Raw genomic sequence first — 55,991 nt, 5'->3', positions numbered from 1 at the left:
CGAAGAGATCACCGTGCTGGCGATGTCGCTCTGAGGCGCTGCGCAGGTCGCGCGATAGCTTCGCTACAAGGCGTCCACCGAGGCTTCTATGAACATCCCGGCTCGGATGCTTCCAGCTGGCGCGGTGGTTGTGGGAGCGACTTCAGTCGCGACGGGCTTCACCGGTAGAGCCCGTCGCGACTGAAGTCACTCCCACAAAAATCCTCCGTGCATGCCGCAAGCGACGCGGCGGCCCGGCTGCGAGCCCGCCGTCGCCCCAGCTACAGCACGATCCGCTTGCCGCCCTCGCGCGCCGAGCGGTGGATCGCATCGATCACCCGCATGTCGCGCAGGCCTTCCTCGCCCGGCGCGCGCATCGGCGTGCCGTCGAGGATCGCCAGCGCGTCCTCGTCCATCTGCAGCGCCTGCTGGTGGCGCACCTTGGCGTCGAACACGCGGCCGTCGCTGGCGCTGCCGCGGATGCCGTCGTAGCTCTGGAACGGCGCCAGTTCGTACCAGCCGCGCTCGCACTCGGCGCGCAGCCGGTTCATGGTGCGGCCGAAGCTGGTGGCGCAGTCGGCGAGCACCTCGTGCGGGAATTCCAGCTTGAACTGCATGTGCTCGTCGACCTCGTCGAACAGCGCCGGGCGCTCGGTGCTGCGCGTGGCGCTGACCGCCAGCGGCTCGGCGCCGACCGTGTAGCGCGCCGCGTTGAGCGAGTACACGCCCATGTCGTACATCGCCCCGCCGCCGAATTGCGCGCGCAGCCGCCAAGGCCGCTGCGCCGGATCGGTGTCGTGGTAGCCGTCGTAGCCGGCCTCGGCGCGCACGGTGCGCATCGCGCCGAACGGGCGCTCGCCGGCCAGCGCGATGATTCGCCGCGTGTTCGGCTCGTGCTGCATGCGGTAGCCGATGCTCAGCCGCACCTTGTTGCGGGCGCAGGCCGCGATCATCGACTGCGCCTCGTCGGCATGCATCGCCATCGGCTTCTCGCACCACACGTGCTTGCCGGCGGCGGCCGCGCGCAGGGTCAGCGGCGCGTGCAGATGGGTCGGCGTGACCACGTAGACCACGTCGATGTCCGGGTTGTCGGCGATGCGCTCCAGATCGTCGTAGCTGTAGACGTTGCGATCGGGAATGCGATGGCGCGCCTGCCACTGCGGAATCTTGTGCGGCGAGCCGGTGACGATGCCGGCCAGCCGGCAGTGCTGGGTCAATGCCAGGCCGGGCGCCAGGCGGTTGCTGGCGTAGTCGCCCAGGCCGACCAGCGCCACCCCCAGCGGCTTGTTGCGCTTGCCGCGCGTGGCCGCCCACAGCGGCGATCCCAACAGCCCTGCGCCCGCCCCGGACAACCCGGCGAGCAGGAGACGGCGACGACTCGGCGACGACAGCGACATGCGGATCTCCCTGATGGCGGATACGAAGTGCCGAAACCTTAACGCATCCACCGCGCGGCGATGTGAGCGCTATCTCGTTGCCGCCGGCGCGTCTGGCACCCCGGCCTACCTGCTTCGCACCGGAGCGCGCCACCCCACCCAAACCGGTCGTCTTCTCCACCACCGGCACCGCGTCGCTGCCGGCTCGCACTGGCCGCCGGAGACGCCGGACACGGCAACCCGAAGGCCCTAGAATGCCGATGGGATGCGCATCGCATCGCCGTCTCAGTCCGCGCAATCGCCGTCGGGCATCCTGCCTGCACTGACTGGAGGGCCGCACACATGCAGCCGATCGAACTGAAAGACCCGGCCGGCTTTGCCGACGAATTCCTGCGCCTGACCCTGCTGCAAGGCTTCCAGTCGCTGACCAAGCGCGACCTGGAGTTGCTGATCTTCGTATTGCTGGAACGCGACGGCGCGATCTCGCGCAGCGATTCCAACAACGCGGTGGCGCTGCGCCTGCGGGTGACCCCGGCCAAGGTGAAGGGGCTGCGCCGCGACGGCTACGCGCGCTGGCGCGCGCTGGTGCCCGAGGACGGCGACGCGGCGCTGGAGCGCATCGTGGCCACCGTGCTCACCGAGGACAACCTGCGCGCGGGGGCCAAGCACGTCAGCGAACGCAGCAAGAAGGAAGGCTTCCTGGCGATCCGCATCGAGCATCCGGACGACCAGCAGCGCTTCGAGCAGGCGATCGTCGACGTCGGCGCGATGCCGGTGTACGAACGCAACCGCGACGTGGTCGCGGTGCGCTTCGACACCTTGCTGAAGATCGCCGAGCGCTGGGGCTACCTGCAGCCGGAGCCGGAGAAGGTGGTGCGCGAGCTGGAGAAGCTCACCCCGACCGCCGAGGAAGTGGCCGACCTGTTGAAGAAGGACGTGGGCAAGCTACGCTGGGAGGATGTGCGCCGCGCGCTCAACAGCCTCGGCGCCAAGGCCATCGCCAGCACCGCCGAGGGCGGGCTGAAGGGATTGCTGAAACTGGCGTTCCCGTTCATCCCCGGCTGAACCTGCCGCACCGTCCATCATTCGAACCATCGGAGTCCGTTGTGTCCATGCATTGCCGTTCGTCCTTCCTCGCCGCCGGCCTGCTCGCCGCCGCCATCGGCCCGGCCGCCGCGCAGAACCTGAAAACCACTTCCAGCGTCGTCACCGAACCGTTGCGCGACGTGCCGGCGGCCGTGCTGTCGCAACCGCTGAGCAGCGGCGAGGTGACCCACCAGGTGCGGTTGGACGTCGCGCAGGGCGAAGCGCCGGTCACCGTGCGCACGATCCAGCCCGACCGCGTCGTCGGCAACTACCGCATCGACTTCGACGCGCTGGACAGCGACCACGACGGCTACCTCAGCCGCGCCGAGGCGCAAGCCAATCCGGCGCTGGCCGACGAATTCGATGCGCTGGACCCGCAACGCCGCGGACGCCTGAGCCGCGAGCAGCTGGCCGGTTGGCTCAAGTAAGTAAGCGCGGCGTGCCTGCGGTGAGACTTCGCAAGCCGGAGCATCCGCGCGCAGTGCCGAAGCATCTGCGGCACTGAAGGCAACTGGCACCACGGTCGGGGATCGAAGCCCTGCCGCACACCACCGTGCGCCCTGTAGGAGCGGCTTCAGCCGCGACCAAGGAAGCCGCGGACCGCCACGGACGGCGATCAGGGCTAGGTCTCTCTGCAATACCTCAACACCCGGCCGCAAGCCCCTGTGGGAGCGACTTCAGTCGCGACGAGCGAAGCCGACAGCCTCGACCCACCCGGGCACCCGGCGCTATCGCTACGCCCCCGACGCGCGCTTCCAGAACCCATGCATCAGCACCGGCAGCTTGCCGGCCAGGCCCAGCAGCGGGCCGCGCAACAAGGTCAGGTGCATCTCGTCGTTGGAGAACAGCCGGTTGATCGCGTCGAACCCGTAGGCCGCCACCGTGTTGTCGCTACGGCGGCCGCGCGCCCAGCGCGCCAACCGGTGCGGCGCCGACCAGTCGACCCGCCGCACCTGCGCCTGGCGCACCTGCGCGGCCAGCGCGGCGACGTCGCGCAGGCCGAGGTTGACGCCCTGCCCGGCCAGCGGATGCACCACGTGCGCGGCATCGCCCAGCACCAGCAGGCGGCCGCGGTGGTAGTCCTCCACCAGTTGCCGGCGCAGCGGGAAGCCGACCCGCGGCGACAGCGCGCGCACCGCGCCCAGCCGCGCGCCGAAGGCCTGGGTCAGTTCGGCGCCGAACGCGGCATCGTCCAGCGCCAGCACCCGCACCGCCTCGGCCTCCGGCAGCGTCCACACGATGGAACTGCGGCCGTCGGCGAACGGCAGGAACGCCAGCGGCCCGCCGGGCAGGAAGCGCTGCCAGGCGGTGTCCTGGTGCGGCAGCTCGGTGTGCACGAAGGCGACCACGCCGCGCTGGCCGTAGTCGTGCGCCGGCGCGTCCAGCCCGGCCAGGCCGCGCAGCGTGGAATCGGCGCCATCGGCGGCGATCGCCAGGCGCGCGTCGAGCCGGCTGCCGTCGTCCAGGCGCAGGCGCACGCGCTCGTCCGACGTCTCCACCGCCTCCACCCGCGCCGGGCAGTGCAGCTGCACCCCGGCCGCCGGCAGCGCCGCCCACAGCTGCTCGACCAGCAAGGCGTGCTCGACGATCCAGCCCAATTGGTCGCGGCCCAGCGCATCGGCGTCGAACGCCAGTTCGCCACCGCCGCCGGCATCCCACACCCGCATGCGCCGGTACGCGCTGGCGCGCCGCGCCAGCACCTGCGGCCACACCCCGAGCGCCTGCAGCAGCGCGGCGTTGTCCGGGGCGAAGGCGTAGACCCGCAGGTCCGGTTCGGACGGCGACCAGCGCGGCGGCTCGCGGCCTTCCACCAGCGCCACCGCCAGGCCCTCGGCGGCCAGCGCCAGCGCGCAGGCGGCGCCGACCACGCCGCCGCCGACCACCACCACGTCCAGCACCCCGCGCCGGCTCATGGCGTCGTCTCCCGGCACAGCTGCGGCACGTCGCCGCGGAAGCCCATCGCGCCGCCGACTAGGAACGACTGCAGCGGCGCGGCCTGCGCGGCCGCCAGCAGGCCCAGGCTGCGCAGCGGGCGCAGCAGCGGCGCGGGGTTGGCGGTCAGCCGCGCCAGTCCGCCGGAGAAGGTCACGGTGCGCTGCCGGTCCTGCTCGCGGCGCTGCGCGTACTGCTGCAGCAAGGCCGGCGCGCCCGGGTCGGCGCGGTCGCGCTCGATCAGTTCGGCCAGGGTCAGCGCGTCGCGCAGGCCCAGGTTGAAGCCTTGCGCGCCGAGCGGGTGCAGGGTCTGCGCGGCGTTGCCGAGCAGCACCGCGCGCGCATCGGTCAGCCGCTCGGCCAGCCCCTGCACGATCGGATAGGCGCTGCGCTCGCCGCTGCCCAGCAGACGGCCGACGCGCCAGCCCAGCGCGTCCTGCAGGCGCTGCAGCCAGGCGGCCTCGTCGAGCGCGGCCACCGCTTCGGCGTCCTCGGCGGCGACCGCATGGACCGCGCCGTAGTGGCGGTCGCCGCGCGGCAGCAGCGCGGTCGGGCCGTCGTCGCGGAAGCGCTCGTAGGCGGTGCCGTCGGGCTGGCGGCTGCCGCGCACCCGCGCCACGAACAGGGTCTGGCGGAAATCGTGGCGCGCGGTGTCGATGCCGAGCGCGCCGCGCACCGCGCTGGCGCTGCCGTCGGCGCCGACCAGCAGGCGCGCCTGCAGCACCTGTTCGGCGCCGTCCTGGACGATGCGCACGCCGCGCAGCGACGCATCCTCGCCGGCCTCCAGCGCCAGGAACCGCGCCGGCCGGTAGCGGCTGACATGGGATGCGTCGGCCAGCCGCGCCTCCAGCGCTTCGCCGAAGTCGCGCGCCACCACCACCTGCCCGAACGCCTCGCGCCCGTAGTCGGTCGCGTCCAGCCGCACCCGGCCGAAATCGCCTTCGCGGCTGACGTGGATGCGCCGGATCGGCCCGGTCGGCGTGCGCAGCCGCTGCATCACCCCGAGCGCGCTCAACGCGTTGACCGTGGCCGCGGCGAAACTCAGGTTGCGCTGGTCGAACACCGGCGGCAGCGCGCCCGGCGGCGCGGCCTCGACCAGGCCCACGTCCACGCCCAGCCGGTCCAGCGCGATGGCCAGGCTGGCGCCGACCAGGCCGCCGCCGACGATCACTACGTCATGTCGTTTGCTCATCCGGCCATGATACGACCGGCGCCAGAATCGGCGGTGATCGGAGCGCGCTTGGGCCGCGGCGCACGCCCCGACTCCGCACCGACCGCAGCGCCGGGACCGGCGCCGCGGCCGGACCGCGCCCAGGCGCGCCGCTTCCAGTAGAATCGGCGTCCTCCGTACCGGTGCCCGCCTGCCATGACGCCTTCCACCCACCGCCTCCCCGTCCTGCTCCTGCTGGTGTCGCTGCTGGCCGCGACCCGCATCAACCATTTCGGCGCGGTTCCGGACGCATCCTGGGCGGTGTTCTTCATCGGCGGCTTCTACCTGCGCGGCTGGACCCGCTGGGCGTTCCCGCTGCTGATGGCGCTGGCGGTGCTGATCGACTACCTGGTGATCCGCAGCCAGGGCCTGAGCTTCTGGCAGCACTACTGCGTGTCGCCGGCCTACTGGTGCCTGATCCCGGCCTACCTGGCGATGTGGACCGGCGGCAGCCTGGCGGCACTGGGCTACCGCGGCGCCGACTGGCGCGCACTGCGCACGACCGCGGCCAATTTCATCGTCGCGGTGGCGCTGTGCCACCTGATCGCGCAGGGCAGCTTCTACTGGATCAGCCGCAGCGTGGCGAACCCGACCGTGGCCGGCTGGTGGCAGAACTACGGCGACTGGCTGCTGCCGTACATGGGCAGCGCGGCGCTGTACGTCGGGCTGGCGGCGGCGATCCAGGTCGGCGCCGAGCAGCTGGCGCGGCTGGGCGGGCGCGGCCAGTCCGTCAATCCCTGAGCCGGGCAGGCAGGCAGCGGCGATGGGCAACCGCCTTTCCAAGATCTACACCCGCACCGGCGACGACGGCAGCACCGGCCTGGGCGACGGCAACCGGGTCGGCAAGGATTCGGCGCGGGTAGCTGCCTACGGCACCGTCGACGAGGCCAACTCGGCGATCGGCGTGGTCCTGGCCTGTGCGCTGGCCGAGGACGTGCGCTCCCTGCTGACCGCGATCCAGCACCAGCTGTTCGATCTCGGCGGCGAGCTGTGCATTCCCGGCCACGCCGCGATCCACGATGCCGACATCGACGCGCTCGAGCGGCACCTGGACCGCTACAACGACACCCTGCCCGCACTGAAGGACTTCATCCTGCCGGCCGGCGGCGAAGCCGCGGCGCGCTGCCACCTGGCGCGCACCATCGTGCGCCGCGCCGAGCGCGAGACGGTGGCGCTGTCGCGTCAGGACGCGGTGCGGCCGGAGGCGGTGCGCTACCTCAACCGCCTGTCCGACCTGCTGTTCGTGCTGGCGCGGGTGCTGGCCCGGGCCGACGGCCAGGGCGAAGTGCTGTGGCGCCACGACCGCCGCCAGGCCTGAACGGCAACGCCGGCGCGCGCAGCGGGGGGCAAGCATGCTGATCTACACCCATCCCGCCTGCCTGGGCCATGTGCCGGGCCCGGAGCATCCGGAACGGCCGGAGCGCCTGCAGTCCATCACCGAGGCGCTGCGCGAGGCCTTTCCCGACCTGGAATGGCGCGAGGCGCCGCTGGCCAAGCTCGGCGACCTGGCGCGGGTCCACGAACGCGAACTGATCGACACGGTGCTCGCCGACATCGACGGCAGGCGCATGCTCGACGTGGACACGGTGATCTCGCCCGGCTCGCGCGCCGCGGCCCTGCGCGCCGCCGGCGCCGGGCTGGCCGCGGTGGACGCAGTGATGCGCGGCGAGACCGACACCGCGTTCTGCGCCGTGCGTCCGCCCGGCCACCACGCCACCGCCGCCACCGCGATGGGCTTCTGCCTGTTCAACAACGTCGCCGTGGCCGCCGCCCATGCCCGCGACACGCACGGACTGGAACGCATCGCCATCGTCGATTTCGATGTGCATCACGGCAACGGCACCCAGGCGATCTTCGAGCGCGACCCGCACGTGCAGTACCTCAGCACCCACCAGTCCGGGCTGTTCCCCAACTCGGGCGGGGTCCACGACCGCGGCGTCGGCAACCTGCACAACGCGCTGCTGCCGCCGGGCAGCGGCGGCTTCCGCTTCCGCAACACCTGGGCCGACCAGATGCTGCCGCTGCTGGACGCGTTCAAGCCGCAGCTGCTGCTGATCTCGGCCGGCTTCGATGCGCACATGCGCGACCCGCTGGCCGACCTGATGCTGGAAACCGAGGACTTCGGCTGGCTCACCGCCGAGCTGCGCGCGGTGGCCGAACGGCATGCGCGCGGCCGCGTGGTGTCGCTGCTGGAAGGCGGCTACGACCTGCAGGCGCTGCGCGAATGCAGCGTCGCCCACGTCGACGCGCTGCGCTGACCGCCTCCGGGCGGATGAACCCCGTCCCCCGCCCCGGGGACGCCTTCATTGCCCCCATGCATGGGATGGGGCAAGCTAGCGGTCGTTTTAGCCCGATACCTGACGCGCGTGCGCCGAGCCCTCCGCCTGCTACCCCTTCCGTTCAGTATCGCCCTCTGCCTGCCGGCGATGGCGGCCGAGAAGCCACCCAATTGGGGCCTGTGTCCGACCCCGGACGTGCTGCCCAAGTTCGATGACGCGCCCAAGGTCGACCCGAAACTGGCGGCGCTCCGCAACCAGCAGCCGACCAATATCGAAGGCGACCAGCTCTCGGGCACCACCACCGTGCCGAACTACACCGGCAACGTCGCGCTCAAGCGCGGCGACCAGTTCATGGGCACCGACAGCCTGCGCGTGGATACCGAGACCGGCAACTACATCGCCGAAGGCCACGTGCGCTATCAGGATTCGTCGATCCGCATGGTCGCCGACCGCGCCGAAGGCAACCAGGACACCGATACCCACAAGATCAGCAACATCCGCTACCAACTGATCGAACGCCGCGGCAACGGCAAGGCCGACTCGGTCGACCTGCAGGGCGCGCTCGGGCAGATGCACCGCTCCACCTACACCACCTGCGATCCCTCGCAGCAGGTGTGGGAACTGCATGCGCCGGAAATCGACGTCGACAACGACGAAGGCTTCGGCACCGCGCGCAACGCGATCCTGAAGATCTACAACGTGCCGGTGCTGTACGCGCCGTGGTTCAAGTTCCCGATCGACGATCGCCGCAGCAGCGGCTTCCTGTTCCCGGCCGTCGGCTTCTCCGGGCGCAACGGCTTCGACTACATGCAGCCGTACTACCTGAACCTGGCGCCGAACTACGACGCCACCCTGTATCCGCGCTACATGAGCGACCGCGGCTTCATGCTCGGCAGCGAGTTCCGCTATCTGTACGAAGGCGGCAAGGGCGAGCTCGAGGCCGCCTACCTGCCGTCGGACAAGCTGCGCGACAAGGACCGCGGCAAGTTCGAATACCAGGGCTACCACAACATCGATTCGCACTGGCAGGCGCGCGCGTCCGTCGCCTGGGTCAGCGACGAGCGCTACACCGAAGACTTCTCCAACCGCCTGCTCGGCAACGCGATCTCCAACCTGCAGAGCACGGTCGGCGTCTACGGCACCGGCGAGACCTGGACCGCCGGGCTGATGGCCGATCGCTGGCAGCTGACCGACTACACCCTGACCGAGGCCGCGCTGCCGTACAACCGCCAGCCGCGTGCCTTCTTCAACTGGGACCAGTCGTTCGGCAACTGGTTCGAGGCCGGCGTCTATTCCGAAGCGGTGCGCTTTGTGCACGACGACATCCATACCAAGGACGCGGAGTACGAACGGACCGGTGTGACCACCGAAATGCCCGGCGGCACCCGCCTGGACCTCAAGCCCTACATCTCGATGCCGCTGGCCGGCGCAGCGTGGTTCCTGAAACCGACCGTGGCCTGGCGCTACACCGCCTACCAGTTGGACAAGGACCTGGCGGCGACGCTGGGCGGCGACACTTCGCCCACGCGCAGCCTGCCGATCACCACCGTCGACGCCGGTCTGTACTTCGATCGCGACGCCAAGTTCGGCGGCACCAGCTATCTGCAGACCCTGGAGCCGCGGCTGTTCTATCTGTACACGCCGTACCGCAACCAGGACAACCTGCCGATCTTCGACACGCGCGAATTCACCTTCAGCTGGGGCCAGCTGTTCCGCGACTCGCGCTACACCGGCGCCGACCGCCAGAACGACGCCAACCAGCTGACCATGGCGCTGAGCTCGCGCCTGCTGCGCCAGGGCGACGGCAAGGAGAAGCTGTCGGTCAGCTTCGGCCAGATCCTGTACTTCAACGATTCCAGGGTGAGCCTGCCGGGCAGCAACACCACCATCGAGCAGGGCAAGTCGGCGTGGATCGCCGACGCCAACTACATGATCAACGACCGCTGGACGATGGGCGCCACCTACCAGTGGGATCCCAAGTACCGGCGCAAGGACCTGGCCAGCTTCCGCACCCGCTACCTGCTGCCGGGCGACGGCATCATCAACGTGGGCTACCGCTTCCGCCGCGACCTGCTGGAACAGACCGACGTGTCGTTCCTGTACCCGATCAACCCCACCTGGAGCGTGGTCGGCCGCCATTACTATTCGCTGGAAGACAAGAAGCCGCTGGAAATCATCGCCGGCGTGCAGTGGGACAGCTGCTGCCTGGCCGTGCGCGCGCTGGCGCGGCGCTACGTGCGCAATCGCGAAGGCGACCTGGACACCGCACTGCAGGTCGAGTTCGTACTGAAGGGACTCTCCTCGCTTGGCCAGGACACGGACCGCGTTCTGCGCCGTGCTATTCTCGGCTACAACCGCGACGACCTGTACTTGGTCCCGCCCAGCAACACCACGACCGATCCGGACGATTACGATCCGAACCTGATTCCATGACCAATACCCTCTCTGCTTTCCTCGCCACCTTGCTGGCGATCGCCGGCGTGTCCGCTCCGGCTGCCGCGCAACAAACCCAACCGCTGGACCGCATCGCTGCGGTCGTCGACGAGGATGTCGTACTGCAGAGCGAACTGGATCGTGCCGTTCGCAACGTGAAGGCGCAGTATTCCGGCCGCGAAGCGCAACTGCCGCCGGACAACGTGCTGCAACGCCAGGTGCTCGAGCGCCTGGTGCTGGTCAAGCTGCAGGTCGCCCGCGCCAACAGCACCGGCATCCGCGTCGGCGACGACGAACTGAACCGCGCCATCGGCAGCATCGCCCAGCAGAACGGCACCGACGTGGACGGGCTGCGCAAGAAGCTCGCCGCCGACGGCATGGCGTTCGACGACTTCCGCAACTCGGTCCGCGACGAGATCACCGTGCAGCGCCTGCGCCAGAGCTTCGCGCAGAGCCGCATCAACGTCAGCGAGAGCGAAGTGGACGCGGCGCTGGCGCAGCAGGCCACCACCGGCGCCCAGTACCACCTGGCGCACATCCTGGTCGGCCTGCCGGAAGGCGCCACCGCCGAGCAGATCAAGACCGGCCAGAGCAAGATCGACGGGGTCAAGAGCCTGATCGACAAGGGCGAGATCGACTTCAGCGCAGCCGCGGTGCGCTATTCCGACAGCCCCAACGCACTGGAAGGCGGCGACCTCGGCTGGCGCAGCCTGGACGAGATCCCCAATGCCTTCGCGCAGCTGATCCGCGACCTCAAGCCGGGCCAGGTCGCCGGCCCGTTGCGCGGTCCCAGCGGCTTCCAGCTGCTGAAGCTGGTCGAGATCCGCGATGCCTCGGCCAACCCGGAAAAGAAGACGGTCACCGAGTACCATGCCCGGCACATCCTGATCCGGATCAACGAAGCGCAGCCGGAAGCGGCCGCCAAGGCCAAGATCGACACCCTGCGTGCGCGTATCGCCGGCGGCGCCGACTTCCAGGCCGTGGCCAAGGAGTCCTCCGACGACGCCAACAGCCGCGGCCAGGGCGGCGATCTGGGCTGGTTCCCGGCCGACGCGTTCGGCCCGGACTTCGGTCGCCAGATCGAAGGCCTGAGCGACGACCAGATCTCGCCGCCGTTCCGCACCGAGGCCGGCTGGCACATCGTGCAGCGCGTCGCCACGCGCCAGACCGACGTCACCAGCGACACCCAGCGCGCCCAGGTCCGCGAGACCATCGGCCGCCGCAAGCTGGAAGAAGAGTACAACCGCTTCCTGCAGGAAATGCGCGGCGAAGCCTACGTGAACCTGCGCGTCGGCGGCGCCGAAACCTCCGCCGCGCCTGCTGCCGACGCCACCGCGCCGGCGGCGACCCCGGCACCGGCCGCCACCAAGCCGTAAGCCGTGCTGCCCTCGCTCGCGCTGGTGCCGGGCGAGCCGGCCGGGATCGGCCCGGAACTGTGCGTGCGGCTGGCCCAACAGCCGCGACGCGACTGCCAGCTGCTGGCCTTCGCCGATCCCGACACCTTGCGCGCCGCCGCTGCGGCGCTGTCGCTGCCGCTGCAGCTGCTGCCCGAATCCGCCCCTGCCATCGCCCCCGGCGACCTGCGCCTGCGCGCGGTCGGCAACGCCGTGCCCAGCCGTTTCGGCCAAACCGAGCCGGCCAATGCCGTCGCGGTGATCGGCGCGCTGACCCAGGCCGCCGACGCCTGCCTGCGCGGCGAACTGGCCGGCCTGGTCACCGGCCCGGTGCACAAGGCGGCGATCAACGACGGCGGCATCGCCTACACCGGCACCACCGAGCTGCTCGCCCGCCATGCCGGGCGCGAGGTGGTGATGATGCTCGCCAACGACATCGTGCGCGTGGCCCTGGCCACCACCCATCTGCCGTTGCGCGCGGTCGCCGATGCACTGACGCCCGCGTTGCTGGAGCGCTGCCTGCGCATCGTCCACGCCGCGCTGCGCAGCGAATTCGGCATCGCCGAGCCGGTCATCGCAGTGCTCGGACTGAATCCGCACGCCGGCGAAGACGGCCATCTGGGCCGCGAGGAGATCGAGGTGATGGCACCGGTGCTCGCCGCCTTGCGCGGCGAAGGCATGCGCCTGCTCGGCCCGCTGCCGGCCGACACCGCGTTCCTGCCGCAGAAACTGACCGGCGTCGACACGGTGCTGGCGATGTATCACGACCAGGGCCTGCCGGTGCTCAAGTACAGCGGCTTCGAGCAGGCGGTGAACCTGACCCTGGGCCTGCCCTACCCGCGCGTGGCGGTCGACCACGGCACCGCGCTGGAACTGGCCGGGCGCGGCGTCGCCGATCCGTCCAGCCTGTTCGCCGCGGTCGCGCTGTGCGCGCAACTGGCCGCGCGCAAGCAGCTCCTGTAGGAGCGGCTTCAGCCGCGACCGAGCGTTACCGGTGAAGCCCGGTCGCGGCTAAAGCCGCTTGTGTCTTACGCAGGTCTATCGTTGAGGTGAGAGCGGAGTGCGGCAGGCCGCTAAGTCGCAGTGCCTCACGAGCACGAGTAGGAGTCAGGGCCGCCGCACTCCGTTTCTCCTGCCAGCAAGCCCGAACAGTTGCCTGAGCCGCGAGCTCGAACCTACAAGCATGGGCATCGGCAGGAGATCTCTCGTCCCTGAGTTTACTGCGGAGAACGCCTATGTCTATGCAGCGCTTTGTCGGGATCGATGTCTCCAAGGCCGAGCTGGTCGTTCACGTCTTGCCGGATGGGCTGACCTGGACTCAGGCCAATACGCCCGAGGGGCACGCCGGCCTGGCCGAACGCCTGGCCTTGCTGGGATGCGAGCGGATCGTGCTGGAGGCCAGCGGTGGCTACGAACGGGCGATAGTGCAGGTGCTGACGCAGGCTGGTCTGCCCGCGGTCCGGCTGCCTGCCCAGCGTCCTCGTGCGCTGGCGCACGCGTTGGGACTCAAGGCCAAGACCGATGCTCTGGATGCGCGGTTGCTGGCTGTGGCGGCCCAGTGCATCCACGCTCAGCCCACCGCGGTGCTCCCTGCGCCGCTGCAGGCGCTGCGCGAACTGCTCCACCTGCGCAGCACCCTGGTCGCCCAGCGCGATGCGCAGCGCCGCTGCATGGAGCACGTGACCTGCAAGGCGGTGCGCGACCAATGGCTCGAGGTGATCGCGCTGCTGCAGCAGCGCATCTGTAACGTGTCCCGGCAGATCGCACAGGCGGGGGCTGCCTGCTCCAGCCTGCCCAAATTGCCTGGGCTTGGCCCGATCCTGCGCGCCACCCTGGCAGCCCGGCTCCCCGAGCTGGGCACCGTGCATCCGCGCAAGATCATCGCCTTGGTCGGGCTGGCGCCGTTCAATCGCGATAGCGGCCGCTGGCGCGGCCAACGCCGCATCCAGGGCGGACGCGCCGACGTGCGACGAGTGCTGTACATGGCCACGTGGGCCTCCATCCGCACCGGCTCCCCGCTGTCACACACCTACGCCCGCCTGACCGCCGCAGGCAAACCCGCCAAGGTCGCCATTGTCGCGTGCATGCACAAGTACCTGCGATGGCTCAATGCCATTGCCCGAGACCAGGCGCCTTACGCTCCTCCGGAGATCGCTTCTGCATGACAGTTGACTCCTACAGGGACTGCGCCGCGCGCCATCCTGGCCTCATCCCGATAAGATGCCCGCATGACTTCCTATTCCGGCTTCAGCGCCCCGGCCAAGAAATCGCTTGGCCAGCATTTCCTCAGCGACCGCGACTACATCGACAGCATCGTCCGCGCGGTAAACCCCAAGCCGGACGACCTGCTGGTCGAGATCGGTCCCGGCCAGGGCGCGATCACCTTCCCGCTGCTGCGCCGCCACGGCCGCCTGACCGTGATCGAGTTCGACCGCGACCTGATCGCGCCGCTGACCGCGGCGGCGGAAGGAGTCGGCGAACTGACCATCCTCAACCGCGACGTGCTGTCGGTGGACTTCACCGAACTGGCTGGCAGCGCCGGGCAGATCCGCCTGGTCGGCAACCTGCCCTACAACATCTCCTCGCCGATCCTGTTCCATGCGCTGGACCACGCCGCGGCGATCGCCGACATGCACTTCATGCTGCAGAAGGAAGTGGTCGACCGCATGGCGGCCGCGCCAGGCAGCAAGGTCTACGGCCGGCTCAGCGTGATGCTGCAGGCGTACTGCGAGGTGACCTCGCTGTTCGTGGTGCCACCGGGCGCGTTCCGGCCGCCGCCGAAGGTGGATTCGGCGGTGGTGCGGCTGGTGCCGCACGCGCCGCAGGACATCGGCATCGGCGATCGGCGGCGTTTCGCCGACGTGGTCCGCGCGGCTTTCGGGCAGCGCCGCAAGACCTTGCGCAACGCGCTCGGCGGGGTCTGCGATGCCGCCCAGTTCGAGGCCGCCGGGGTGCGCCCGGACGCGCGCGCCGAGCAGTTGGAAGTGGCCGATTTCGTGCGCCTGGCCAACGTGCCGGCAAGCGCCTGAGCGGACGCCGGCGCGGCAGCGGGCCGTCCGATGTGCCGGCTCGGCCGGGTCGCCGCGTGATGCGCCCACAGCATCGCCTGCGCCTGGGCTGAACCTGATCGGCCGGCGGCAACACCGCACCCTCACCGCCATGCACCCGATGCCCTGCGGCCGCAGCTTCCGCGGCCGGGCCCGGCGCCTTCCCTGTCGCGCCGCCTCAGGACAGGGGTCGTGATCGCGGCCGGATCCTGCACGCGCATCGCACCGATGGCGGCGCGCGTGTCCTCCCTGCGCATGCAATGCACGCCACCGCACCTGCGCCACGTCGCCGATGCAGCGACATGCGAAGGTTTCTGGACCATTCCTGCACCGGCTTTGCTTACACTGTGGGCATGAACGATGACGCCCCCTACCGGATCGAGGTCGAAGTGTCGCCCCGATTCCTCGACGACCAATCGGCGCCGGAGGACGGACGCTACGCGTTCGCCTACACCATCCGCATCCACAACCGCGGCCGCGTCGCCGCGCGGCTGATCGCCCGGCATTGGGAAATCACCGACGGCAACGGCCGCGTGGAACGCGTGGACGGCGACGGCGTGGTCGGCGAACAGCCACGGCTGCGCCCCGGCGAGGACTTCCGCTACACCTCCGGGCTGATGCTGGAAACCGAGCACGGCACGATGCGCGGCCACTACGACATGGAAGCCGACGACGGCACCCATTTCGTCGCACCGGTCGCCCCGTTCGTGCTGACCGTGCCGCGGACCCTGCACTGATGGCGTCGGCATGAGCGTGTGGGCCATCGGCGACCTGCAGGGTTGCTACGACATCACCCAGCGGCTGCTGGAGAAGATCCGCTTCGATCCGGCGGTGGACCGGCTGTGGTTCTGCGGCGACCTGGTCAACCGCGGCGGGCAGTCGCTGGAAACCCTGCGCCTGGTGCACTCGCTGCGCGCGCACAGCGAGGTGGTGCTGGGCAACCACGACCTGTCGCTGCTGGCGATCGGCGAGCGCAGCCTGGACGAACAGCGCAAGGTCAACGCGGACCTGCAGCGCATCGTGCTGGCCGAGGACCGCGACGAGTTGCTGACCTGGCTGCGCATGCAGAAGCTGCTGCACGCCGACCGCGAACTGGGCTGGATGATGATCCATGCCGGCCTGGCGCCGAAGTGGACCACCACGCTGGCCGAGAAGCACGCGCGCGAGGTCGAGCAGCAGTTGCACGGCAGCGGCTACCGCAAGCTGTTCCGCAACATGTACGGCGACCGCCCGGCCTGGTCGCCGGGACTGACCGGCTACGACCGCTCGCGCGCGATCATCAACCTGTTCACCCGCGCCCGCTATTGCACCCCGCGCGGGCGCATCGCGATCGAGGAGAAAGGCACGCCCGGCACCCAGGCGCAGGGCCTGTATCCATGGTTCGAAGTGCCGGGCCGCGCCGAGCGCGACCTGAAAATCGTCTGCGGCCACTGGTCGACGCTGGGCCTGACCATCACCCAGGGCGTGCACGCGATCGACACCGGCGCGGTGTGGGGCGGCAAGCTGACTGCGCTGCGCCTGGACAGCGAGGACCTGCAGGTGGTGCAGGTGCCGGGCCGCCCGATCGAAGGACCGTCGCCGGTGCCGCGTGCACGGCCGCCGCGGCGCAGGTCTGGCGGCGGGCGCGGTGCGGGTGGTGGTGCTGGTGGTGGTGCTGCTGCGCCTGCGTCGCCGCCGCCCGATCAGGAATGACTATGGCTGGCGTCGGCGGGCAATGCGCACGACTGCCAGGCAATTCGTCCAGATGCGGCCACTTGTAGGAGCGGCTTCAGCCGCGACCGGGCTTCACCGGTAAAGCCCGGTCGCAGCTGAAGCCGCTCCTACAACACACTGCACCGATTGCAAGAAAACCCCGCTAGCGGAAGCGTCGCTCTGTCGCGATATCGTCGTAGAAGAAACGCCCGATGGCCGCGCGTGCGTCGGCCTGCCAGCATCTGCCAACGCCAATCCGCTACGCCGCGCCACGCCTGCGCCGATAATCCACGAACTCGAACGCCAGCGCATGCTTGGCATCGGCCGCGTGCGCCTGCCGCGCCACGACCTCCCACTGCGCCGGATCGAACGCCGGGAAATGCGCATCGGCGCGCTCGACCAGCGTGTCCACGTGGGTCAGGTACAGCATCTCGGCGTACGGCAAGGCCAACGCGAAGATGTCGCCGCCGCCGATCACCGAAAGTTCTTCCGCCCCGCTCGCCAGGGCCACCTCGATCGCCGCCTGCAGCGAGGCGACCGCCTGCATGCCCTCGAACGGTACCTGCCCCGAGCGCGTCATCACCAGGTTCAAGCGCCCGGGCAGCGCGCGGCCCAGCGACTGCGCGGTCTTGCGCCCCATCAGCACCGGCTTGCCCAGGGTCAGCGCCTTGAAGCGCTTCAGGTCGTCCGGCAAGCGCCACGGCAGGTCGTTGTCGCGGCCGATGGCGTTGGCGCGGTCGAGCGCAGCGACCAGGGTGAGCCGGAGCTCGGGACTTCTGAGCCGGGGCTCGTCCACATCCGTCCCCGCCGATACCGCGGCTTTTTCCGAGTCCCGAGTCCCGAGTCCCGAGTCCCGACGCTTCATACCGCCACCGGCGCCTTGATCGCCGGATGCGGATCGTAGCCCTCGATCGCGATGTCGTCGTAGGTGAAGCCGAACAGGTCGGTGACCGCGGGATTCAGGCGCAGCGTCGGCAACGGCCGCGGCGTGCGCGCCAGCTGTTCGCGCGCCTGCTCGTAGTGGTTCGAATACAGGTGCGCGTCGCCCAGCGTGTGCACGAAATCGCCCACGCCCAGGCCGGTGGCCTGCGCCACCATGTGGGTCAGCAGCGCGTAGCTGGCGATGTTGAACGGCACGCCGAGGAAGATGTCGCCGCTGCGCTGGTACAGCTGGCAGCTGAGCTTGCCGTCGACCACGTAGAACTGGAACAGGCTGTGGCACGGCATCAGCGCCATCTGCGGCAATTCCGCCACGTTCCAGGCGCTGATCACCAGCCGCCGCGAATCGGGGTTGCGCTTGATCTCGTCCACCAGCCATTGCATCTGGTCGATCTCGCGCCCGTCGGCGCCGGTCCAGCGCCGCCACTGCTTGCCGTACACCGGACCGAGCTCGCCCTGCGGGTCGGCCCACTCGTCCCAGATGCTGACCTTGTTGTCCTTGAGGTAGGCGATGTTGGTCTCGCCCTTCAGGAACCATAGCAGCTCGTGCACGATCGAGCGCAGGTGCAGTTTCTTGGTGGTCACCAGCGGGAAGCCGGCGTTGAGGTCGAAGCGCATCTGCCAGCCGAACACGCTGCGCGTGCCGGTGCCGGTGCGGTCGGATTTCTCCGCGCCGTGCTCGAGGACGTGACGCAACAGGTCCAGGTAGGCCTTCATGGCGTCGCGTCCGCCACCACCGGCACCGGCTGCAGCACCGGCGCACGGCGCGAGCGCCACAGCAGGAACAGGCCGAGCAGGATCAGCGGCGTGCTCAGGATCTGGCCCATGGTCAGCCACTGGAACGCCAGGTAGCCGATCGGCGCATCCGGCACACGCACGAACTCCACCGCGAAGCGGAACACGCCGTACAGCAGCGCGAACATGCCGGACACGGCATAGCGCGCGCGCGGCCGCAGCGAGAACGCCCACAGCACCACGAACAGCACCAGGCCCTCCAGCACCGCCTCGTACAGCTGCGACGGATGCCGCGCGAACCTGTCCAGCGCACCGCTGGCGTACTGCGCCTGGATCTGCGCCAACGGCACGTCCTGCAGCTCCGGCGTGTGCGGAAAGATCACGCCCCAGCCGGCGCCGGTGAACTTGCCCCACAGCTCGCCGCCGACGAAATTGCCGACGCGGCCGAAGCCCAGGCCCAGCGGCACCAGCGGCGCGACGAAATCCATCGTGTCGAAGAAGTGCAGGCGCGACTTGCGCGACCACCAGGCCGCGGCCACCAGCACGCCGATCAGGCCGCCATGGAAGCTCATGCCGCCGTCCCAGACCTTGAAGATCAGCAGCGGGTTGGCCAGGAAATCGCCCAGCGCGTAGAACAGCATGTAGCCGATGCGGCCGCCGAGCACCACGCCGAGCATCGCGTAGAACAGCAGGTCGGAGAACCCGTCCATGTCCACGCCGGGCAGGCGGCCGGCGCGGATGCGGCGGCGGCCCAGCCACCAGGCCGACGCAAAGGCGGCCAGGTACATCAGCCCATACCAATGCACCTTCACCGGGCCGAGCGAGAAGGCGATGGGGTCGATCTGGTGGAGATAGGTCATGCGGAGGGCGTCGGCCGGAGGGCGAAGGTCGCCTATTCTGCCACCGGCGCCGGCTACTACCGTGGTCTTGGTCGACTTGGACTGCACTAGGCTTCATCTGCCGGCAGGCGCACGCGTCTGCCACCGGCGCCGGTCACTACCGTGGTCTGGGTCGACTTGTACTGCGCTAGGCTTCATCTGCCGGCAGGCGCAAGCGTCTGCCATCGGCGCCGGCTACTACCGTGGTCTTGGTCGACTTGGACTGCACTAGGCTTCATCTGCCGGCAGGCGCACGCGTCTGCCACCGGCGCCGGCTACTACCGTGGTCTGGGTCGACTTGGACTGCGCCAGGCTTCATCTGCCCGCAGGCGCGAGCGTCTGCCATCGGCACCCACTACTGGCGCGGTCGCGATCGACACGGACGGCGCCACGCTTCATCTGCAGACAGGCGCACCCTGCACCGCGGCACATCGTGCCCGCCGGCGCTCAATCCAGCCGCTGCGGACGGTTCGGCAGTTCGTCGTGCCCGGCCTGGCCGGGCTGCGCCGGAAAATGCGCGGCCAGCAGCGCCGACACCGCCGCCACCCCGGCGATCACCGCCTGCTCGGGCTGGCCGGCGCGCATGTCGCGTTCGATCAGTGCGCAGACCTCGCGCCACTGCGCCTCGTCCACGCGCGCATGCAGGCCGCGGTCGGCCACGATCTCGATGCGGTGGTCGGCCAGCAGCAGGTAGATCAGTACGCCGTTGTTGGCCTCGGTGTCCCAGGTCCGCAACTGCGCGAAGACCTGCTCGGCGCGCGTGCGCGGCGCCATGCCGCGCAGCAGCGCCGCCGGCGCCAGCGCCGATTCGACCGCGAACATCACCTGCCCGCGGTGCAGCCGCTCGCCATCGGCGATCGCCGCGCCGATGCGCTCCAGGCTGGCGTCCGGGAACAGGCTGCGCGCCGCCGGCGCGAACAGATGACGGAGCAATCGCATCACCAACTCCCCGAGGCGCCACCGCCTCCCGAACTGCCGCCGCCACCGCCCCAGCCGCCACCACCACCGCCGAAGCCACCACCACCACCGAAACCGCCACCGCCGAAACCGCCGAAGCCGCCACCGAAACCGCCGCCACCCCAGCCACCGCCACCACCACCGGCAGAGCGGCCGGGAGAGACGCCCGACAACAGCCCCAGCACCAGCCCGATCGCGCCGGTCAGCGCGCCGACGAACAGCGACAGGCTCAGCAGCAGGCCCACGCCACCGCCGGCGACCGCCGCCAGCACGCCGCGCAGCGGCCGCGGCACGCGCGCGAACAGCAACTGCGCGACGATCGCGGCGAACAGGCCGGCGAAGAAGCCCAGCGGCAGCCTGCCGCCGGAGCGCGATTCGGACGCGTGGGTGCTCACCGGTGCCGGCAGCTGTTCGCCATCGATCAGCTTGACCAGCATCGCAGTGGCTTCGGCGATGCCGCCGGCGTAGTCGCCGGCGCGGAACCTCGGCGCCAGGTACTCCTGGATGATGCGGTTGGCGGTGGCATCGGGAATGGCGCCTTCCAGGCCATAGCCGGGCTGGATGCGCACGCGCCGGTCGTCCTTGGCCACCACCAGCAGCACGCCGTCGTCCACGCCCTTGCGGCCGATCTTCCACGTGTCGAACACGCGCTGGGTGTATTGCTCGATCGTCTCCGGCGCGGTGCTGGCGATCACCAGCACCTGCAACTGGCTGCCCTTGCGCTGCTGCAGCTGCACCGCCTGCTGTTCCAGCTGCAGGCGCTGGGTCGGCTGCAAGGTGCCGGTGGTGTCGACCACCGGCGTGTCCAGCGGCGGGATCGGCGCCTCGCCGGCCGCCTGCGCCCAGGCCAGCAGCGGCAGCAGCGCCAACAGCAGCACCCCGATCCAGGCAGGCCGGCCGCGGTGCGCATGGCGCTGGCGGATCGTCGCATCGCTCATTGCAGACTCCTGCCGGCGCGATCGCGCGGCGGCATCGAAGGGAGGGAACCGCAGCGGCGGCGCGACCAGTGCAGCCGGCGGCCGCTGCGTGCGGCCGGCCCCGCTGCAGCACCTGGCCGCAGGCCGCAACCCGGGCCGGCGTGCAGCCCCGCCCGGTCGGCGCCGCTGCACGCTGCGCTTACTGCGCCGGTGCCGGCTGCGGCGCCTGCTGCGGCGGCGCCTGCTGTGGCTGCTGCGGCTGCACGGGCTGGCCACCGAAATTCACCGCCGGCGCCTCGGAGATCTGCGCCTCGTTGGCTACGGAGAAGTTCGGCTTTTCCTTGTAGCCGAAGATCTTCGAGGTGATCACCTGCGGGAACGAGCGAATGAAGGTGTTGTAGTCCTGCACCGCCTGGATGTAGCGGCCACGGGCCACGGTGATGCGGTTCTCGGTGCCCTCCAGCTGCGCCTGCAGGTCGCGGAACGACTGGTCGGACTTGAGGTTGGGGTAGTTCTCGGTCACCACCAGCAGCCGCGACAGCGCGCTGGACAGCTCGCCCTGCGCCTGCTGGAACTGCTGCAGCGAGGCCGCGTCGTCGGCATTGACCTGGACCTGGCCGACCCGCGAACGCGCATTGGTCACGTCGGTCAGCACCTGGCGCTCCTGGTCGGCGTAGCCCTTGACCGTGTTGACCAGGTTCGGGATCAGGTCGGCGCGGCGCTTGTACTGGTTCAGCACCTCGGACCAGCCGGCCTTGACCGCCTCGTCCTTCTGCTGGATCGCGTTGTAGCCGCAACCGGACAACAGCGCCGCCACGGCGACGAGGAACAACGAGCGGGACAACAGGCGCATGGCGCTCTCCGGCGTAAAGACAGGGCGCAGCTTGCCACGCCCCCCGTGAAAACGCAGCTGCGCCGGACGCGTCAGCCGCTCACCACTTGCCGGCGCCGGGTACGTGATGGGCCGCCGCGCGGCGGCGCATCAGCAGGTTCAGCCACTCCACCAGCACCGAGAAGCCCATCGCCGCATAGATGTAGGGCTTGGGCACGTGGACTTCGAAGCCGTCCAGGATCAGCACCACGCCGATCATCAGGATGAACGCCAGCGCCAGCATCTTCACCGTCGGGTTGGCGTCGATGAAGCGGCCCAGCGGGTTCGCCGCCAGCAGCATCACCGCCACCGCCAGCAGCACCGCCGCGACCATCACCGGGATGTGCTGGGCCATGCCGACCGCGGTGATCACCGAGTCCAGCGAGAACACGATGTCGATCACCGCGATCTGCGCGATCACCATCCAGAACACGCCCGAGGCCTTGCTGGTGGTCGGATCGGCGTCTTCGCCGCCGGTGATCATCTCGCGGATTTCCATCCCGCCCTTCACCAGCAGGAACAGGCCGCCGACGATCAGCACCAGGTCGCGCACCGAGAAGCCCATGCCGGCCACGCTGAACAGCTCGCCCTGCATCCGCGCCAGGAACGCCAGCGACACCAGCAGCGCGATGCGGGTCAGGCACGCCACCGCGATACCGAACTTGCGCGCCGCCGGGCGTTGCGCTTCCGGCAGCTTGCCCACCGCGATGGAGATGAACACCAGGTTGTCGATGCCCAGCACGATTTCCAACGCGCTCAGCGTCAGCAGCGTCAGCCAGGTGTTGGGATCGGCGAGAAACTCAAGGGCCATGGAGTCGAATCCTTAATCGGTCAAAAGAAAAGCGGTGGTTACAGCACGCGCGGCAGCAGGATCAGGCCCCAGCACAGCACGACGTTGGCCAGCATCAACAGCACCGCGGCCGAGCCCATGTCCTTGGCGCGACCGGCCAGTTCGTGGTGCTCCGGCCCGTAGCGCTCGATCACCGCCTCGATCGCGGAATTGAGCAGCTCCACCGCCAGCACCAGCAACAGCGAGCCGATCATCAGCGCCTGCTGCACCGGCCCCTGCCCCAGCCACAGCGCCAACGGCGCCAGCAGCACGAACAGGCACACCTCCAGCCGGAACGAGGACTCGTGCAGCCAGGCCGCGCGCAGGCCCTGGTAGGACCAGCGCAGCGCCATCAGCATCCGGCGCGGTCCGCGCGGCAGGTGCCCGAATTGGTCGGCCATGCGTCAGGCCCGGCCTGGGGAACGAAGACGCGACGGCGACGGCCGGAAGGGAACGGTCATGGGCGATGGCGAAGCGGGCTAGGCGCCAATTTTGCCACAAGCCCCCGTCCGCCGCTGCGAGCGGCCGCGGTGGGCGCCGGATTTGCCTGCGGCGCGGCGCCTGCGGCACCATCGCCGCTCCCGTCGCAATTGGAGGCGCCCTCATGCCCCGTTCGCCGCTGCGCGCTGCGCTGCTCGCCACCTGCCTGTTCCTGCTAGGCCTGCATTCGGCCCTGGCGCTCACGCCGGCCGCCACGCCGAAGATTCCCGAACAGGTCTCCAACCCGGCCTGGGAAGAGGACATGCAGCGCTTCGCCCAGGCCGATGCCGCGCATCCGCCCAAGCCCGGCGGGGTGCTGTTCGTCGGCAGTTCCTCGATCCGCTTCTGGCAGTCGCTGGCCAGCGATTTCCCCGGCGTGGACACGCTCAACCGCGGCTTCGGCGGCTCGGAGATCCGCGACAGCACCTGGTATGCCGACCGCGTCGTGGTGCCGTACAAGCCGCGCCTGATCGTGTTCTATGCCGGCGACAACGACCTCAACAGCGGACGCAGCCCGCAGCAGCTGCACGAGGACTTCCTCGCCTTCGTGACGCGGGTGCGCCGCGACCTGCCGGGCGTGCGCATCGCCTACCTGGCGATCAAGCCCAGCCCGGCGCGCGCGGCGCTGCTGCCGAAAGTCACCGAGGCCAACGCGCTGATCCGCAAGGCGGCCGCCGGGCTGAAGCAGGTGGAGTTCATCGACGTGTACACACCGATGCTCGGCAAGGATGGGCAGCCGCGCGCCGAACTGTTCGGCCCGGACCAGTTGCACATGAACGCGGCCGGCTATGCACTGTGGCGTGACATCGTGCGGCCATACCTCAAGCGCTGAGCGCGCCGCGCTGACGCCGACGCTTCAGGCGATCCGGCCGCTCACTTGGCCGGATCGAACCTAACCGTGGCGGTGGTGCCGCCGCCCTCGGCGCTCTCCAGCCCGATCCGCCAGCCGAAGCGCTCGCACAGCCGGCGCACGATCGACAGGCCCAGCCCGGTGCCCTGCGGGCGGTCCGGTTCGGCGCGGAAGAACGGTTCGAACGCGCGCTGCAGCGCTTCGGCGGACATGCCGATGCCGGTGTCGCGGATGCTGATGCGGTCGGTGCCGATCTCGACCTCGATGCTGCCGGCGTCGGTATAGCTGCAGGCGTTGCGCAGCAGGTTGCTGACCACCACGTGCAGCACCCGCGGCGGCGCATGCAGGCGGGCAATGGTGAGCACCTTGACGGTCAAGGTCACCGGCTTGCCGGTCAGCAGCTCGCGTGCGTTCTCGGCCTCGTACTCGACCACGTCGGCGACCTCGAAGGTCTCGCTCTGCGGCACCACGTCCGCTTCGCGCGCCAGGATCAGGAATGCGTCGATCACCGCCTCCATGTCGCGGCCGGCGCGCTGGATGCGCTGCAGGCTGCGGCCCAGCCGCGGCGGCAGGTCCGGATCGGTCATCGCGATGTCGCTGGCGACGCGGATCACGGTCAGCGGCGTGCGCAGTTCGTGGCTGGCGTCTCGGGTGAAGTTGCGCTCGCGCGAGACGTGGTCGGTGACGCGCAGGGCCAGCGCATGCAGCGCCGCGGCCAGCTGCCGCGATTCGCCCTGCACGTCGGCCGGCAGGTTTTCCGGCGCCAGGTCGGCGGTGGACGGATGCCGCGGATCCCATTGCGACACGCGCCGCGCCAGCCAGTTCACCGGCGACAGCAGGCGCCGCGAGGCGCGGTGGGTCAGCCAGCCGACCACCACCACCGCGATCAGGGTCAGCAGCGCCGGCACGATGCCGAACCAGAAGGCCAGCCGCTGCGCCTGCGCCCGCAGGAACACCAGGTACAGACGCCCCTGCTCGGTCTCCTCGACCAGCACCATCTCGCCACCGGGGCGGTTCTCGTGCATGCCCGGGGCGAGGCCGCGCAGGCTGGCCGGCAGTGCGGCATCCGATTGCCCGGGCGACAGCAGATAACCGCGCAAGGTATGGCTGTTGGGCGGCGGCTGCGACGGCGTTTGCGCGTGCAGGCGCCAGTAGTGCGCGGCTTCCTGGCGCATCACCGAGCCCACCAGCGAGTGCTGCACCACCGCCACCACCAGATAGCTGCCCAACGCGACGATGCATCCGGCGAACAGGATGCGGGCGATCAGGGCAAGGCGGATTTTGCGCGGCAAACCGTGCGGCATTACAGCTTCCGTGTTCTTTCGCCGCGATTATAGGCGGGCGGATCGTGAATCCGCCGTGCAAGCAGGCCCCGTTCCTGGGGCCTGTCGCGTGGCAAACCAGGGACCGCTCAACTCATCGGTTGCGCGATGTCGGCGATGCGGTAACCGGCGCTCTGCACGGTGTGCAGCAGCGGCCGGTCGAACGGCTTGTCGATGATCTTGCGCAGGTTGTACAGATGGCTGCGCAGCGTGTCCGAGTCGGGCAGGCCGTTGCCCCAGATCTCGCGCTCGATCTCCTGGCGGGTGACCACGCGCGGCGATTCGCGCATCAGGATGGTCAGCAGGCGCAGGCCGATCGGCGACAGCTGCAGCTCGGTGCCGGCGCGGGTGGCACGCATGCTCACCGGATCCAGCACCAGGTCGGCCACCTTCAGCACTTCCGAACCGACCTGGCGGCGCTCGCGGCGGATCAGCGCACGCAGGCGCGCTTCCAGTTCCTGGATCGCGAACGGCTTGGTCAGGTAGTCGTCGGCGCCGAAGCCCAGGCCGGTGAGCTTGTCGTCGAGCGTGTCGCGCGCGGTCAGCATCAGCACCGGCGTGGACTTGCGCGCGTCGTTGCGCAGACGGCGGCACACCTCGATGCCGTCCAGGCGCGGCAGCATCAGGTCCAGCACCACCACGTCGTAGCTGTTCTCCGCGGCCAGGCGATACCCGTCCAAGCCGTCGCAGGCGTAATCCACTTCGAATCCGCGGCCTTCCAGGTACTCGCCGATCATCTCGGAGATATTGCGGTTGTCCTCGACGACCAGAACGAGTCCGGAGGTTTCCTTGGTCTGACGCATAGAGCTTCCTCAGTCTTCAGCTTTGTGAAACATGCCGGAAGCGAAGTGGTGATGGCGTGAAGAGCGCTTCATCTGCCTGACCGGCCCGAAAATCACCCGCCGATCAAGGGTTTGAGCTTTGGCCACACGTTGTCCAGGACCTTCGGCTGACCGGCGGCGGTGGGGTGCAGGCCGTCGTCCTGCATCAGCGCCGGGTTCAGCGCCACGCCCTCCAGCAGGAACGGCAACAGCCCGGTCTGGTATTGCTTGGCCAGGTCCGCGTAGATCGCGCGCAGCCGCTGCCGGTAGGCCGGCCCGTAGTTCGGCGGCACGTCGATGCCCAGCAACAGCACCTTGGCGCCGGCGTCGCGGCTGAGCACGATCATCTTTTCCAGGTTGCCGCGCAGCTCGGCCGGGGTCAGCCCGCGCAGCGCGTCGTTGCCGCCGAGTTCGATCACCACCACCGCCGGCCGGTGCTTCTGCAGCAGCCCCGGCAGCCGGGTCCGCGCGCCCGAGGAGGTCTCGCCGCTGATGCTGGCATTGACTACGGCCGGTGGCGCCTGCATCTGTTGTTGCAGGCGGCGCTCCAGCAGCGCCACCCAGCCGGACTGGACCGGGATGTTGTGCGCAGCGCTGAGGCTGTCGCCGACCACCAGGATCGGGCCCGTCGCACCTTTGGCACAGGCGATGGCGGGCAACAGCAGACACCATGCCAAGCAGGCCAGGACCCAGGCGCTGCGCGCCCAGGCCGGCGTTCCTTTCGTATCGTTGCCACGCATCCGGAGATTTCCTCATCGACAGTCTGGCCCCCACTCCCCGCACCGGCATCGCGATCGACGTACGCGATGTCGGCAAATCCGTCAGCGGACCGGAGGGCACGGTCCACATTCTCGACAAGGTCGGATTGACCGTCGGTGAAGGCGACAGCGTCGCCATCGTCGGCGCCTCCGGTTCCGGCAAGACCACCCTGCTCGGCCTGCTCGCCGGGCTGGACCTGCCGACCCGGGGCGAGATCGTCCTGGCCGGGCAGTCGCTCAACGCGCTGGACGAGGAAGCGCGCGCGGCCTTGCGCGCGCGCGAAGTCGGCTTCGTGTTCCAGAGTTTCCATCTGCTGCCGTCGCTGACCGCGGCGGAAAACATCGCGCTACCGCTGGAACTGGCCGGGCGCGAGGATCCGGCGCGGGTGCGCGAGGTGCTGGAAGCGGTCGGGCTGACCGCGCGGGCGCGGCACTACCCACGGCAGCTGTCCGGCGGCGAGCAGCAGCGCGTGGCGCTGGCGCGCGCGTTCGTGGCGCGGCCGCGGATCCTGTTCGCCGACGAACCCACCGGCAGCCTGGACCAGGCCACCGGCCAGCAGATCAGCGACCTGCTGTTCGCGCTCAACGCCGGCAGCGACACCACCTTGGTGCTGGTCACCCACGACCTGCGCCTGGCGCAACGCTGCGAGCACCGCTACCGGCTCGACCGCGGGCGCCTGGGCCTGGCCGAAGCGGTGGCCGACGCATGAACGTGCTGCGCCACGCCGCGCGCGCGCTGCGCCGCGAACTGTTCGCCGGCGACCTGCTGACCGTGTTCGCCGCGCTGGTGCTGGGCGTGGCGGTGATGACCGCGGTCGGCACCCTGGTCGATCGCGTCACCCTGGCGCTGACCGGCAGCGCCGCCGAGGTGATCGGCGGCGATCTCGGCGTCACCGGGCGCCAGGACATCCCCGACGCGTTCGCCGCCGAAGCGCAGCGCCGCGGCGTGCGGCATACGCGCCTGGTCAGCTTTCCCAGCGTGCTGTTCCATGGCGACGCCAGCCAGATGGCCAACATCAAGGCGGTCGCGGCCGGCTACCCGTTGCGCGGCGAACTGCTGGTCGCGCGCGACGCCGCCGGCGCCGGCAGCGAACGCGCCGGCCCGCCGCCGCGCGGCCAGGCCTATGCCGACCCGCGCCTGCTCGAGGCGCTGGGGCTGAAGCTCGGCGACGACCTGGAATTCGGCGCCGGCAGCCTGCGCGTGACCCGGGTGCTGCGCGCCGAGCCGGACGCATCGGGCGAGCTGATGCAGCTGTCGCCGCCGCTGCTGGTCAACCGCGCCGACGTCGACGCCGCCGGCCTGCTCGGCCCCGGCAGCCGCGCCTCGTACCGGCTGATGTTCGCCGGTGCGCCGGGCGAGATCGCCGCGCTGCGCGAATGGCTGGCGCCGCGCGCCAAGGCGTTCCGCCTGGTCGGCATCGAGGACACCCAGCGCGGCGTGCGCGGCGCCTTCGACCGCGCCGGCCGCTTCCTGGCCCTGGCCGCATTGCTGGCGGTGCTGCTGGCCGGCGTCGCTACCGCGCTGGCGGCCAACCGCTTCGCGCTGCGCCGCATCGACAACGTCGCCGTGCTGCGCTGCCTGGGCGCGCGCCAGCGCGACATCCTCGGCGCGCTGGCGCTGCAGTTGCTGCTGCTGGCGATCCCGGCCTGCGCGCTCGGCGTGGGCCTGGGCATGCTGGCGCAGATCGGCCTGGTCGAGGCGCTGGGCAGCCTGATCCCGAACCGGCTGCCGCTGCCGCAGGCGACCCCGGCGCTGGCCGGCGCCGGCATCGGCCTGTTGCTGCTGCTCGGCTTCGGCCTGCCGCCGCTGCTGCGGCTGCGCAACGTGCCGCCGATGCGCGTGCTCAACCGCAGCTTCGCCGCGCTGCCGCCGACCTCGCTGCTGGTCTACGCCGCGGCGCTGGTCGCCACCGTGGTGCTGGCGGTGTACGCCACCGGCGATGGCCTGCTCGCGGCCTGGGTGCTGGGCGGGCTGACCCTGCTGGCCGCGCTCGCCGCGGCGGTCGGCGGCCTGCTGTTGGCCCTGCTGCGGCGACTGCAGTCGCGCCTGCGCGGGCCATGGAAGCTGGGCCTGGCCGCGCTGACCCGGCGCCGCGCGCTGAGCGTGGTGCAGTTGGTCGGGCTGTCGCTGTCGCTGTGCGCGTTGCTGCTGCTGGCGGTGATCGGGCCGGGTCTGCTCGGCCAGTGGCGCGACCGGCTGCCGGCGGACACGCCGAACTACTTCCTGATGAACATCCAGCCCGACCAGGCCGAGCACGTGCTCGCCACGCTGCGCGGGCTGGGCGTCGCCGACGCGGCGGTGGAGCCGTTCAGCACCGGCAAGCTGGTGGCGATCAACGGCAAGCCGCCGCAACGCCAGGACCAGGGACCGGACGACGCCGGCGATGGCGACGGCGTCGACCGGCCGATCAACTTCTCCTGGCGGCATGAATTCCCCGCCGCCAACCGTTTGCTGTCCGGACGTTTCTGGGCTGCCGACAGCACCGCGGCGGAAGCCTCGGTGGAGGAAGCCTGGGCGCAACGCTACGGTCTGAAGCTCGGCGACCGCATCACCCTGCTGCTCGGCGAACAGCAGCGCAGCTTCACCGTGACCAGCATGCGCAAGGCCGACTGGGATTCGTTCCGGGTCAACTTCTTCCTGTTGCTCAACGCCGGTGCGGTGCAGGACGCGCCGTACAACCTGATCTCCGCGTTCCATCTGCCGCGCGGTTCCGCCGCGCAGCTGAGCGGGCTCAGCCGCACCTATCCGAACGTGTCGTTGCTGGACATCGACGCGATCCTGGGACGGGTGCGCGAAGTGATCGACCGCGTGGCGCAGGCGGTGCAGCTGGTGATGGGCTTCAGCCTGCTGGCCGGCGCGCTGGTGTTGCTGGCGGCGCTGCAGGCCACCGCCGGCGAGCGCCGCTACGACAGTGCGGTGCTGCGCACGCTGGGCGCGCGCCGCGGCCAGTTGCGCGGCGCGGTGCTGGTCGAGTTCGGCGCGCTCGGCCTGCTCGCGGCGATCCTGGCGGTCGGCGCGGCGGCGGGCATCGGCGTGGTGGTGGCCAGGCAGGCGTTCGAACTGACGCTGTCGCCGCCGTGGCCGGCGCTGCTGCTGGGTGGGGTCGGCGGCGTGCTGCTGAGCCTGCTCGCCGGTTGGTCGGGCACGCGCCGCATCCTGCGCACGCCGCCGGCGCTGGCGCTGCGCGAGAACTGAGCGCATCGCGGCCGTGTCCGCGGGCCGCGCGCTAGGACGCGTGGCCCGCACGGCATGCAGGACGCTGCAACGCCGGCGATTCGCCGGCGCATTCAGCGCTGCCGTGCAGGACGCGCCTAGCCGATGCGCGACATCCAACTCCGCAACGGCGTGCCGTACCTGGCCTTGCATCCTGGCCGAGACCCGCAGCAGCCCCTACTAAATCGCGAGCGCGCCGACGCCGCAGGCGCTGGATGGAGTAAGTAGGCGCCTGCACAACGCAACAGCGTGCGCGGACACAGGCAAGCGCCAGTCGCGATTCTGGCGGTGCGGTACGAGGAGTGCGAGAACGAAGCCGCCGCCTTGCTGCGCGCCGCGGAGATCTCCCGGCTCAGCCATTGCCGGCAGCGCCGCCTGATCGAGTCGTTCAATCCGCAATGGCTGGACCTGAGCGGCATGTCGATCGGCTTCCCGCTCATCGTCACCTTGCCCGAGCGCAAGGGCCTGGCTATCACTTGGTGACCAACCTGTAGCCGTCGCCGCCGTGCACAGCCGCGCCGGGTCGTCTATGCCAGGCAGCGAAAGGGAAGGCGCCAATGCCGGCCGCCTTCCCACCCTGGCTTCATCGGTGCGCGCGCTCAGCGTTCGGCGGGCGCCGGCTCCACCCACTGCGCGAACACCGCGGCGATCTTGGCGTCGGCCACCGGCTTGCCCTGCTGCACCGCCTCGGCCTGCTCGAACAGCGGCATGATCATCGCCATGCCGTCGAGCTTGGTCTTCAGGTGCACGCCAGGCGGCTTGCCGAGGAACGCGTCCCAGTGCGCGCGCACCTTGGCCCAGTAGCCCTGCGTCGCCTTCCAGTAATCGTAGGCCGGCTTGAAGTCGACCTCGCCGGTCTTGGCGTAGTCGTTGAAGCCGAATTCGCGCGCGATCGGCTGCTGGCTGCCGTCGGGCTTGCGCAGCACCTTGGTGTTGAACTGCTCGTGGGTCCAGCCGGCCGGGGTCAGCGTGTGCCGGTTGATCACCGCCAGCGCGTTGTAGTCGCTGCGCTTGGTGTATTCGCGCCGCGGCAGCGGACGCCAGCTCAGGTCGCTGGTCCAGGTCGGGTGGCCGTCGGCGTAGTCCCAGCGGCCGGTGCCGCAGTAGCGCGGCGCGTCGCTGACCTCGTACACGCACTGGGTCCACGCGCCGCGGATGGCCGCCGCGGCGAGCGGGCGCACCTGCCAGGTCTGGTCGGCGCTGAACTCGAAGCGCTGCGGCGCCTCGTAGCTCCAGTCCTGGCGCCAGTGCTTGGTCACGTGGCCGCTCTTGGTATCGACCAGCAGGTGCTGCAGCACCACCTTGCGCGGGCTGTCCTCGACCACGATCACCACTTCGTTGGCGCCGCTGCGCATCGCCGGCGCGCGCTCGTAGCCGGGCTTGAGCAGCACGGTCTCGTCGAAGGCGAAATCCACCAGGTACTCGCCCTGCATCGCCAGGATGCTGGCGCGGTCGCGTTGCGGATCGGCGTCCTGGGCTTGGGCCAGGCCGGTAGCGGCGAGCAGGAACAGCAGAAGCGTTGATTTCATCGTCGTGGTCGGTCGCGGTAGCTGAGAAAGAAAGAAGGAAATGCGCTACAGGCGCAGCACTGGCCAAGGCCGTTGTGGATCGTGACGCGCGGTCGGCAGGCCGGCGCGGGCGCAGCAGCAGTCGTCGACCAGCACTTCGCCCTCGGCCGCTTCCAGCCGCGCGATGCGCCGGGCGATGCTGGCGCCCAGCGGCGACACGCTGGCGACGCTGGCCGCCAGTTCGCCGTCGCTGGCATGCAGGCGCAGCGCCCGCGCGCGCCAGCTGTCGCCGCTCAGGCGGCCGGCCACGCGCCGCCACAGGCGTTCGGCGACGCCGCCATCGGCGCCGCCGCTGTGGACCGCGGGCAGCGCCGACAGCAATGCGTCCCAGGCGACGAAATCGCTGTCCGGCAGCAGGTACAGGCGCCAGCAGCAGCGTTCCTGGCGGTCGTAGAAGCACAGGCTTTCGAGCAATCCGTCGCTGTCCACGCCGAGTTGCGCGCCGACGCGCAACGCATGGTTCCAGCCCATCAATTCCGTGCCCAGCTGCGCGCGGTACAGGCACAGCACGGTACCCAGTGCGGCCAGCTGCGCCGGGCGCGGCAGCGGCGCGGATGCGGCGATCCGGGTCGCGTCGGTGGTCGCTGGCGCCGCCTTGCCCATGCGCCGCTACCAGTCTAGCGCCAGGCTGACCGAGACGTTGCGCCCGGCGCCGGTATAGCGGTCGAGCACCGTGCTGCTGGCCAGCGTCGCACCGGGCAGCGCGTTCCAGTCGATGTAGCGGCGGTCGGCCAGGTTGAACACGCCGACGTTGAGCTTGGCGCCGGGGGTGAAGTTCCAGTGCGCCAGCAGGTCCAGCGTCGCGTAGCCGGACGGCGTGTAGTACGTGGTCAGCGCCGGGCGCTTCTTCTTCGCCACGACGGTGCCGACCAGTTGCGCGCCCCAGGTGTCGCGGTCGTAGGCCAGGCCGAGCACGCCGCGCAGCGGATCGATCGCGTTCAGCGGCGCGTCGTCGGTCTTGTTGTCGCCGCGCGCATACGCGGCGCTGGAGTGCAACGACCAGCCGGCCCAGCGCGCGGACAGCGCGCCGAAATCGACGCCGGCCTTGGCCTCCACGCCCTTGATCACCACGTGGTCGACGTTGCGCGATTGGTACAGCATCAGGCCGTCGGCGTTGAAGCCGACGAAGCTGTAGGACTCGATGAAATCGCGGTAGTCGTTGTAGTAGCCGCTCAGGCCGAAATAGCCGGCGGCGCTGGCGTAGCGCAGGCCCAGTTCGCCGCCCTTGCTGGTTTCCGGCTTCAGGTCGGGATTGGCGATCGCGGTGTAGCCGACCACCAGGTTGGTGAAGCCGATATTGACGTCGTTGTACGGCGGCGCGCGGAACCCGTGCGCGTAGTTGGCGTACAGCGACCAGGCGTCATCGATGCGCCAGATCGCGCCGAGCTTGGGCGAGACGTTGCTGTCGGTGACCTTCTTCGCCGCCACGCCGGGGTTGTCGTTGGCGAAGATCGCATCGACCTGCGGCGACAGCCGGTAGTAGTCCACGCGCAGGCCCGGGATCAGGCTGAAGCGGCCGTCGGCCAGGCGCATCTCGTCCTGCAGGTAGGCGCCGGCCTTGGTGGTCTCGGTGACCGGGAAGTCGCGCACCGGGAACGTCTCCAGGCCCACCGTCTTGCTGATCGCGCCGCTGCCCAGGTTCTGCGTGTAGCCGTCGCGCTTCTCGTGGGTATCGTTCCACGACAGGTCGATGCCGTAGCTGATGTCGTGGACCACGCTGCCCTGGTCGACGTGCTTGTGCAGGTTGGCCTGCAGCCCGTACAGGCGCTGGTCGAAGTTGTGCTCGGTGTGGCGCAGGGTGTTGTTGCTGCGGCGCTCGTCGGTGCGCTGCAGGCTCTCGCTGTCCTGCCGGTACAGCTGCCACTGCAGGTCGTCGGCGAGCAGCGTGTCGAGCTGGTCCACCTCGTGGGTCAGCGACGCGCGGGCGCGGGTCTGGTGGTCGCGGCCGTGCTGCGACAGGATGCTGGAGGTGACGCTGCTCAGCGCGTCGATGCGGCCGTAGTCCTCGTTGCCTTCCACGGTCAGCTTGAAGCGCTGATTCGCGCTCGGCGCGTAGACCAGCTTGCTGAGCAGGCTGCGGCCGTCGCTGCTGAGCGGATTGGGCGCGGTGCGCGCCGCGCCGGTGCTGCGGTTGTCGCCCTGGGTCTCGCTTTCCTGGCCCTGGCGGTGGCTGACCGCGGCCATGCCGCTCCAGCGCTCGCCGCCGAAGGCGACCAGCGCGCCGCCGAACAGGCCGTCCCACTCGCTCTCGTAGCCGAACTTCAGCCCCACGTAGCTGTGCTTGCCCGGCGCCAGGTAGTCGGCCGGATCCTTGGTCACGTAGGCGACCACGCCGCCGAGCGCGTCCGAGCCGTACAGCGAGCTGGCCGGGCCGCGCACGATCTCGACCCGCTTGAGCGTCTCCATGTCGACGAAGTTGCGGTTGGCGTTGAGGTAGCTGCCGAAGCTGAAGGTGTCCGAGACCGGGATGCCGTCGGTCTGGATCAGCACGCGGTTGCCGTCCAGGCCGCGGATGCGGATGCCGCCGACGCCGCTGAAGCGGCCGCTGTTGCCGGTGACCGACACGCCCGGGGTGTAGCGCAGCAGGTCCTTCAGGTCGTAGACCAGTTCCTGGTCCATCTGCTCGCGGTCGATCACGTCGACGCTGCTGGGCACGTCCACGATCGCGCGCTGGGTGCGGGTGGCGGTGACCTGCAGGCGATCGAAATCGCGCGGGGTGGCGGCATCGGCTGAAGCGACTGAAGCGGCGTCGGCGGCGGGGGCGGCATGTGCGCAGGCGGCCAGGGCCAGCCACAGCGCACCGGTGAGCGGAGCGGTACGGAGCATAGGAGTCATCGGGTGGGTCGCGAAAAGACCTCGGCCAAGCCGGCCCTTAGGCCGGCGCGCGGGCCGAGGGGAGAGAAACGATCGCGACTGCGGGGCGGCCGCGGCGGGACCATGGGTCCGGCCAGGTGGCGGCAGTGTCGAGCGGTGGCCCGGCCGCGCATCGCGCGACCGGGCGGGGATCACTTGGTCAGGATCAGCTTGTCGTTGCTGGTGTGGCGCAGGCGATAGACGCGGTCGCCGTGCTGGATCAGCACCTCGCGGCGCCCTTTCAGCAGCGCCTCGCTGCTGATCGTCTCTTCGGCCGGAACCGCGCGCGGCAGCGAGCGCTCGCGCAGGCTCAGGGTTTCGGGGTGACGCAACAGGACGGGTTGAGCGGTCATGGTCGGGCTCCGTACACAGGGGTCGATACGGATGATAATGATTCTCAATAATTAAGCAAGAGCCGTTCTCGTTTGTAGAGATTCAAGCTGCGAATCGAAATCTCGATATCGAAAGCCCTTGAGAATGGCTGCCAGCGCGTGTGCCCCATGGCCGCGCCGGCATTCGATCCGGGTCCCCGATTCAGGCCACCGCCGCCTCGACCTGCGCCCACCACGCCGCGTCCTCGCGCGCGGCCAGCGGCAGCGCGTCGAAGTTCTCCAGCAACTGCGCGACGCGGCTGGCGCCGAGGATCACCGTGGACACGTGCGGATTGCGCAGGCACCACGCGATCGCCAAGGCCGCCGGCGCCACGCCTTCCGCGGCCGCCAGCGCGGTGAAGGCGCGCGCGCGCTCCACGCGGCGCTGCTCCGGCGAGCCGATCACCTCGTCGTGCAGCCAGGCGTTGCCGGCCTGGCCCAGCCGCGAGGCCGGATCGATGCCGTCGTTGTACTTGCCGGTCAGCAGGCCCGAGGCCAGCGGCGACCAGATCGTGGTGCCCAGGCCCAATTCGGCGTACAGCGGCGCGTATTCCTGCTCCACGCGCTGGCGGTGCAGCAGGTTGTACTGCGGCTGCTCCATCGACGGCCCCTGCAGGCCCAGCGCCTGCGCCAGCTGCGCGGCCTCGCGGATGCGCGCGGCCGGCCATTCGGAGGTGCCCCAGTACAGCACCTTGCCCTGCCGGACCAGCGCGTCCATCGCGCGCACGGTCTCCTCGACCGGGGTGTCGGCGTCGGGGCGGTGGCAGTAGTACAGGTCCAGGTAGTCCACCCGCAGCCGCTTCAACGCGGCGTGGCAGGCGTCGGTGACGTGCTTGCGCGACAACCCGCGCTGGGTCGGGCGCGGCGCGTCGACCGCGCCGAAGTACACCTTGCTGGACACGCAATAGCCATCGCGCGGCAGCCGCAGGTCGGCGATCACGTCGCCCATCACCTGCTCGGCGCGGCCCTGCGCGTAGACCTCGGCGTTGTCGAAGAAGTTGACGCCATGATCCCAGGCAGCGGCGATCAGGTTGCGCGCTTCGTCGCGGCCGATCTGCCCGCCGAAGTTGATCCAGGCGCCGAACGACAGCGCCGACAGCTGCAATCCGGTGGCACCGAGGCGACGGTACTGCATGCGGACTCCTCCTGATACGGGCCGGCGAAGGTGGCCGGCAGACGGTCGCACAGTGTAGCGAGGGGGCCGACGTGTGGCGGCACGCTGCGGCCGGGCCGGGTGCGCGGAAACCGCTTCCAAACCGGAACGCTGGTCCAAGAACGCGCCCGCGGCCGGTTCACCCGAACGGCCACGGCACCCGCCCGGATGCCCGGCGCGACCCGCATCTGGAATGGCCGACATGCTCCAGCGCCAGGTTTTCCGGCGCTGAACGGGGTTTACCTTGCCGCCCGTCACCCCCTGCACTAGGCTTCCTCTCTTTGGTCCGGCGATCCAGGGGAAGCAGATGGTCGAGGGTTTGGGGAGGATCGGCTTCGGCCTGTTCGGGTTGGCGGTGTTGATCGGGATCACCTGGTTGTTCTCGAACAACAAGCGCGCGGTCGATTGGAAGCTGGTCGCGACCGGCCTGATCCTGCAGATCGCCTTCGCTTCGCTGGTGCTGCTGGTGCCGGGCGGACGCGAGGTGTTCGACTGGCTGGGACAGCTGTTCGTGAAGGTGCTGAGCTTCGTCAACGAAGGCTCCAACTTCATCTTCGGCAGCCTGATGGACACCACCAGCAACGGCTTCATCTTCGCCTTCCAGGTGCTGCCGACGATCATCTTCTTCTCGGCGCTGATGGGCGTGCTGTACCACCTGGGGGTGATGCAGGCGGTGGTGCGGGTGATGGCCTGGGCGATCACCAAGGTGATGCGCGTGTCCGGCGCGGAGACCACCAGCGTCTGCGCCAGCGTGTTCATCGGCCAGACCGAGGCGCCGCTGACGGTGCGGCCCTACATCCCGAAGATGACCGAGTCCGAGCTGCTGACGATGATGATCGGCGGCATGGCGCACATCGCCGGCGGCGTGCTGGCCGCCTACGTGGGCATGCTCGGCGGCAGCGATCCGGCGCAGCAGGCGTTCTACGCCAAGCACCTGCTGGCCGCGAGCATCATGGCCGCGCCGGCGACGCTGGTGGTGGCCAAGCTGCTGATCCCGGAGACCGGCACCCCGCTGACCCGCGGCACGGTCAAGATGGAAGTGGAGAAGACCACCAGCAACATCATCGACGCGGCCGCCGCCGGCGCCGGCGACGGCCTGCGCCTGGCGCTGAACATCGGCGCGATGCTGCTGGCCTTCATCGCGCTGATCGCGCTGGTCAACGCGCCGCTGACCTGGCTCGGCGACGCCACCGGCCTGGCCGCGGCGATCGGCCGCCCGACCAACCTGTCCACCATCTTCGGCTACCTGCTGGCGCCGATCGCGTGGGTGATCGGCACGCCGTGGGCGGATGCGACCACGGTCGGCTCGCTGATCGGGCAGAAGGTGGTGATCAACGAGTTCGTGGCGTACAGCGAGCTGTCGAAGATCGTCAAGGGCGAGATTCCCGGCATGCAGCTGAGCAGCGAAGGCCGGCTGATCGCCACCTACGCGCTGTGCGGCTTCGCCAACTTCAGCTCGATCGCGATCCAGATCGGCGGCATCGGCGGCCTGGCCCCGGAACGCCGCCAGGACCTGGCGCGGTTCGGCCTGCGCGCGGTGCTGGGCGGTTCCATCGCCACCTTCATGACCGCCACCATCGCCGGCGTGCTGTCGCACTTCGGCTGATGCAGTCCCCCTTTCCCCAGTTCCCGTTGAGAAGCAGCACATGCCTATGAGTTCGGTCATCGTCGTCGGTTCGTTCAATGTCGACCACGTCTGGCGCTGCGAAACCCTGCCCGCCGCCGGCGCCACCATCGCCGGCCGCTACAGCACCGGCCCCGGCGGCAAGGGCTTCAACCAGGCGGTGGCGGCGGCGCGCGCCGGCGCCCGCACCACCTTCGTCTGCGCGCTCGGCGACGACGCCGGCGGCGCGATGGCGCGCGCGCTCGCGGCGCAGGACGGGATCGACCTGGCCGCCGAGGCCAGCACCGAGCCGACCGGCACCGGCGGCATCTACGTCGACGGCCACGGCCGCAACACCATCGTCATCGGCGCCGGCGCCAACGCCGCGTTGAGCCTGGACTTCGTGCAGGCGCAACGCGCGCTGCTGGGGTCGGCGCGGGTGCTGCTGGCGCAGCTGGAATCGCCGATCGAGACCATCGAGGGCACCTTGGCGCTGGCACGCGAGACCGGCCTGACCACGGTGCTCAACGCGGCGCCGGCCAATGCGCAGACCAGCATCGGCCTGCTCAAGCTGGCCGACGTGCTGACCCCGAACGAAACCGAGTTCGCCGCGCTGCTGGCGCGCCACGTCGGCGAGCGGGTGGAGGCCGACGACGTCGCCGCGGTCGACGGCGGCAGCCTGCACGCGCTGTGCCGCAAGCTGCTGCCGGGCGGCACCGTGGTGGTGACGCTGGGCGCGGTGGGCGCGTTCATCTCGCATCCGGACGAGCGCATGCGCGGCGACACCCAGCCGTACTACCGCATCGGCGCCGAGTCCGCGCAGACCGTGGACACCACCGGCGCCGGCGATGCCTTCAACGGCGCGCTGGTGGCCTCACTGGCGCAGTCGCCCAACGCCAGCTTCGCCACCCACGTGCGCTTCGCCAACCACTACGCGGCGCGTTCGACCGAGGCAGAAGGCGCTGCGGCATCGATGCCCGCGCTGGTGCCCGACGCCGGCTGAGCCGCCGGCAATATCCACCCAGGTCCAGCCAAAGCGCCCGTCGCCGCGGCGGGCGCGCATCCGACAAGGAGTTCCCGATGCCACGTTGTTCCTTCAGGTCGTTCATCGCGCTATGCGCCTTGTTGGCACCGCTGTCCGCGGCCGCCGCGCCACGCTGCGACTGGAACAGCATCGCCGCCGACGCCGACCGCGCCACCGTCACCGCGTCGGTACGCACCCTGCAGCAGGCGATCGCGCCGCGCTACGAGGAAGCCGACCTGGAAGCCGGCGCAGCGCTGGCACGCGGCCTGTTGCAGCGCGCGCAGTCACCGCAGGCGCCGGGCAAGCTGGAAGGCCGCTGGAAGGTGCGCTCGATCCAGGTCGATCGCGGTTTCGCCTATGCCTATCCGTACTTCAAGGCCGAGATCGGCGCCGATCCGTGCGGCTACCGCCTGAGCAAGACCAGCGGCTCGCAGCGCAGGAGCGGCACGCTGTATCCGCTGGCCAGCGGCAGCCCCGCATTCGCGTTCCTGGGCGCCAGCACCGTCAACGACGAGCCGCAAGGCCGCTATGCGCCCGGCAACGTCTCCGACGGCACCCATGGCAACAGCGTCGGGCGCCTGGTCGCGCTCGGTCCGGACGAACTGCTGCTGATCCTGGACGGCAACGCCGACGGCTTCGAGCTGTACCAGCTGATCCGCTGAGCGGTTGCGCCGGCGCCGGCCGCGCAGTTGGCAGCGGCCGCCGCGGCGGCGACAATGGCCGCATGCGCATCGGACCCTACACGATCGAACCGAAGGTGATCCTGGCGCCGATGGCCGGGGTCACCGACAAGCCGTTCCGGCTGCTGTGCAAGCGCCTGGGCGCCGGCCTGGCGGTGTCGGAAATGACCATCTCCGACCCGCGTTTGTGGCAGACCCGCAAATCGCTGCAGCGCATGGACCACGCCGGCGAACCGGACCCGGTCAGCGTGCAGATCGCCGGCACCGAGCCGCAGCGACTGGCCGAGGCGGCGCGCTACAACGCCGACCACGGCGCGCAGCTGATCGACATCAACATGGGGTGTCCGGCGAAGAAGGTGTGCAACGCCTGGGCCGGCTCGGCGCTGATGCGCGACGAGGCGCTGGTGGCGCGCATCCTCAGCGCGGTGGTGAACGCCTCGCCGGTGCCGGTGACGCTGAAGATCCGCACCGGCTGGGATTGCGACCACCGCAACGGCCCGGCCATCGCCCGCATCGCCGAGGATTGCGGCATCGCCGCGCTGGCCGTGCACGGCCGCACCCGCGACCAGCACTACAGCGGCCAGGCCGAGTACGCCACGATCGCGCAGATCAAGGCCGCGCTGCGCATCCCGGTGATCGCCAACGGCGACATCGACTCGCCGCACAAGGCCGCGCAGGTGCTGGCCGCGACCGGCGCCGACGCGGTGATGGTCGGCCGCGCCGCGCAAGGCCGGCCGTGGATCTTCGGCGAGATCGCGCACTACCTGGCGAGCGGCGAGCTGCTGCCGGCGCCGCCGCTGCAGTTCGTGCGCGACACCCTGCTCGGCCACCTGCAGGCGCTGCACGATTTCTACGGCGAAGCGCAGGGCGTGCGCATCGCGCGCAAGCACCTGGGCTGGTACGCCAAGGACCGCCCCGAAAACGCGGCGTTCCGCGCCGTGGTCAACCGCGCCGAGACCGCGCAGGCGCAGCTGGCGCTGACCGCCGACTATTTCGACGCGCTGATCGCCGGCGTGCCGCCCGCCTTGCCCGCGGCGGCCTGAGCGCCGCCGCCAGGAGCACGCCATGAGTACGCCCACGCCGCCCACCTATCTGCATGGCTTTTCCGGCACCGAGCAGGCGCGGCTGCTGAAACAGGCTCGCCTGCTCGAAGCCACGCTGTTCAACCAGATCGACTACACCGGCGCGCGGCGCCTGCTGGAAGTGGGCAGCGGCGTCGGCGCGCAGACCGAAGTCCTGCTGCGCCGCTTTCCCGAGCTGCACGTGACCGGCGTGGACCTCAGCGAGGTGCAACTGCAGGCCGCGCGCGACAACCTGCAGCGCATGCCGTGGTGTCGCGAACGCTACACCCTGCAGCAGGCCGATGCCGGCGACCTGCCGTTCGAGCCGCGCAGCTTCGATGCCGGATTCCTGTGCTGGGTACTGGAACACGTGCCGTCGCCGGCGCGGGTACTGAGCGAAGTGCGGCGCGTGCTGGCACCGGGGTCGCCGGTGTACGTGACCGAGGTGATGAACGCCTCGTTCCTGCTGCATCCGTATTCGCCAAACGTGTGGCGCTACTGGATGGCGTTCAACGACTTCCAGTACGACCACGGCGGCGATCCGTTCGTCGGCGCCAAGCTGGGCAACCTGCTGTTGGCCGGCGGTTACCGCGACGTCAGCACCGAGATCAAGACGCTGCACCTGGACAACCGCGAGCCGGCCCGGCGCAAGACCATGATCGCCTTCTGGGAAGAAGTGCTGCTGTCCGCCGCCGAGCGGCTGCTGCAGGCCGGCGCGGTCGGCGAGGACACCGTGGCCGGCATGCGCCGGGAGATGGCGCAGGTGCAGAGCGATCCGGACGCGGTGTTCTTCTATTCGTTCGTGCAGGCGCGCGCGACGGTCTACTGACCGCCGCCGCGGTGCGCCCGCGGGACCAGGTGCACGCCCGTCGCGCTCAGTGCGCGGCAGGCGGCGGCGCGCCGACTGGCGTGGCCGCTGCCGGTTCGGTCCAGATCCGCCGCCACATCTTCGCCAGCGCGGCGCGGATCTGCCCGCGCGCCACCGGCGCGCGATAGGCGGCCTGCAGCTGGCGCGGTTCGATCGCCTGCCAGCCACTGCCCTGCTGCCGGGCCACCGCGAAGTTGAAGTTGTAGTCCGGCTCCAGGCCCATGCGCAGGTCGCTGAGGACCAGCTCGCCGTCCTTGACCTGGGCGCGCATGAAGCCGCGGTTGAACCAGCTCAGCCGCTGCACCGCCGGCAGCGCGCGCACTTCGCCCAGCGCCTGGGTGTTGGACGGAAAGCCCTGGAAACGCATCGGTCCGTTGTCGGCGACCAGCGAGCGTTCGCCGATCACGTAGCCGCCCGGGGTCATCGCCACCACCCGCCACAGCAGCGTGTTGAACGGCATCGGCACCGAGAAGCGCGGCGCGTGCTGCAGGCCCATCGCCGCCAGCGCACGGTCGGCTTCGCGATCGACCAGGTGCTTGGCCAGCAACGACCAGCCCAGGTAGGCGCTGCTCAGGATCAGCCCGGCCAACAGCGCCTGCTGCGCCACGCGTCGCATGCGCCCCCACCAGGCGACGGCGCAGGCCAGGATCAGCCACAGCGTGTAGCCCGGATCGATGATGAAGACGCTGGACCACATCGCCGGCGGCGGCCGCAGCGGCCACCACAGCTGGGTGCCGTAGACGGTGAACGCATCGAGCAGCGGATGGGTGATCAGTGCCAACTGGATCGCCCAGAACCAGCGTTGCGGCGCTTCGGCCACGCGGCCATGGCCGAAGCGCCGGAACAGCCACCAGATCAGCCAGCCCAGCAACGGCAGCACGAACAGCGAATGGCTGAAGCTGCGGTGCACCGTCATCAGCGTGACCGGGTCGCGGGTCAGCGGCAGCAGGAGCAGCGAATCGAGGTCGGGCACGGTGCCGAGCGCGGCGCCGGCGAGCAGCGCGGCGCGGCGATGCGCCGCGGGAGTGATGACGGCGGCGACGGCGGCGCCGAGCACGATCTGGGAGAGGGAGTCCATCGGGCGATGCTAGCAGGCGATGGGGCATCCGCGATTTGAAGCACCGCGAGACCGCCGCTGCCAAACGACTTGCGGCCGATCAGTGTGGTGCACTCCGCTCGGCCTCGGGCCATCGACCCGGAGCGCTTCCAGGACGAGCCTGCTTGCTGGCTTCGCTTGTCGCGGTTGAAAACGCTCCTAACAGGGCTTGCGGCGGGACCGCTGCACTGTGGAAGAGGCTTCGGCCCGAACGGCATACGACACCGCAAGGGCTACCGCTCCGTTCGTCGCGACTGAAGTCGCTCCCACAAGGAGCGCTCCGCGGCGAACCCAGCACTGTGGGAGGGACTTCAGTCCGAGTGCATCCAGGCTGGCAAGCATTGCCGCTTCGTTCGTCGCGGCTGAAGCCGCTCCTACAGGGATTGCGAAGACGACTGGGTGCACTGTGGGAGGGACTTCAGTCCCGACTGCATGCAGGCTGGCATGCATTGCCGCTTCGTTCGTCGCGGCTGAAGCCGCTCCTGCAGGGATTGCGAAGACGGCTGGGTGCACTGTGGGAGGGACTTCAGTCCCGACTGCATGCAGGCTGGCAAGCATTGCCGCTTCGTTCTTCGCGGCTGAAGCCGCTCCTTCAGATGAAGCCTGGCGCGAGTGGGTGGAAACGTAGCCGTCGCAATTCGCGCGCGATCACGCCGCCTGCGGCAGGCGCAATACGCGTGGCGCCAAGGTCTCGAGAACCTGACCGGTATGCGACAGCAGCTGCAGCCGGCCCTGGTGGTCTTCGCTCAGCGCGGTCAGGCTCTCGACCCAGTCGCCGTCGTTGGCGTAGACCAGGCCATCGCGCTCGAACAGGCCGGCGCGGTGCACGTGGCCGCAGACCACGCCGTCCAGGCCGCGGCGGCGTGCGTCGTCCAGGCCGGCGTCGACGAAGCGTTCGATGTAGCGCTCGGCGGCGCTGCTCTGCCGCTTCAGGTAGTCGGCCAGCGACCAGTAGCGCATGCCGAAGCGGCGGCGCACGCGGTTGGTCAGTTGGTTGCCGGTGAGGATGCGGTAGTACAGCCAGTCGCCGAACTTCTCCTGCAGGCCGCCGAACTGGGTGACCGCGTCGTAGTCGTCGCCGTGCACCACCAGCAGCCGGCGCCCGTCGGCGGTCACGTGCACCGCACGCCGGCGCACCTGCATCGCCGGCAGCGCCAGGCCGCAGAAACGGCGGATCGGGCGGTCGTGGTTGCCGGGCACGTAGATCAGTTCGGTGCCCCCGCGCGCCAGCGCATGCAGCGCATCGATCACGCGCTGGTGCGCCGCGCCCCAGACCGCGCGGCGTTGCGCCATCCACCAGAAGTCGACGATGTCGCCGACCAGGTACAGCTGCTTGCAGTGCAGGCCGCCGAGGAAATCGGCCAGTTCGCGCGCATGGCAGTGCGGCGCGCCCAGATGCACGTCGGACACGAACACCGCGCGGCGCGGTGGGGACAAGCTGCTCACCTTGTTCATGCCATCACCTCTGCTTCGCTGCGGGGCCGTTCCAGGTAGCGCATGCGCTTCTTGCTGCGGATGCGCTGCAGATCCAGTTCGATCAGGCCGTCGACCGCGTCGTTGAATGCCGGGTCCACGCCGAAGGCGAGGAAGCGCGCGCCGCCGGGCTCGCACAGTTCGGTGTATTGCTTGTAGAGCATCGGCACCGCCGCGCCGAGCGCGTCCAGGTTGCCCTTGAGCACCTTGAACGCGGTGTCCGCGTCCAGCGCGTCGAACGCCGGCGGCGCCTGCGAATAGTCGAACGGCCGCGCCGAGGCCGCTTCGCCCAGCGCATCGCCGTAGTAGTGCGCGTAGTAGGCCACGATCTGCTCGCGCGCCTGCCGCGGCAGCGCCGCGCTGATCGAGACCGCGCCGTACAGGTAGCGCACCTGCGGGTAGTCGCGCAGGTAGGCGCCGATGCCCTGCCACAGGTAATCGATGCTGCGGCTGCCCCAGTAGTCGGGCACCACGAAGCTGCGGCCCAGTTCCATGCCCGCGGCGATGCGCGGCAGCAGCGCTTCGCCGTAGCGGAACAGCCCGGCGGTGTAGAAACCGGCCAGGCCGCGCTCGGCCAGCACCAGCGCGCCGCGGGCGACGCGGTAGGCGCCGACCACACGTGCGGCGGCGCCGTCCCACAGCACGATGTGCTCGTACCAGGTGTCGTAGTCGTCCAGGTCCAGGCGCCGGCCGGTGCCCTCGCCGACCGCGCGGAAGGTCAGCTCGCGCAGCCGCCCGATCTCGCGCAGCAAGGCCGAGCCGGCGCGCAGCCGGCCGACCCGGATCTGCTTGCCGTCCACGGTCTGGCCCAGGCTGCGCAGCGTGGCCAGTTCCGCCGCCACCGCGGCCGGGTCCTCGGCCTCGACCAGCGGCTCTTCGCTCGGCGTGGGCGCGCCGGCGCCGGCACGACCCAGCGCATACAGCTCGCGGCGCAGGCCGCGCATCAGGTCGGTGTCGGACTGATCCGGCGGCAGCGTGCGCGCATGGCCCAGGCTCAGTGCGATGCGGCGCTCGCGGCGGGCGAACATCTCCCGCGCCAGCAATGCGGTGCCGGCCGGCTTGAACAGGGCGGAGGCGCCGTAGAACAGCGCCGAGTTGCGCGCATGGATACGCACCGGCAGCACCGGCGTGGCGGTGCGCAGCGCGAAGCGGGTGAAGCCGCGGCGCCAGCGCCCGTCGGCCACCCCGCCCCAGCCCAGCCGCGACACTTCGCCGGCCGGGAACACGATCACGCACTGCTCCTGCTCCAGCGCCTGCTCGATCGCGCGCACGCTGGCCGGCGACGGCGCGCCGCCGAGGATGCGCACCGGCAGCAGCAGCTCGCGCAGGCCTTCCAGCGCCCACAGGAAATCGTTGGCGACGATCTTCACGTCGCGCCGCACTTGGCCCACGCAATCCAGCAGCGCCAGCGCATCCAGCGCGCCGGACGGATGGTTGGCGACGATCAGCAGGCGCCCGCGTGCCGGAATGCACTCGGCGGGAGTCGGCGCGACCACGTAGCGCGCCTGCAGGAAATCCATCCCGGCCTGGACCAGGGCGAAGCCGCGCAGTTCATGGCTGGCGTCCAGGAACGCGTCCAGCGCGTCCAGGCCCGACCACTTCTGCAGGCCGCGCAGCAGCGGCCGCACCAGCCGCGAGCGGCGGCCGGCGAACCAGTGCGGGTAGCGATCCTGCAGACGACGTTCGAGTGCGAGCACGGCAAGCCCCCTTGCTGACTGCGCACAGCTTCGGCCCCCGCGGCGACACCGATCTTGCAATATGACTACGGCAAGGTGACGGCGGCGGCCCTGCCGGCTGACCGGTTAACCTTGCCCAACGCCGCCAGGGGCACAATGCACAGCACCGCGCGCCCGTGTATCATGCGCGTCCATCTTTTCATCCGAATACAAGGATATAGCCGCGATGTCCAGCTATCTCTTCACCTCCGAGTCGGTCTCCGAAGGCCACCCGGACAAGATCGCCGATCAGATCTCCGACGCGGTGCTCGACGCCATCCTGACCCAGGACAAGCGCGCACGCGTGGCCTGCGAGACGCTGGTCAAGACCGGCGTGGCGATCGTCGCCGGCGAGATCACCACCAGTGCCTGGATCGACCTGGAAGCGGTGACCCGCAAGGTGATCCTGGACATCGGCTACAACAGCTCCGACGTCGGCTTCGACGGCGAGACCTGCGGCGTGCTCAACCTGATCGGCAAGCAGTCGCCGGACATCAACCAGGGTGTGGACCGCAAGAAGCCCGAGGAACAGGGCGCCGGCGACCAGGGCCTGATGTTCGGCTACGCCACCCGCGAAACCGACAGCTTCATGCCGGCCGCGATCCACCTGTCGCACCGCCTGGTCGAGCAGCAGGCCAAGATCCGCAAGAAGAAGAACTCGCCGCTGGCGTGGCTGCGCCCGGACGCCAAGAGCCAGGTCACCCTGCGCTACGAAGACGGCGTGGCGACCGCGATCGACGCGGTGGTGCTGTCCACCCAGCACGACCCGGACATCAAGCAGAAGCACCTGATCGAGGCCGTGCGCGAGGAAATCCTCAAGCCGGTGCTGCCGGCCAAGTGGCTGCACAAGGGCACCAAGTTCCACATCAACCCGACCGGCAAGTTCGTGATCGGCGGGCCGGTGGGCGACTGCGGCCTGACCGGGCGCAAGATCATCGTCGACACCTACGGCGGCTGGGCGCGCCACGGCGGCGGCGCGTTCTCCGGCAAGGATCCGTCCAAGGTCGACCGTTCCGCCGCCTACGCGGCGCGCTACGTGGCCAAGAACGTGGTCGCCGCGGGCCTGGCCGACCGTTGCGAAGTGCAGGTCTCCTACGCCATCGGCGTGGCCGAGCCGACCTCGATCTCGGTCACCACCTTCGGCACCGGCAAGATCGCCGACGACAAGATCGAGAAGCTGATCCGCAAGCATTTCGACCTGCGTCCGTTCGGCATCATCCAGATGCTCGACCTGATCCACCCGATGTACCAGCAGACCGCCTCGTACGGCCACTTCGGCCGCACCCCGAAGGCGTTCACCTACACCGACGGCACCGGCGCGCAGCACAACGCCACCGCATTCTCGTGGGAAAAGACCGACCGCGCCGACGCGCTGCGCGCGGACGCGAAGCTGAAGTAAGCCCGGTTCGCCCGCGCTTGCACGAAAACGGGCCGCATCGCGGCCCGTTTTTTTTGGTCCGTCCCGGCGGCGATGACGCCTGCGTCGCGGTCGGAAGGCACTATCGCGACGGTATGCGGATTTCCACTGTGGGAGCGACTTCAGTCGCGACGGGCTTTATCGGTAAGTCCCGTCGCGACTGAAGTCGCTCCCACAATGTCCCCTGCGCGGAATGCAGACATAGGTTTCGGGTCGCCGCCCCAACCGACTCAGCCGCGCCGCTGCAACGACTCCTGCAACACCTGCTGGAACTGCTGCAGCGTGCACAACCCGGTCTTGGCATCGCTGCAGCCGGGCACGCGCAAGGTCTGCAGCAGCGGCGGCGTGTGCAGGCTCAGCGGGGTCAGTTCGCGCAGCTGGTCCAGCGATTGCGCCTGGTAGCGCAGGCGCACGTAGCGCTGGCCGCTGCGTACGTCGCGCACCTGTTCCAGCACCAGCGCGCCGCCCGGCGGCGAATCGTCCAGGCCGAAGCCCGGCAGATGGAAGTGCAGGTCGAGCAATCCGCTGAGCGCGGCGATATGGGTGTCGCTGGCGACCAGCACGGTCAGTCTCGGCGCGTCCGCCACGCCCAGCGTGTCCAGCACCCGCTGCGCCAGCGGCGCGCCGGCGCGCGCGGCCATGTACTGCGGTCGCGCGTAGATCTCGAACAGCAGCGCATGCAGCCGCGACACCGCGCCGATGCGCGCGCGCGTGGCGCGGCCCCAGCCGACCTGGTCCAGCGGCAGGCCTTCGGCGTATTGCAGGATGAACACCTCGGCGGTACCGGAGGTCAGGTCCAGCGGACCGTGCAGGGCGATGCCACGGCCGTCGGCGCCAGCGCTCAGCGACGACGGCATGCGCGCGAAATCGCAGTCCCTGGCGCTGCAGCCGAGGATCTTGCGCATCGTGCGCAGCTCCTTCGCATAGGGCGCCAGCACCGCGCCGGGACCGCCGGTCTGGCGCTGAATCGAAGCCACCGCGGCGGCGGCATCGAAGTCCACCGCGCCGGCCTCGACCGGACGGAACAGCGGATCGTCGCTGCCTTGCGCCCGATGCCCGGCCTGCAGCCCGCAACCGGGCGACAGCGTCTCGGCCAGGACCTGCGCACTGGCAATGGTGCGCTGATCGGTGTTGGCGTAGACGCTGACCGCGCCGGCAACGGGACAACCGGTGGCCGGCAGCACGCCGTCGCGAACCAGCCATTGCCTGGTGTAGTCGCCGCTCAGTTGCACGGCGACGCGGCCGTGCTCGGTGAGCAGGCTCGCCGGCGTGTTCCACACCGGCCACGGCCGATCGGCCAGCGCCGCCGCCGCGGCCTCGCCTTGCAGCGGCGCGCGCACGCCGTGGCGGAACAGCATCAGCACCTGCTCGACCTGCAACTGCGGCGCCGTTGCCGCCTGCTGCGGTTGCCGCGCCTGTGCGCCCGCCGCCGTCGTCGCCAGTACCACCCACAGCGTCCAGCGCATGCGCTTGCTCATCGTCGTTCCAGGAAAAGGGAAAAGGAAACCGCTCACGGTCCGCCGCCATCGCAGCGCGCGCTGACCCGGTCGCAGCGCAGGCCCGCGACGATGCCCAGCTGATAGCCCAGCCGCAGCGGGTCGGGTGCGCCGGCGTAGTAGTCGGTGCTGATCCATTGCGCGCCGGCGTCCAGCGCCGCCTGCGCGCGCCGCCGATCGTGGGCGCGTGCCTGCACGCCGTCCACGTCGGCACGGGTGCGCACGATGTAGCCCTGCGCGACCCGCGTGCGGATCAGCGCCGCATCGGCCTGCGGATCCTCGATCGACAGCACCGCGGCCTCCGCGGCGTCGGCCGCATACCAGCCGAACATCATGCGTCCGGCCAGCGAGGGATGACCCTGCCGGTACAGCGCCTCGTGCCGCGGATTGCCGTCGAGCACGAACAGCAGCCGCCCGCGCGCCTGCGCCAGGGTCGGCCAGCGCCTGTCCAGCACCGCCGCGCGCAGACTCGGCGCAGTGCCGCGCACGTCGTCGGGCACGATCAGCCGCGCGCGGCCGAGGACCTCGGCGATGTCGCGGTCGAGCGCGTCCAGGCCGGCCGCATCGAACGCGGCGCGGTGCGGCCACACGCCCGGCGACGGGTCGAAGTCCACCGCATTGACCAGCACCACCAGCGGCGCGTGCCGCGGATGCGCCTGCGACCAGCGCGCGAAGATCGCCAGGCAGTCGCGGAACCGCAGGCAATGACTGGCGTAGTCCAGGCCCGGCTGGTGCAGCACCTTGGCGCCCGGCATGCGCATCTTCGCCAGCGTCGCCGCCGCGGCGCGGCCATGCGCATACGGCGCCGCGTACAGGCCGCCGTGCGGATCGGCGGCGACATCGAGTTCGAACTGCAGCAGGCCCAGCGCCAGTTGCGTCTGCAGCGGCGGATGGCCGTAGGCCAGCGCCGGCCATTCGGACGGCGCATGCGCCTGCAGCCGGCGCTGCACCTGCGGCGTTGGCCAGGGCCGGTAGCTGTTGTGCGAACCGAGCAGTTGCAGCTGGTCGAGCCGCAGCGATTCGGGCGGCGCCGGACGTTCCTGGGCACCGCCATGCATGGCCGGCATCGCCAGCAGCGCGCCGATCCATGCGAGCCGCCGCACGCGCCGCGGCAGACTGCCGCGACGCGCGAGGGAAGCGGGCCCGCGCGAAGGCCGCCGGTTCAGAACGTGTACTTCACGGTCAGCAGGCTGGTGCGCCCGGCATCGACGATGTCCGAGATCGCGGTGCTGTTGCGGCCGACGTGCGCCCAGTAGCTCAGGCGGTTGGTCAGGTTGGCCACCGACAGGTCGGCGCGCAGGTGGTCGCTCACCGCATAGCCCACGTGCAGGTCGACGCGGGTGATCGGCTTCACCCACAGGTCGTCCCAGCTGGCGCCCTGCTCCAGGTAGTCGTAGACCGACACGTATTCGCCCGAGTAGTGGTAGCTCAGGTTCACCGACAGCGGCCCCTTCTCGTAGAACAGCTCGGCATTGGCCATCAGGTCCGGCGCGTTCTGGATGCGCTCGTCGCGGAAGCCGGCCATGCCCAGGTCGACGCGGGTGGACTGGCGGGTGACGTTGGCGCCGATGCCGAAACCGTCCAGCGGCGCCGGCATGCCCTGCAGGGTCTGCCGCACCGCCGCTTCCACGCCCAGCACCTTGCCGTCGCCGCCGTTCTGCGGGCGCACGTAGCGCACGTTGCCGCTGCCGCTCGCGCCGGCATTGGCCGCGTCCGATCCGTTCTCGTAGATGTAGTCGGACAGGCGCTTGTAGTAGCCGGCCAGCATCGCGTGGCCGCCGACGCCGTTGTCCCATTCGCCGGACAGGTCGACGTTGAGCGCCTTGATCGGCTTCAGGTCGGGATTGCCTTCGGTGATGGTGGTGACGCCGTCGCTGGACACGTCGTAGTTGGAACCGCCGCCGAGCTGCACGAACGCCGGACGCGTGTAGCTGGTCCAGACCGAGGCGCGATACACGGCGCGGCCGTCGCCGGGGCGGTAGTTCAGGAACACGCTGGGCAGCGGTTCGTCGTAGGTGGTGTGGTTGTTCTGGAAGTAGCCGGCCAGCTCGTTGCCGCCGCTGTCCTTGGGCATCGTCCAGAACGTGTTGCGGATGCGGGTCTGCTCGAAGCGCAGGCCGGGAATGATCTCCAGGTCGCCGGTCTTGAACGTCGCCATCGCATACGCCGCGGCCACCGCCTCGGTGCCGCGCATCGTCGCGCAGTTCTGGTTGTTGATCGCCAGGCTGCCGCAGGTGTCGAAGGCCTCCGGGGTCATGTACTGGGCGATCGAGGCCTTCAGCGCCGCATTGCTCAGCTTGACCGTCGGGTAGTCGTACTTGCCCGGATACACCGCGTCGTATGCGCCGTTGACCAGGCCGGTGTCGGCCAGCAGGGTGCCGTCGGTGAACTTGCCGGTGGTCCAGTCGCGCGAGGTGTATTCGCGCGAGCTGTCCACGTACTTCACGCCGAACTGCAGGCTGCTCAGCGCGCCCTCGTCGAAGTCGTAGCGCACGTCGAACTTGGCGCCGCCCTTCTTCTGCCCGCTGTAGGACTTGGTCAACTGGCCGTGGCGGCGCGCATACAGGCTGCCGATGTCGTCGGCCTGGTTCTGCATTGCCGAGGTCAGCTGCGGCACCGGGAAGCCTTCGCTGTCGTAGCCGATGAAGCTGTTGGCGCCGTACGGAAATTGGGTGGACGTGTATTGATCCACGCGCGCGGAGACTTCGATGTGGTCGGGCCGATCGTTGTCGCCGTAGCCGTAGAACAGGTTCGGCGACAGCGTCCAGTTGCCGAGCTGCTTGTCGGCGCCGAACTGGAACGTGGCGATGTCGGCCACTTCCGGGTTGGTTTCGTACCAGTAGCGCACCGCGACGCGGTCGATCTGCGGCTGGTACACGCCGGTGCTGCCGATCTGGGTGTAGCTGACGCTGGCCGGCACGAACTGCGTGTAGCCGGTGTTCTGCTCGGTCTTGGCGTAGGCGTAGGTCGCCCGCGCATACAGCTGCAGGCTCGGATCCACATGCCAGTCGAAGGAGACGTTGCCGCCGTAGCGCTTGGTGTCGCCGCCGGAATAGCCGATGTTGGTGCCGGTGGACTGCAGCGCGTCTTCCGGATCGACGCCGGCGGCCAGCTTGCCAGCGGCGGTGGTGCGGGAGAACTCCCACGAACCGTCGTTGCGCGCGGCGGAAGCGCTGGCCACTTCGCTGTTCACGTAGTGGCGCTCGTCGTAGTAGGCGCTGGCGTAGAGGCCGAACTGGCGTTCGCTGCCGAACTTGGCGTGGAATTCCCCGGCCGCACCCTTGCCCAGACCGCTCTCGTCGTAGTCGCGTGCGCGGCTTTCCATGCGGCCGCTGGCGGTGACGCTGCCGCCGATCGCGTCGCTGTAGTCGAAGCCGCTGGGCGTGCGGTAGTCGATGGTGCCGCCGATCGCGTCGCCGTCCATCGCCGCGGTGGAGGTCTTGTTCAACACGATGGTCTGCAGGCCCGAGGGCGGCAGCAGGCTCAACTGCACGCTGCGGCTGTACGGCATGCCCTGGGCGACGTTGACGCCGTTGATCAGGTTGACGTTGTATTCGGCATTGAGCCCGCGCACCGAGGCGAACATGCCTTCGCCGCGCGCGGCGCCGTCGACGCCGCCGAAATACGACTGCCCGGTGTTGACCACGTTGACGCCCGGCAGCAGGCCCAGCGCCTCGGCGATGTTGTGCACGGCGGTGTACTTCAGATCGTCGGCCGACAGCACGTTGGCGGTGTTGCTGGCCGCCATCTGCATATCGGCGGCGTTGTAGCGGTTGGCGGCGACGGTCACCGCCGACAGCGTCGTGGCGTTCCTGGCCGCGGCCGGCGCGGTGTCGTCGCTGGACTGCGCCTGCGCCTGTGCCTGCGCGGCATCTTCGGCGTGGGCGGTGGCGGCGACGGTCAGGCTCAGCGCCAGGGCGATGGAACCGGCAAGCCGGTGCGGCCTGGCGCGGTGCGATGCGTGGTTCATGGGGATTCCATCAGGACGTGGGGGTGACCCGGCGCGCAACGGCGTTGCGGCCGGGAAGGCAAAGCAGCGCCCGTATCGCCGGATTCGAGCCGGCAACTGGGCGAATATCTGGGGGAGGTTCCGTGTCGGAGCCGGACCGTGCGACTGACGGGCCGTTAACAACTGCGGCGCATTGTGTGCGCCGATGTTTGCAGGTGCGTGACGGAGTTCATGGATGAACACGCGCGCACTGCTGGGGCGATGCGTGCGTGGTGACATCGCGAGTGCAGACGAGCGCAACGGTAAAAGCAGCAGGGTCGCGTCGGGGCTGAAGCCCCTCCCACAGTGCACCCAGCCGACGTGCCGCACGGTCCTGTGGGAGACTCCAGTCGCGACGAGCGAAGCGGTGGATCTAGCGGCTTCGGATCCGGTCGGGGCTGAAGCCCGTCCTACAAGTGCACCCAGCCGGCTTGCCACAAGTCCCTGTGGGAGCGACTTCAGTCGCGACCAGCGAAGCGGAGCTACCGGCTTCGGATCCGGTCGGGGCTGAAGCCCCTCCTACAAGTGCACCCAGCCGACTTGCCGCAAGTCCCTGTGGGAGCGACTTCAGTCGCGACGAGCGAAGCGGCGGATCTACCGACTTCGGATCCGGTCGGGGGCTGAAGCACCTCCTACAGTGCATCCGGCCGGCCCGTCGCCGGACCGCGCCTCACTCCGCCGCGATCTCCGCGTGCAGGATGCGGCGGATCTCCAGGATCGCCTGCGGCGTCTCCTGCACGCTGTGCCCGGAGGTGATCACCAGTTCCGATTCGGCTCCATCGAGATGCGCGCTACGGTACGGCACCAGCCCGTCGTCGGCGTCGGCCAACGGCACCGCCGGATTGCGCCGGGCGATGATCGAGTTGTAACGCACGGCTGGCGAAATTGGCAGTTCGGCGGCCGCACGCACGAACGGATCGGTGTCGCGCAGGTTGTCGATGCCGTTGGGCAGGCGTTGCGGCACGCGGTCGTCGTCGCCGATATCGCGCATCACCTCGGTGAAACGCGCGAGCAAGGTCACCGGCAGGCGGATCAGCCCACCGACCAGGCGGCCTATGCGGCCCTCGGCGAACGCCGTCCCGCGGTGCGGTGCGGCGATGAAGATGGCGCGGTCCACCTGCGGCAGCGGCGCGAAGCGCAACAACGGCTGCAGGCGCTCGCGTATCCGCACGCCGCGTTCGCCGCTCAGGTCGCGACCGGCGAGCAAGTCGTTCCAAATGCGATCGCCGGAGCTGCTGACCAGCAGCCGCGCGATCACTCCGCCCATGCTGTGCCCGACCAGCACCATGTGCCGCGATGCCGGCGCCTGCCCCTGCGGATCGAAATCGTGCAGGGTCCGCTGCAGCAGGGTCTCGATCTGCGCGCGGTTCCAGGCGATCGGCATGTTGGTCGGATAGTAGACCTGCCAGATCTGGTAGTGGCGGCGCAGTTGCTCGTCGCCCATGATCTCGTTGGCGACGTTGACCCAGGCTTCGGGACTGCTGGCCAGGCCGTGCAGCATCAGCACGATGCGCCGGTTCGGGTCGTAGGGCTGCATCAGGTACAGGTGCGGTTGCTCGATGCCGTGTTCGCGCCCGAGCATCGAGCGCAACGACTGCTCGGCGAAACCCGAACGCGCCAGCCACAGGCCGTAGGCGGCGGTGAAGTTGGCCGCCAGCGGCAGCCGCTGGCCGTGCACGACGACCTCGTTGTCGCGATACGGATCGTAGGGCGCGATCACCACGCTGCGCGTGTCCAGCACCTGCGCCAGGCTGTCGCCGTCGAAGCGCAGCAACACCGTGGTCGGCGCGTACGACAGTTCGCTGTAGCCGGCGGTGTCGGTGGCTGCTTGCCCTGGCTTGGCGCCAGCCACGATCGCGGTCGGATCGCCGACCTGCGCCGGCGACACTTCCGCCACCAGCTCGGCGCCGAATCCGTCGCGGCGATAGGTGCTGCGCAGGCCGTCGAAGCGCAGCGAAGCGGCAGGCACCATCGCATTCGGCCGCGCCACTCCGCCCGGCAGGCGGAAACTGTCCAACTCCGCGCGCACCTGCCAGCCGGCAGCGGCCTGCGTGTCGTCGTCGCGCAATTCGCCGCTGGGGCTGCGCGCGCGCCAACGCTCGAACATGGCGCCGACCACATGCTGCACCGCGTAGTTGTAGTAGTCGCGCACCTGGGTCTGCCGGTCCTCGAAGGCGCGCGCGCTGGCCGGGCGCTCGGTATAGAACAGGTAGGCATAGGCGTAGCGCGCCGTTTCCAGCCATGCCTGCAAGGCCGCATCGTCGAGCGCGATGGTCGCCTTGGGCGTCCGCGTCGTCGCCGCGCGCAACCACAGCTCCGACAGCGTCGCCAGGCGGCGTTCCTCGTCCAGTCCCTGCACCGTGCGCAGCTGCGCGGCGCAGGCGGGGATGTCGGCTTCGCAGGGCTTGCGCTCGATCGCCACCACGCGCAGCGTTTCCTGGCTGGCGTCGCTGAGTTCGCCGGTGCTGAGCACGTCGCCGCGCTTGGTCGCGATGTAGTCGCCGGCCGCGCGCGACTGCACGGTGACCATGGCGCAGCCGGAGCCTGCGAGCAGGCCCACCGCCAGCAGCGCACGCGCCGCCAGCTGCCATGCGGCCTGCGCGGCGCGCATCAGCGCAGCGCTCCGGGAAGCGCTTCGCCGGGAATGCCTTCGCGGATGCGCTGCGAGAAATCGGCGCCGCTGCCGGCCTGGCGTGCGCGTTCGCCGATGCGGCCGCGCGCCTGCAGCGTGGCCAGCGCATAGCCGGGCATGAAACCGTGTTGCGCGTACACGTAGGACGGCAGGTAGCCGGACAGCAGCAGCCGGTAGTCCAGCGGCAGCTGCGGATCGAGCTTGCGCACCAGCTCGAACACGATGGTGGTGCAGTTGCTGGTGGCGGTGTTGTAGAACTTCGGCCGATGCAGCAGCTGCTGCGCCTGCGCCACGTAGCCCAGGAACAGCTGGCGCAGCTGCGCGCGCGGGATGTTCAGCCGGTACAGGTAGACGTCCTCGCCGCGCACGTTGCTGCGTACCGCGAGGATGTCGCGCTCGTCGGCGGCGATCATCACCTGCTCGAAATTGCGGAAGAACCCGGCCAGCGCCGAAAACGATTCGCCGCGCTCCCGGCGGATCTCCAGCGAGAACACCACCCGGCGGCCATCGTCGAAACCGAACGAGACCAGGGTGTGGGCGATCGCCGGCCCCATCCAGTAGGACAGTGCCAGGTCCGCCGAGACCAGCCGGTCTAGGTCGTACTGGCGGGTTTCCCAGCGCGGCGTGTAGTCGTTGTCGCTGCGCCAGGCGAAGTTGCGCACGTTGTGCAGGGTGACGATGTGGCCGTCCACCTGTGGCTGCAGCGGCTGCGCCACGTCGTCGGCCCAGTCGCGGTCCTGCTCGGGCCGCAGCTGCGACCAGCCGAACACCATGCCGGCACAGCCGATGGCGAAGATCAGCGGCAGCACGCGGTAGTCGCGGGGGTGGCGCAGGCCCCACAGCGCGGCGCCGCCCATCGCCACCCACAGCAGCGCCGAGGCGTAGCGCACCAGCGCCCCGGTATGCGGCAGGTAGGCCAGGAACAGCGCGCCGCAGACGCCGGCCAGCACGATCGCCAGCGCCGCCGCGGCGCGCGCCAGGCGTGCCGGCCAGC

Annotated in this window: 50 protein-coding genes (2 of these 50 running past the window's edge); 23 read left to right on the top strand and 27 right to left on the bottom strand. The window is 70.0% G+C overall.

Features of this window, described 5'->3' with window-relative positions; all coding sequences use genetic code 11:
- Positions 1-34: the end of a 23S rRNA (cytidine(2498)-2'-O)-methyltransferase RlmM gene (gene rlmM / locus NUG20_RS05025; protein ID WP_263398395.1), read on the top strand. The gene continues 1,007 nt to the left of window position 1, outside the view; 34 of the gene's 1,041 nt are visible here — the last part of the coding sequence; its start codon lies beyond the left edge, outside the window; the stop codon is at positions 32-34.
- Between the two features lie 226 nt (positions 35-260).
- Here rlmM and NUG20_RS05020 read toward each other — a convergent pair whose 3' ends face one another.
- On the bottom strand, positions 261-1,376 hold the full coding sequence (locus tag NUG20_RS05020; protein WP_263397349.1) for a Gfo/Idh/MocA family protein: 1,116 nt from the start codon (positions 1,374-1,376) through the stop codon (positions 261-263).
- A 321-nt stretch (positions 1,377-1,697) separates the two neighbouring features.
- Here NUG20_RS05020 and NUG20_RS05015 point away from each other — a divergent pair, with 321 nt between their 5' ends.
- A complete protein-coding gene (locus NUG20_RS05015) occupies positions 1,698-2,420 on the top strand; it encodes a hypothetical protein (protein ID WP_179568235.1) in 723 nt (240 codons plus the stop codon).
- A gap of 47 nt (positions 2,421-2,467) precedes the next feature.
- Complete coding sequence (locus NUG20_RS05010) at positions 2,468-2,869, top strand: EF-hand domain-containing protein (RefSeq protein ID WP_263398394.1); 402 nt, start codon at positions 2,468-2,470, stop codon at positions 2,867-2,869.
- A 306-nt stretch (positions 2,870-3,175) separates the two neighbouring features.
- Here the strand turns inward: NUG20_RS05010 and NUG20_RS05005 are convergent, their stop codons facing one another.
- Both NUG20_RS05005 and ubiH read right to left on the bottom strand, forming a co-directional pair.
- Positions 3,176-4,354: a UbiH/UbiF family hydroxylase gene (locus tag NUG20_RS05005; protein WP_263397348.1), complete on the bottom strand. Its 1,179-nt coding sequence runs from the start codon at positions 4,352-4,354 to the stop codon at positions 3,176-3,178.
- Positions 4,351-5,565, bottom strand: coding sequence for a 2-octaprenyl-6-methoxyphenyl hydroxylase (gene ubiH / locus NUG20_RS05000; RefSeq protein ID WP_263397347.1), 1,215 nt, complete (start codon positions 5,563-5,565; stop codon positions 4,351-4,353). The genes NUG20_RS05005 and ubiH overlap by 4 nt, the downstream gene beginning before the upstream one ends.
- 174 nt (positions 5,566-5,739) lie before the next feature.
- Here ubiH and NUG20_RS04995 point away from each other — a divergent pair, with 174 nt between their 5' ends.
- The 10 genes from NUG20_RS04995 (at position 5,740) to NUG20_RS04950 (ending at position 16,428) form a co-directional block, all read left to right on the top strand.
- On the top strand, positions 5,740-6,324 hold the full coding sequence (locus tag NUG20_RS04995; protein ID WP_263397346.1) for a hypothetical protein: 585 nt from the start codon (positions 5,740-5,742) through the stop codon (positions 6,322-6,324).
- A 22-nt stretch (positions 6,325-6,346) separates the two neighbouring features.
- Positions 6,347-6,901 (top strand): cob(I)yrinic acid a,c-diamide adenosyltransferase, encoded by a 555-nt coding sequence (locus NUG20_RS04990; protein ID WP_263397345.1) that lies wholly within the window; start codon positions 6,347-6,349, stop codon positions 6,899-6,901.
- Between the two features lie 34 nt (positions 6,902-6,935).
- Positions 6,936-7,841: a histone deacetylase family protein gene (locus tag NUG20_RS04985; protein WP_263397344.1), complete on the top strand. Its 906-nt coding sequence runs from the start codon at positions 6,936-6,938 to the stop codon at positions 7,839-7,841.
- A 60-nt stretch (positions 7,842-7,901) separates the two neighbouring features.
- Complete coding sequence (gene lptD, locus NUG20_RS04980; RefSeq protein WP_263397343.1) at positions 7,902-10,295, top strand: LPS-assembly protein LptD; 2,394 nt, start codon at positions 7,902-7,904, stop codon at positions 10,293-10,295.
- Complete coding sequence (locus tag NUG20_RS04975) at positions 10,292-11,671, top strand: peptidylprolyl isomerase (RefSeq protein ID WP_263397342.1); 1,380 nt, start codon at positions 10,292-10,294, stop codon at positions 11,669-11,671. The genes lptD and NUG20_RS04975 overlap by 4 nt, the downstream gene beginning before the upstream one ends.
- A gap of 3 nt (positions 11,672-11,674) precedes the next feature.
- Positions 11,675-12,652 (top strand): 4-hydroxythreonine-4-phosphate dehydrogenase PdxA, encoded by a 978-nt coding sequence (gene pdxA / locus NUG20_RS04970; protein ID WP_263397341.1) that lies wholly within the window; start codon positions 11,675-11,677, stop codon positions 12,650-12,652.
- A 278-nt stretch (positions 12,653-12,930) separates the two neighbouring features.
- A complete protein-coding gene (locus tag NUG20_RS04965; RefSeq protein WP_263395115.1) occupies positions 12,931-13,854 on the top strand; it encodes an IS110 family transposase in 924 nt (307 codons plus the stop codon).
- Positions 13,855-13,917: 63 nt separating this feature from the next.
- Complete coding sequence (gene rsmA, locus NUG20_RS04960) at positions 13,918-14,718, top strand: 16S rRNA (adenine(1518)-N(6)/adenine(1519)-N(6))-dimethyltransferase RsmA (protein WP_263397340.1); 801 nt, start codon at positions 13,918-13,920, stop codon at positions 14,716-14,718.
- Between the two features lie 371 nt (positions 14,719-15,089).
- The gene (apaG, locus tag NUG20_RS04955) at positions 15,090-15,473 is read left to right on the top strand and encodes a Co2+/Mg2+ efflux facilitator ApaG/CorD (RefSeq protein WP_145705570.1); all 384 of its coding nucleotides are present in this window, start codon (positions 15,090-15,092) and stop codon (positions 15,471-15,473) included.
- A 10-nt stretch (positions 15,474-15,483) separates the two neighbouring features.
- A complete protein-coding gene (locus NUG20_RS04950; RefSeq protein ID WP_263397339.1) occupies positions 15,484-16,428 on the top strand; it encodes a symmetrical bis(5'-nucleosyl)-tetraphosphatase in 945 nt (314 codons plus the stop codon).
- A gap of 259 nt (positions 16,429-16,687) precedes the next feature.
- On the opposite strand, the gene NUG20_RS04945 is transcribed toward NUG20_RS04950, so the two are convergent.
- The 8 genes from NUG20_RS04945 to NUG20_RS04910 form a co-directional block, all read right to left on the bottom strand.
- Complete coding sequence (locus NUG20_RS04945; protein ID WP_263397338.1) at positions 16,688-17,293, bottom strand: dihydrofolate reductase; 606 nt, start codon at positions 17,291-17,293, stop codon at positions 16,688-16,690.
- Positions 17,290-18,084, bottom strand: coding sequence for a thymidylate synthase (locus tag NUG20_RS04940; RefSeq protein ID WP_263397337.1), 795 nt, complete (start codon positions 18,082-18,084; stop codon positions 17,290-17,292). The genes NUG20_RS04945 and NUG20_RS04940 overlap by 4 nt, the downstream gene beginning before the upstream one ends.
- Positions 18,081-18,962 carry a prolipoprotein diacylglyceryl transferase gene (gene lgt / locus NUG20_RS04935; protein ID WP_263397336.1) on the bottom strand — a complete coding sequence of 294 codons (882 nt, stop codon included), beginning with the start codon at positions 18,960-18,962 and terminating at the stop codon, positions 18,081-18,083. The genes NUG20_RS04940 and lgt overlap by 4 nt, the downstream gene beginning before the upstream one ends.
- A 465-nt stretch (positions 18,963-19,427) precedes the next feature.
- A complete protein-coding gene (locus tag NUG20_RS04930) occupies positions 19,428-19,919 on the bottom strand; it encodes a TPM domain-containing protein (RefSeq protein ID WP_263397335.1) in 492 nt (163 codons plus the stop codon).
- Positions 19,919-20,875 carry a TPM domain-containing protein gene (locus NUG20_RS04925; protein WP_263397334.1) on the bottom strand — a complete coding sequence of 319 codons (957 nt, stop codon included), beginning with the start codon at positions 20,873-20,875 and terminating at the stop codon, positions 19,919-19,921. Before NUG20_RS04925 ends, NUG20_RS04930 begins: the two co-directional genes overlap by 1 nt.
- 178 nt (positions 20,876-21,053) lie before the next feature.
- On the bottom strand, positions 21,054-21,707 hold the full coding sequence (locus tag NUG20_RS04920) for a LemA family protein (RefSeq protein ID WP_263397333.1): 654 nt from the start codon (positions 21,705-21,707) through the stop codon (positions 21,054-21,056).
- A 79-nt stretch (positions 21,708-21,786) separates the two neighbouring features.
- A complete protein-coding gene (locus NUG20_RS04915; RefSeq protein WP_263397332.1) occupies positions 21,787-22,536 on the bottom strand; it encodes a TerC family protein in 750 nt (249 codons plus the stop codon).
- Between the two features lie 38 nt (positions 22,537-22,574).
- Complete coding sequence (locus NUG20_RS04910) at positions 22,575-22,955, bottom strand: diacylglycerol kinase (protein ID WP_263397331.1); 381 nt, start codon at positions 22,953-22,955, stop codon at positions 22,575-22,577.
- Between the two features lie 203 nt (positions 22,956-23,158).
- On the opposite strand from NUG20_RS04910, the gene NUG20_RS04905 reads away from it, so the two are divergent.
- Entirely contained in the window at positions 23,159-23,866 is a 708-nt protein-coding gene (locus NUG20_RS04905) for an SGNH/GDSL hydrolase family protein (RefSeq protein WP_263397330.1), read from the top strand.
- A 41-nt stretch (positions 23,867-23,907) separates the two neighbouring features.
- Here the strand turns inward: NUG20_RS04905 and NUG20_RS04900 are convergent, their stop codons facing one another.
- From NUG20_RS04900 to NUG20_RS04890, 3 genes are all read right to left on the bottom strand, one after another.
- Positions 23,908-25,188: a sensor histidine kinase gene (locus tag NUG20_RS04900; RefSeq protein WP_263397329.1), complete on the bottom strand. Its 1,281-nt coding sequence runs from the start codon at positions 25,186-25,188 to the stop codon at positions 23,908-23,910.
- A gap of 107 nt (positions 25,189-25,295) precedes the next feature.
- Positions 25,296-26,009, bottom strand: coding sequence for a response regulator transcription factor (locus NUG20_RS04895; RefSeq protein WP_003481607.1), 714 nt, complete (start codon positions 26,007-26,009; stop codon positions 25,296-25,298).
- A gap of 92 nt (positions 26,010-26,101) precedes the next feature.
- Positions 26,102-26,767 carry an arylesterase gene (locus NUG20_RS04890; RefSeq protein WP_263397328.1) on the bottom strand — a complete coding sequence of 222 codons (666 nt, stop codon included), beginning with the start codon at positions 26,765-26,767 and terminating at the stop codon, positions 26,102-26,104.
- 125 nt (positions 26,768-26,892) lie between these two features.
- Between NUG20_RS04890 and NUG20_RS04885 the strand changes: the two genes are divergently transcribed.
- From NUG20_RS04885 to NUG20_RS04875, 3 genes are all read left to right on the top strand, one after another.
- Complete coding sequence (locus NUG20_RS04885) at positions 26,893-27,495, top strand: ABC transporter ATP-binding protein (protein ID WP_263397327.1); 603 nt, start codon at positions 26,893-26,895, stop codon at positions 27,493-27,495.
- A complete protein-coding gene (locus NUG20_RS04880) occupies positions 27,492-29,981 on the top strand; it encodes an ABC transporter permease (protein ID WP_263397326.1) in 2,490 nt (829 codons plus the stop codon). The genes NUG20_RS04885 and NUG20_RS04880 overlap by 4 nt, the downstream gene beginning before the upstream one ends.
- 306 nt (positions 29,982-30,287) lie before the next feature.
- Positions 30,288-30,482 carry a hypothetical protein gene (locus NUG20_RS04875; RefSeq protein WP_263397325.1) on the top strand — a complete coding sequence of 65 codons (195 nt, stop codon included), beginning with the start codon at positions 30,288-30,290 and terminating at the stop codon, positions 30,480-30,482.
- Positions 30,483-30,598: 116 nt separating this feature from the next.
- Here the strand turns inward: NUG20_RS04875 and NUG20_RS04870 are convergent, their stop codons facing one another.
- The 5 genes from NUG20_RS04870 to NUG20_RS04850 form a co-directional block, all read right to left on the bottom strand.
- Positions 30,599-31,528 (bottom strand): DUF6607 family protein, encoded by a 930-nt coding sequence (locus NUG20_RS04870; RefSeq protein WP_263397324.1) that lies wholly within the window; start codon positions 31,526-31,528, stop codon positions 30,599-30,601.
- A gap of 45 nt (positions 31,529-31,573) precedes the next feature.
- A complete protein-coding gene (locus NUG20_RS04865) occupies positions 31,574-32,170 on the bottom strand; it encodes a ChuX/HutX family heme-like substrate-binding protein (RefSeq protein WP_263397323.1) in 597 nt (198 codons plus the stop codon).
- Between the two features lie 6 nt (positions 32,171-32,176).
- Positions 32,177-34,393 (bottom strand): TonB-dependent hemoglobin/transferrin/lactoferrin family receptor, encoded by a 2,217-nt coding sequence (locus NUG20_RS04860; protein WP_263397322.1) that lies wholly within the window; start codon positions 34,391-34,393, stop codon positions 32,177-32,179.
- A gap of 179 nt (positions 34,394-34,572) precedes the next feature.
- Positions 34,573-34,773, bottom strand: a complete 201-nt coding sequence (locus tag NUG20_RS04855) for a hemin uptake protein HemP (protein ID WP_263397321.1) — start codon at positions 34,771-34,773, stop codon at positions 34,573-34,575.
- Positions 34,774-34,954: 181 nt separating this feature from the next.
- Positions 34,955-35,926: an aldo/keto reductase gene (locus NUG20_RS04850; protein WP_263397320.1), complete on the bottom strand. Its 972-nt coding sequence runs from the start codon at positions 35,924-35,926 to the stop codon at positions 34,955-34,957.
- 325 nt (positions 35,927-36,251) lie between these two features.
- Here NUG20_RS04850 and NUG20_RS04845 point away from each other — a divergent pair, with 325 nt between their 5' ends.
- From NUG20_RS04845 to NUG20_RS04825, 5 genes are all read left to right on the top strand, one after another.
- Positions 36,252-37,550 carry a NupC/NupG family nucleoside CNT transporter gene (locus NUG20_RS04845; RefSeq protein ID WP_263397319.1) on the top strand — a complete coding sequence of 433 codons (1,299 nt, stop codon included), beginning with the start codon at positions 36,252-36,254 and terminating at the stop codon, positions 37,548-37,550.
- A gap of 46 nt (positions 37,551-37,596) precedes the next feature.
- Positions 37,597-38,550, top strand: a complete 954-nt coding sequence (locus NUG20_RS04840; protein ID WP_263398393.1) for a ribokinase — start codon at positions 37,597-37,599, stop codon at positions 38,548-38,550.
- A 77-nt stretch (positions 38,551-38,627) separates the two neighbouring features.
- Positions 38,628-39,233: a DUF4893 domain-containing protein gene (locus tag NUG20_RS04835; RefSeq protein ID WP_263397318.1), complete on the top strand. Its 606-nt coding sequence runs from the start codon at positions 38,628-38,630 to the stop codon at positions 39,231-39,233.
- 62 nt (positions 39,234-39,295) lie between these two features.
- Positions 39,296-40,294 carry a tRNA dihydrouridine synthase DusB gene (gene dusB / locus NUG20_RS04830; protein ID WP_263397317.1) on the top strand — a complete coding sequence of 333 codons (999 nt, stop codon included), beginning with the start codon at positions 39,296-39,298 and terminating at the stop codon, positions 40,292-40,294.
- 22 nt (positions 40,295-40,316) lie between these two features.
- Positions 40,317-41,141, top strand: a complete 825-nt coding sequence (locus NUG20_RS04825; protein ID WP_263397316.1) for a class I SAM-dependent methyltransferase — start codon at positions 40,317-40,319, stop codon at positions 41,139-41,141.
- A gap of 46 nt (positions 41,142-41,187) precedes the next feature.
- Here NUG20_RS04825 and NUG20_RS04820 read toward each other — a convergent pair whose 3' ends face one another.
- The 3 genes from NUG20_RS04820 to NUG20_RS04810 form a co-directional block, all read right to left on the bottom strand.
- A complete protein-coding gene (locus NUG20_RS04820; RefSeq protein WP_263397315.1) occupies positions 41,188-42,258 on the bottom strand; it encodes a metal-dependent hydrolase in 1,071 nt (356 codons plus the stop codon).
- 666 nt (positions 42,259-42,924) lie between these two features.
- Entirely contained in the window at positions 42,925-43,731 is an 807-nt protein-coding gene (locus tag NUG20_RS04815; protein WP_263397314.1) for a UDP-2,3-diacylglucosamine diphosphatase, read from the bottom strand.
- Positions 43,728-45,446 carry a bifunctional ornithine lipid synthase OlsF gene (locus NUG20_RS04810; RefSeq protein WP_263397313.1) on the bottom strand — a complete coding sequence of 573 codons (1,719 nt, stop codon included), beginning with the start codon at positions 45,444-45,446 and terminating at the stop codon, positions 43,728-43,730. Before NUG20_RS04810 ends, NUG20_RS04815 begins: the two co-directional genes overlap by 4 nt.
- A 205-nt stretch (positions 45,447-45,651) precedes the next feature.
- Between NUG20_RS04810 and metK the strand changes: the two genes are divergently transcribed.
- Positions 45,652-46,863 (top strand): methionine adenosyltransferase, encoded by a 1,212-nt coding sequence (gene metK / locus NUG20_RS04805; protein ID WP_263397312.1) that lies wholly within the window; start codon positions 45,652-45,654, stop codon positions 46,861-46,863.
- A gap of 248 nt (positions 46,864-47,111) precedes the next feature.
- Here the strand turns inward: metK and NUG20_RS04800 are convergent, their stop codons facing one another.
- The 5 genes from NUG20_RS04800 to NUG20_RS04780 form a co-directional block, all read right to left on the bottom strand.
- The gene (locus NUG20_RS04800) at positions 47,112-48,359 is read right to left on the bottom strand and encodes a histidine-type phosphatase (protein WP_263397311.1); all 1,248 of its coding nucleotides are present in this window, start codon (positions 48,357-48,359) and stop codon (positions 47,112-47,114) included.
- A gap of 32 nt (positions 48,360-48,391) precedes the next feature.
- Positions 48,392-49,480, bottom strand: coding sequence for a Ca2+-dependent phosphoinositide-specific phospholipase C (locus tag NUG20_RS04795; protein ID WP_263397310.1), 1,089 nt, complete (start codon positions 49,478-49,480; stop codon positions 48,392-48,394).
- Positions 49,481-49,539: 59 nt separating this feature from the next.
- Positions 49,540-52,347, bottom strand: coding sequence for a TonB-dependent receptor (locus NUG20_RS04790; RefSeq protein WP_263397309.1), 2,808 nt, complete (start codon positions 52,345-52,347; stop codon positions 49,540-49,542).
- Between the two features lie 688 nt (positions 52,348-53,035).
- Complete coding sequence (locus NUG20_RS04785; protein WP_263397308.1) at positions 53,036-54,976, bottom strand: esterase/lipase family protein; 1,941 nt, start codon at positions 54,974-54,976, stop codon at positions 53,036-53,038.
- Positions 54,976-55,991 carry the 3' portion of an Lnb N-terminal periplasmic domain-containing protein gene (locus tag NUG20_RS04780; RefSeq protein ID WP_263397307.1) on the bottom strand. The gene runs 13 nt beyond the window's last position, so 1,016 of the gene's 1,029 nt are visible here — the last part of the coding sequence; the start codon falls outside the window, past its right edge; its stop codon occupies positions 54,976-54,978. The genes NUG20_RS04785 and NUG20_RS04780 overlap by 1 nt, the downstream gene beginning before the upstream one ends.

The organism is Xanthomonas sp. CFBP 8443 (assembly GCF_025666195.1).
In the GTDB taxonomy this organism is placed as follows: Bacteria; Pseudomonadota; Gammaproteobacteria; order Xanthomonadales; family Xanthomonadaceae; genus Xanthomonas_A.
The sequence above is the reverse complement of the archived record's forward strand: the minus strand, read 5'-3'. Positions and strand labels throughout refer to the sequence as shown.

What these genes read in the sequence shown, in the direction of transcription:
- NUG20_RS05020 (WP_263397349.1), bottom strand. Translation starts at nt 1,376, where the DNA reads ATGTCGCTGTCGTCGCCGAGTCGTCGCCGTCTCCTGCTCGCCGGGTTG.
- NUG20_RS05015 (WP_179568235.1), top strand. Translation starts at nt 1,698, where the DNA reads ATGCAGCCGATCGAACTGAAAGACCCGGCCGGCTTTGCCGACGAATTC.
- NUG20_RS05010 (WP_263398394.1), top strand. Translation starts at nt 2,468, where the DNA reads ATGCATTGCCGTTCGTCCTTCCTCGCCGCCGGCCTGCTCGCCGCCGCC.
- NUG20_RS05005 (WP_263397348.1), bottom strand. Translation starts at nt 4,354, where the DNA reads ATGAGCCGGCGCGGGGTGCTGGACGTGGTGGTGGTCGGCGGCGGCGTG.
- ubiH (WP_263397347.1), bottom strand. Translation starts at nt 5,565, where the DNA reads ATGAGCAAACGACATGACGTAGTGATCGTCGGCGGCGGCCTGGTCGGC.
- NUG20_RS04995 (WP_263397346.1), top strand. Translation starts at nt 5,740, where the DNA reads ATGACGCCTTCCACCCACCGCCTCCCCGTCCTGCTCCTGCTGGTGTCG.
- NUG20_RS04990 (WP_263397345.1), top strand. Translation starts at nt 6,347, where the DNA reads ATGGGCAACCGCCTTTCCAAGATCTACACCCGCACCGGCGACGACGGC.
- NUG20_RS04985 (WP_263397344.1), top strand. Translation starts at nt 6,936, where the DNA reads ATGCTGATCTACACCCATCCCGCCTGCCTGGGCCATGTGCCGGGCCCG.
- lptD (WP_263397343.1), top strand. Translation starts at nt 7,902, where the DNA reads ATGGGATGGGGCAAGCTAGCGGTCGTTTTAGCCCGATACCTGACGCGC.
- NUG20_RS04975 (WP_263397342.1), top strand. Translation starts at nt 10,292, where the DNA reads ATGACCAATACCCTCTCTGCTTTCCTCGCCACCTTGCTGGCGATCGCC.
- NUG20_RS04965 (WP_263395115.1), top strand. Translation starts at nt 12,931, where the DNA reads ATGCAGCGCTTTGTCGGGATCGATGTCTCCAAGGCCGAGCTGGTCGTT.
- rsmA (WP_263397340.1), top strand. Translation starts at nt 13,918, where the DNA reads ATGACTTCCTATTCCGGCTTCAGCGCCCCGGCCAAGAAATCGCTTGGC.
- apaG (WP_145705570.1), top strand. Translation starts at nt 15,090, where the DNA reads ATGAACGATGACGCCCCCTACCGGATCGAGGTCGAAGTGTCGCCCCGA.
- NUG20_RS04950 (WP_263397339.1), top strand. Translation starts at nt 15,484, where the DNA reads ATGAGCGTGTGGGCCATCGGCGACCTGCAGGGTTGCTACGACATCACC.
- NUG20_RS04945 (WP_263397338.1), bottom strand. Translation starts at nt 17,293, where the DNA reads ATGAAGCGTCGGGACTCGGGACTCGGGACTCGGGACTCGGAAAAAGCC.
- NUG20_RS04940 (WP_263397337.1), bottom strand. Translation starts at nt 18,084, where the DNA reads ATGAAGGCCTACCTGGACCTGTTGCGTCACGTCCTCGAGCACGGCGCG.
- lgt (WP_263397336.1), bottom strand. Translation starts at nt 18,962, where the DNA reads ATGACCTATCTCCACCAGATCGACCCCATCGCCTTCTCGCTCGGCCCG.
- NUG20_RS04930 (WP_263397335.1), bottom strand. Translation starts at nt 19,919, where the DNA reads ATGCGATTGCTCCGTCATCTGTTCGCGCCGGCGGCGCGCAGCCTGTTC.
- NUG20_RS04925 (WP_263397334.1), bottom strand. Translation starts at nt 20,875, where the DNA reads ATGAGCGATGCGACGATCCGCCAGCGCCATGCGCACCGCGGCCGGCCT.
- NUG20_RS04920 (WP_263397333.1), bottom strand. Translation starts at nt 21,707, where the DNA reads ATGCGCCTGTTGTCCCGCTCGTTGTTCCTCGTCGCCGTGGCGGCGCTG.
- NUG20_RS04915 (WP_263397332.1), bottom strand. Translation starts at nt 22,536, where the DNA reads ATGGCCCTTGAGTTTCTCGCCGATCCCAACACCTGGCTGACGCTGCTG.
- NUG20_RS04910 (WP_263397331.1), bottom strand. Translation starts at nt 22,955, where the DNA reads ATGGCCGACCAATTCGGGCACCTGCCGCGCGGACCGCGCCGGATGCTG.
- NUG20_RS04905 (WP_263397330.1), top strand. Translation starts at nt 23,159, where the DNA reads ATGCCCCGTTCGCCGCTGCGCGCTGCGCTGCTCGCCACCTGCCTGTTC.
- NUG20_RS04900 (WP_263397329.1), bottom strand. Translation starts at nt 25,188, where the DNA reads ATGCCGCACGGTTTGCCGCGCAAAATCCGCCTTGCCCTGATCGCCCGC.
- NUG20_RS04895 (WP_003481607.1), bottom strand. Translation starts at nt 26,009, where the DNA reads ATGCGTCAGACCAAGGAAACCTCCGGACTCGTTCTGGTCGTCGAGGAC.
- NUG20_RS04890 (WP_263397328.1), bottom strand. Translation starts at nt 26,767, where the DNA reads ATGCGTGGCAACGATACGAAAGGAACGCCGGCCTGGGCGCGCAGCGCC.
- NUG20_RS04880 (WP_263397326.1), top strand. Translation starts at nt 27,492, where the DNA reads ATGAACGTGCTGCGCCACGCCGCGCGCGCGCTGCGCCGCGAACTGTTC.
- NUG20_RS04870 (WP_263397324.1), bottom strand. Translation starts at nt 31,528, where the DNA reads ATGAAATCAACGCTTCTGCTGTTCCTGCTCGCCGCTACCGGCCTGGCC.
- NUG20_RS04865 (WP_263397323.1), bottom strand. Translation starts at nt 32,170, where the DNA reads ATGGGCAAGGCGGCGCCAGCGACCACCGACGCGACCCGGATCGCCGCA.
- NUG20_RS04860 (WP_263397322.1), bottom strand. Translation starts at nt 34,393, where the DNA reads ATGCTCCGTACCGCTCCGCTCACCGGTGCGCTGTGGCTGGCCCTGGCC.
- NUG20_RS04855 (WP_263397321.1), bottom strand. Translation starts at nt 34,773, where the DNA reads ATGACCGCTCAACCCGTCCTGTTGCGTCACCCCGAAACCCTGAGCCTG.
- NUG20_RS04850 (WP_263397320.1), bottom strand. Translation starts at nt 35,926, where the DNA reads ATGCAGTACCGTCGCCTCGGTGCCACCGGATTGCAGCTGTCGGCGCTG.
- NUG20_RS04845 (WP_263397319.1), top strand. Translation starts at nt 36,252, where the DNA reads ATGGTCGAGGGTTTGGGGAGGATCGGCTTCGGCCTGTTCGGGTTGGCG.
- NUG20_RS04840 (WP_263398393.1), top strand. Translation starts at nt 37,597, where the DNA reads ATGAGTTCGGTCATCGTCGTCGGTTCGTTCAATGTCGACCACGTCTGG.
- NUG20_RS04835 (WP_263397318.1), top strand. Translation starts at nt 38,628, where the DNA reads ATGCCACGTTGTTCCTTCAGGTCGTTCATCGCGCTATGCGCCTTGTTG.
- dusB (WP_263397317.1), top strand. Translation starts at nt 39,296, where the DNA reads ATGCGCATCGGACCCTACACGATCGAACCGAAGGTGATCCTGGCGCCG.
- NUG20_RS04825 (WP_263397316.1), top strand. Translation starts at nt 40,317, where the DNA reads ATGAGTACGCCCACGCCGCCCACCTATCTGCATGGCTTTTCCGGCACC.
- NUG20_RS04820 (WP_263397315.1), bottom strand. Translation starts at nt 42,258, where the DNA reads ATGGACTCCCTCTCCCAGATCGTGCTCGGCGCCGCCGTCGCCGCCGTC.
- NUG20_RS04815 (WP_263397314.1), bottom strand. Translation starts at nt 43,731, where the DNA reads ATGAACAAGGTGAGCAGCTTGTCCCCACCGCGCCGCGCGGTGTTCGTG.
- metK (WP_263397312.1), top strand. Translation starts at nt 45,652, where the DNA reads ATGTCCAGCTATCTCTTCACCTCCGAGTCGGTCTCCGAAGGCCACCCG.
- NUG20_RS04800 (WP_263397311.1), bottom strand. Translation starts at nt 48,359, where the DNA reads ATGAGCAAGCGCATGCGCTGGACGCTGTGGGTGGTACTGGCGACGACG.
- NUG20_RS04790 (WP_263397309.1), bottom strand. Translation starts at nt 52,347, where the DNA reads ATGAACCACGCATCGCACCGCGCCAGGCCGCACCGGCTTGCCGGTTCC.
- NUG20_RS04785 (WP_263397308.1), bottom strand. Translation starts at nt 54,976, where the DNA reads ATGCGCGCCGCGCAGGCCGCATGGCAGCTGGCGGCGCGTGCGCTGCTG.